The sequence below is a fragment of the Micromonospora sp. NPDC047730 genome (genome assembly GCF_043204765.1).
Classification (GTDB): domain Bacteria; phylum Actinomycetota; class Actinomycetes; order Mycobacteriales; family Micromonosporaceae; genus Micromonospora.
This window is the reverse complement of the sequence record NZ_JBIDCU010000015.1, coordinates 57,672-115,342: the sequence shown is the minus strand read 5'-3', so window position 1 is coordinate 115,342 and position 57,671 is coordinate 57,672. Positions and strand designations below refer to the sequence as shown.

The window sequence follows — 57,671 nt, the reverse complement described above, 5'->3', positions numbered from 1 at the left end:
GTGTCGGTCAGCCCGTCCGGGCCGGCCGGCAGCACGCCGCGCGGCGCCTCGCCGGCGGCGACGGTCATCGCGCCGAGCTGGGGCGTGGCCACCGTCGGGCGGGGCAGCTCGGTGGCCACCCGGTCGGTCGGTGTGTCCGGCGCGGCGACCAGCGCGCCGACGAGTGCGGCGAGGTCCGCCAGCAGGTCGTCGATCCGGCCGGCGTCGAAGAGATCGGGGTTGTAGACCACCTCGACGCCGCACCGGCCGGCCCGCTCCACCACGTAGACGGTGATGTCGAACGGCGAGCCGGGCTTGGGCACCGCGACCGGCTCGGTGTCCAGGCCGGTCAACGCCAGCCGGGGCGGGGCGAAATTGAGCACGTTGAACAGCACCTGCACCAGCGGCGCGCGGGAGGTGTCCCGGCCCACGGCGAGCGCCTCGACGATCCGCTCCAGCGGGGCGCCGGGGTGGGCGGTCGCCTCGTGCAGCTCGCCGGCGCACCGGTCGACCAGCTCGGCGAAGCTGGCCGCGCCGCCGCGCACCCGCACGGGCACGGTGTCGATGAAGAAGCCCACCACGTCGTCGAACGCGGCCAGCCGGCGGTCGGCGACGATGGCGCCGACCACGTGGTCGTCGCGGCCGGTGAGCCGGCGCAGCAGCTCGCCGAAGCCGGCCAGCAGCACCGCCGCCACGGTGGTGCCGCGCCGCTCGGCCAGCTCCCGCACCCCGCGGTCACACGCCTCGGGCAGCCACACCGCCGCCTCGGCGCCGGTGTAGGTGGCCACCGCCGGCCGGGGCCGGTCACGGGGCAGGTCCAGCACGGTGGGCACGTCGCGCAGGTGCGCCACCCACCAGTCCAGGTCGGCGGCGCCGCGACGCCGGTCCCGCTCCGCCCGCCACACGGCGTAGTCGGCGTACGTGGCGGGCAGCGCGGGCAGCGTCGGGCTGCCGCCCGCCAGCGCCCGGTCGTACGCCGCCGCGAGGTCGTCGTAGAGCGGCTTCTCCGACCAGCCGTCGAAGACCGCGTGGTGCAGGGTGATCGCCAGGACGTGCTCGTCCGGCCCGAGCCGGTAGACGGTCACCTGCCAGGGCGGCCCGGTGGCCAGGTCGAAGGAGTGCGCCGCCCCGGCGGCGAGCATCCCGGCCAGCTCCGCCTCGGCGTCGGCGCTGCCGGTCAGGTCGACCACCGGGACGGCCACGTCGGTCGGTTCCTCGCGGACCGCGTACGGCACGCCGGCAGTTTGCGGGATGCGCCAGCGCAGCACGTCGTGCCGTTCGGCGACCGCCCGCAGCGCCGCCCCGAGGGCAGCGGTGTCCAGCGGGCCGCGCAGCCGGTGCGCCACCGCGATGTTGTAGGGAGCGCTGGAGGGGGCGATCTGGTCTACGAACCAGAGCCGGCGCTGCGGCGCCGAGAGGGTGGGCGGGTTGCCGGTGGTCAGCCCGTCGCCGCCGGCCGGGGCGGCGGCGGTGATCCGCTCCACCAGGCCGGCCAGGGTACGGCCGGTGAAGACGTCCCGGGTGTCGACGTGCCGGCCCAGCTCGGCCCGGAGCGCGGCGACCAGGCGCATCGCGGCGATGGAGTTGCCGCCGGCGGCGAGGAAGTCGGTCTCCGGGGTGGGCGTCCCGCCGAGCAGCCGACCCCAGATCCGGGCCACCGCCGCCGCGAGCGGCTCGTCCGCGTCCACGGGGCCGGCGGGGACCGCGACGTCGGCGGCGGCGGCCAGCGCGCGCAGCGCCGGCCGGTCCAACTTGCCGGTGGTCGGGCTGACCGGCAGGGCGTCGCGGCGCAGCACCCGGGTCGGCAGCATCGCGGCGGTCAGCCGGGGCAGCGCGTACGCCCGGAGCCGATCGTCGTCGGGGGCGTCGGCCGGGGTGAGGAAGGCGACCAGCTCGGTGCCGGCCGGGCCGGGGACGGCCTCCACGGCGACCTGCCGTACGCCGGGCAGGTCGGCCAGCACGGCCTCCACCTCGCCCAGCTCGATGCGCTGGCCCCGGATCTTGACCTGCCGGTCGATGCGGCCGAGGTAGACCAGCCGGCCGTCGGGCTCCTGCCGAGCCAGGTCGCCGGTGCGGTAGAGCCGCTGCCCCGGGTGCTCGCCGAACGGGTCGGGGACGAACCGCTCGGCGGTCAGGCCGGGCCGGCCGAGATAGCCGTCGGCCAGCCCGGGACCGCCGACCAGCAGCTCGCCGGCCTCCCCTGGCGGCACCGGGCGCAGCCCGGCGTCGACCACGTACACGCGGTGGTTGGGGACCGGGCGGCCGATCGGCACCGGGTCGGTCTCGGCACCGGTCAGCTCGCCGCTGACCGCCATCACCGTGGCCTCGGTCGGGCCGTACGCGTTGACGAAGAGCCGGCCGGGGGCCCAGCGGGCGGCCAGCTCGGCCGGCACCGCCTCGGCGCCGCAGAGCACCACCCGCCAGGCGGGCAGCTCCGCCGGGTCCAGCATGGACAGCACGGTCGGGGTGAGGAGCCCCCAGTTCACCTCGTGCGCGGCGATGAACCGGGCCAGCCGCACCGGGTCGGCCCGGTCGTCGGCGCCGACGAGCTGGACGGCGCCGCCGAGCAGCAGCGGTACGAAGAGGTCGATGATCGCCGCGTCGAAGCTGAGCGAGGCGTAGCCGAGGCTGCGGACACCCGCGTCGGCGCCGGTCACGGCGGCGCAGCCGGTGACGAACTCGACCACGCTCCGGTGGGTGACGACCACCCCCTTGGGCCGGCCGGTGGAGCCCGAGGTGAACAGCACGTACGCGGGGTCGCCGGGGCGGGCCGGGCAGGCGGCCAGCGGCGCCGGCCCGGGCAGCCCGAGCGCCTCGACGCCCGGCACGTCGCCGAACTCGGCCACGGCGGCGTCACCGACCACCACGGTCACCCCCGCGTCGGCGACGATCTCCCGCAGCCGCCGGCGGGGGCCGCCCGGCTCCAGCGGCATGTAGCAGCCGCCGGCGAACAGCACCCCGAGCACGGTGGCCACGAGGTCGGGGTTGCGGGCTCCGCAGACGCCGACCCGCGTCTGCGGGCCGACACCGCGCCCGCGCAGCGCGGCGGCCACCCCGGCCGCCCGGCCGACCAGCTCGGCGTAGGTGAGCCGGGTGTCCCACTGACGCACCGCGACCGCGTCCGGGGTCCGAGCGGCCTGGGCGGCGATCAGCTCGGCCAGCGTCGCGTCCGGCCACGGCAGGGTCTCCCCGTGGACGGCGCTGGTGGACAGGATGTCGGTCACCCGTTCTCTCCCCGGTAGCTCACTGGATCGGTGATCTGCAACCGCAGCTCGCTGACGTAGCCGCGTCCCCGCGCGTCGGTCACCCAGGCGTCCGCCGGATCCGGCAGCAGCTCGCCGACCGTCACGGTGACGTCGGGGCCGCTCTTCGCGGCGGCGTCGACCATGGCGCAGAGGGACTGGGCGTGCAGCGGGGCGGTGAGGTCGACGTAGCAGGGCTTGATCTCGGTGCCCACCTTGACGAACACCCGCTCGGGCAGCCCCAGACCCGCCCTCCACCGGCGTACGGCGAGGAACCGCTCGGCCTCGCCGGTGACGCCGGCCAGGCCGGTCTCCGCCACCGTCGTCCGCCAGGTCCGCCGCGCCACGACCAGCCGGTCGATGGTGATCCGGGGCGTGTGCGGGGCCGGCGCGAGGAGCTTGAAGGTGTCCAGCAGCAACGCGCCGAGCAGGTTGGCGAAGATCTCCATCAGCGGCCAGCGGGTGCCGTCCGGCAGCACCGCGAGCCACTCGTCGCCGTCGTTCTCCACCCGTGCCTCGGTGGCGCGGACCAGCCGGTCGACGTCGGCGCCCCGGGCCGTGTCGATGCCGAACTGCCGGTCCCGGGGACCGTTGAGCGCGTACGTGATGCGGGTCGTCATCCGCGGGAAGCTCTCCGGGTAGAGCACCCGCGCCCGGGCCGGCCCGAGTTCGGCGTCCAACGCGGCCCGCAGCGACGGCTGGTCGGAGTGGAACGGGGTCAGCACCGCGCTGTCGAACGGGACGTAGGCCGGGTGCAGCTCGCCGAGGACGAGCAGGAAGTCGCCCCGGTTGAGGGCGTCCAGCCCGGCGGAGGCGATCTGCACGTCCGGACTGTGGATCCGGGCGGACGGCCAGCCGGGACGGTCGGCGGCGAACAGGGCACGGGCCCGCTCGGCCAGGTCGGCGCTGCGCAGCCGCAGCTCGGTCTGCCCAGGGGCCACCGTGTCCAGGCCGATGAGCTCCGCCCAGCGGGCGGTCAGCCCGGCGCCGGCCTGGGCGATCGGGCCGTCCGGGGCGAGCAGCAGCCCTTGGGCCAGGGCCCAGATGTCGGCCAGCCGCACCGGCCCGTCGCCGCGCAGCTCGGCGTGCAGCTCCGCGAAGAGCCGTTCGCAGGCGGCACCGACCTCGGCGGTCAGCCAGCGTGCGGCCGCCAGCACGATCGCCAGCGGCTCGGCCAGCGCGTCCAGCACCCGGGAGCCGACCGTGAAGTCCAGGTCGCGGGCGGTCTCCTCGTAGAGCACCGTGCGACCGGCGTACATCTGCCCGGCCTGGCGGGTGGCGGGCCGGCCGGTGACGGCGGTGAACTCGGCGTTCAGCGCGGCCAGCGCGGCACCGAGCCGGTCCGGGTCCCCGGCCGCCGCGGCCACCGCGTCGCGCGCCCCGCGCAACCGGTCGAACGCGGCCGCCACCTCGGCGCGGACGGACGCGTCGCCGATGGCCTCGATCCGCTGTCCCAGCACGCGCTCGGCGTCCGGGCTGACCGGCAGGCCGGCGTCCCAGGTCAGCAGGCTCCGGTCGACCAGCCGGTCGAGCAGCAGGTAGCCGTCGTCGGCGCTGCGCAGCCCGGCCTCCCCGCCGGCGACAAGCCGCTCCACGAGGGTGACCGCCGGGGTGCGCCCGTCGCAGACGGCGAGCAGCCGGGCCTCCGTGCCGGTCAGCTCGGTCGGCGGGAGCAGCGGGCGGGTGACCTGCCGGTCGGAGAGGCTCAGGTGCGGCGGCAGCGTCGGCGCCCACCAGCGCCGCACGGCCAGGTCGTCGGCGAGCCGGTCGGCGTACGCGATCAGCGCCCACGCCTCGAAGTGGACCTCGCGCCGGGACACCAACGCGGGCCCGGGCCGCAGCCGGGTGGCCGGCTCGTCGAGATCGATCCGGCCCCAGCAGACCGGGCCGAAGAACCCGATCGTCTCGGCCTTGCCGCAGTAGCGCTGCCAGTAGCGCAGCAGGCTCAGCTCGCGCTTGCGGCGGCGTACGTTGCGCACCGTCGGGTCGGTGCGCAGCAGGCCGTCCAGCGCGATGAGCATCTCCGGGTTCTGCCAGGTGACCGCCTCGCGCAGCAGCGGGTCGGCGGCGATCTGGTTGGCCACCTCGGAGCCGTCCGCCAGCGCCGTCGCGAACGCCTTCTCGAACGTGTCCGCCTCGCCCTCGCCGGAGAGCAGGGCGTCGGCGGCGGCCGCCGCCTCGGGCGCGGCGAAGGCGGCCAGCCCGGCCGCCGGGAAGCCGGCGGTACGCAGGACGACGTCGCGGAACACCGACCAGCCGGTGTCGCCGAGGGGGATCCGGTGGCTCATGACCGCACTCCGCTTCGCTCCGTGCCGCCATGAGGCACCAACGCGCTGCACCGATGATTCACTCGCTGACGCTCGCTCATCGGGCGTCCTCCCGCTCGTCGGCGTCCACGATGTGCAGCCGCAGCTCGCTGAAGTAGCGCCGGCCGGCCGCGTCGGGCACCCAGGCGTCCCCGACCGTGGGCAGCATCTCGCTGACCATCAGCGAGGCGTCGTCGCCGCCGTCGGTGCGGGCGGCCCGCACCATCGCGCAGAACATGGCGCTGAACGCCGGGCTGCTGAGGTCCACGAAGCAGGGCTTGGTCTCGGTGCCGAGCTTCACGTAGACCTGCTCCGGCAGCCCGAGGCGGCGGCGCCAGTCCCGGACCGCGAGGAACCGTTCCCGTTCGCCGGTGACGGCGGCGAGCCCGCTCGCGCCGACCGTGGTGCGCCAGGTCTGCCGCGCCACCACCAGCTCGCCGACCGTGATCCGGGGCGTGTACGGCGCCGGGCTGACCAGCTTGAACCCGTCGACGGCGTGCGCGCTGAGCAGCGGGGAGAAGATCTCGGGCAGCGTCCAGCGCTGCCCGTCCGGGGCGGTGGCGACCAGCCGGCCGCCCTCCTCGGCGACGGTCAGGTCGACCGTGGGCAGCACCCGGTCGGGGTCGGCGCCGGGCGCGGGCGCGAAGGCCAACTGCCGGTCGGTCGGCCCGGTGAGCGCCTCGGCGACCCGGCTGGTGCGCCGGGGCCAGTCGGTCGGGACGAGCAGCCGGATCCGCCGCTCGCCGAGGTCCTCGGTCAGCGCGTCGCGCAGCCGCTCCACGTCCGGGTGCGACGGCGTGAAGACCTGGCAGTCGAAGGACGCCCAGGCGGCGTGCAGCTCGCCGAGGACCACGGTGTAGTCGCCGCGTGCCAGCGCCTCCGCGTCGGCGGCGCAGATCTGCAGGTCGGGGCTGTGCAGCCGGGCGTTGGGCCAGGCCGGCCGCGCGGCGGGGAAGGCCTCGGCGACCCGGGTGGCCAGGTCGGCCACCGGCAGCCGGACCTCGGTCGTCCCGGGCGGCAGCGCGGCCAGGCCGAACAGTCCGGCCCAGCGGTCGGCGAACTCGGCGGCGACCGCGTCGACCGGCCGGGCGCCGTCGCCCCAGAACAGGCCCTGCGCCAGGAACCACAGGTCGGCCAGGGACACCGGGCCGTCGCCCGCCTCGGCGCGCAGCTCGTCGTACAGCTCGCGGAACGCCGCGTCGTACGCCCGCTCCAGCGCGTCGACCATCCAGCGGGCCGCCTGGAGCAGCACCGCGAGCGGGGCGGCGATCCGGTCGAGCAGCGGCTTGCCGAAGACCACGTCGAGGTCCCGGCTGGTGTCCTCGTAGCAGAGGGTGCGGCCGGCGTACATCTGGCCGGCGCGGCGGCGCGGGGGCTCCCCGGTCAGCTCGGTGAACGTCGCGTCGAGCGCGTCCAGGGCGGTACGCAGCCGCTCCGGGTCGCCGGCCGCGGCGGCCACCGCGTCCCGGGCGCCGCACAGCCGGTCGAAGCCGGCGCGGGCGCCCAGCCGGGCGGGCTCGTCGCCGATCTCCTCGATCCGCCGCCGCAGCACGTCCTCGGCGTCGGGGCTCACCGGCAGCGCCGCGTCCCAGGTGATCAGCTCGCGCTCGACGAGCCGGTCCAGCAGCGCGTAGCCGTCCTCCGGCCGGCGCAACCCGATCGCCGGGTCGGCGACCAGCTCGCGGGCCGGGCGCCGGCCGTCGGCGGCGGCCAGCAGCGCCGCCTCCACCGGCGTGAGCGCCACCGGCGGCCGGCCCGGCCGGCGGACCGTACGGTCGGCGAGGCTGAGCTGCGGGCAGAGCATCGGCGCCCACCAGCTTCGCACCGCCACGTCCCGGCCGATCCGGTCGGCGTACGCGCTGAGCGCCCAGGACTCGAACCACACCCAGCGTCGCCGGGTCAGGCCCGGGCCGGGGCGCACGTCGGCGGTCTCCGGGCGCGCCGGGTCGAGGGTGACCCAGCAGCTCGGGCCGAAGAAGCCGACCGTCTCGTTCTTGCCGCAGTACCGCTGCCAGTACTTCAGCAGGGCGCGCTCCCGGTCCCGCCGCCGCACGTTGCGGGCCGGGTCGGGGCCGCCGCGTGCCAGGCCGTCCAGCGCGACCAGGGCACCACGGTTCTGCCAGCCGACCGCCTCGCGCAGCAGCGGATCGGCGGCCAGCGCGGTGAGCCGGCGCCCGGTCGCCGCCAGCGCCTCGGCGAACTCCTTGTCGAACCGCTCCGCGCCGTCGCCGGTGGCCAGCAGCTCGTCGGCGGTCGCCGCGGCCTGCGGAGCGGACAGCATGGTCAGGCCGTCGGCGGGGAAGCCGGTGGTACGCAGGATGGCGTCCCGCCACACCGACCACCCGGTGTCGCCGAGCGGCACCCGGTGCCCGCCCGCCCTGGCGGCCGGGGCCGCACCGGCGCCCCGGGCAGCACGATCGTCGACGGGGACCCGCTCCGTCGCCGCCGCCAGGACGCCGTCGAGGTCGGCGCGGATCGCGGCGAGCAGGTCGGGGAGCCGGTCGTTGAGGAAGAAGTGCCCACCCTCGATCTCGTGCAGGGTGAAGCCGGCGGCGGTGTGCTCCCGCCACGCGTCGCTGTGCTCCCGGCGGACGGCGCGGTCGTCCCGGCCGCTGAACGCCACGATCGGCACCGGCAGCGGCTCGCCCGGGGTGTAGCGGTAGCTGTCGACCCGGCCGAAGTCGGCGCGCAGCAGCGGCAGCAGCAACTCGACCAGCTCGGGGTGCGCCAGCAGCTCGGCCGGCAGGCCGCCGCCGGCGCCGAGGCGGCGCAGCAGCTCGTCGTCGTCCACGTCGGACAGCCCGTCGAAGAGACTGGCCGCGGTCACGTGCGGGGCGCGGGCACCGCCGACGTAGAGCCGCAGCGGCAGCGGACGACCGGCGCGGCGCAGCTCGCGGACCACCTCGAAGCCGACCCGGCCGCCCATGGAGTGGCCGTAGATCGCGTACGGGCCGCGGACCCGGTCGGCGATGGCGGACGCGACGTCGGCCACCCGGAACTCCGGGTCCTCGCTGATCCGGTTCTCCCGGCCCGGCAGCTGCACCGGCAGCACCTCGACGTCCGGGCCGAGCCCGTCCTGCCAGCGCCGGAAGACGCTCGCGCCGCCGCCGGCGTAGGGCAGGCAGAACAGTTGCACCGGTGCCGGGTCACGGCGGCCGGCGGAGACGAACCAGTTCACCGCGCACCTTTCTGAGGGGGGTCGATCCAGTACCGCTGGCGTTGGAACGGATAGGTGGGCAGCCCGGTCCGCCGGACCGAGCCCTCGGGGTGCAGCGCCGCCCAGTCCACGTCCCGCCCGGCGACCCAGGCCGCCGCCAGCTCGCGCAGCTCGCCGGGCTCGCCGGCCAGCCGGGCGTCGGTGGCGAGCAGTTCGTCCAGCGCGGCGACGGCGCCGGCGGGGTCGGCCGCCACCACGGCCGCCCGGCAACCGAAGGCGCGCCGACCCAGGGCGAGGGTGGCGGCCACGTCGGCGAGCGCCGGGGCGGCCCCGGCGAGGTGCTGCCGCAGCCGGGTCAGCGCCGCCCGCAGCGCCGCCGGGGTCCGCGCCGACACCGGCAGCAGGTACGCGGGCGCGTCCGCGCCGTCGACCGGCTCGGCCGGGGGCGGCTGCTCGACCACCACGTGCGCGTTCGTGCCGCCCAGCCCGAACGAGCTGACCCCGGCGACGCGACGGGTCGCCTCGGGCCAGTCCCGCGCCTTGGTCGGCACGTAGAACGGACCGCCGGCCAGGTCGATCTCCGGGTGTGGACGGGTGAAGTGCAGGTTCGGCGGGATGACGCCGTGCTGCACGGCGAGCACGGCCTTGATCAGCCCGGCGATGCCGGCGCCCGCGTCGAGGTGGCCGATGTTGGTCTTCACCGAGCCGAGCGCGCACGTCTCGGCGGGCCCGGCGCCGGCGTACACCTCGTGCAGCGCGGCGACCTCGATGGCGTCGCCGAGCGGCGTGCCGCTGCCGTGGGCCTCGACGAAGCGGACCTCACCGGGGGCGACCTCCGCCGCGGCGAGCGCGCCGGCGACGGCGGCGGCCTGCCCGGCGGGCCCGGGGACGGCGAACCCGGCGCGGTCGGCGCCGTCGTTGGTGACGGCCCAGCCGGGCAGGATCGCGTAGATCCGGTCGCCGTCGGCCTGGGCGTCGGCGAGCCGGCGCAGCGCGACCACACCGGCGCCGGAGCCGAAGCCGGCGCCGGCGGCGGCCTCGTCGAAGGCGCGGCAGCGGCCGTCCGGGGAGGCCAGACCGCCGGGGGTGTGCCGGTAGCGGGGCCAGGTGACGTTCACCCCGCCGGCCAGGGCGATGTCGCACTGGTAGTCGGCGAGGCTCTGCGCGGCGAGGCAGACCGCGACCAGCGAGCTGGAGCAGGCGCTCTGCACGGCGACCGCCGGCCCGGTCAGGCCCAGCCGGTAGGCCACCTGCCCGGGCAGGTGGTCGGTGAACTGCCGGCCGACGAGCCGGGCCTCCCAGTCGTCGGGGTCGACGTCGCCGATCACGGCCGGGTTGTCCATGAGGTGGAACAGGAAGTACCGGTTGGCGGAGGTGGCGGCGTAGACGCCGACCAGCCCGGGGAACCGGGCCGGGTCGTGCCCGGCGTCCTCCAGGGCCTCCCAGGCCGTCTCGAGGAAGAGCCGGTGCTGCGGGTCGGTGCGGGCCGCCTCGTCGGCGCCGAAGGAGAAGAACTCGGCGTCGAAGTCGGCCACCCCGTCCAGCCGACCGGCCGCCTTGACGTGCCGGGGGTCGGCGCGCAGGCCGGGGCCGATGCCGAGGGCGGCCAGTTCCTCGTCGCTGTGGTCGTGGATGGAGTCCACGCCGGCGCAGAGGTTCCACCAGAAGGTGCCGACGTCGGGCGCGCCCGGGAACCGGCCGGCGAGGCCGACCACGGCGATCTCGTCGCCCGTGTACTCCCGGGCGGCGGTCGCCGGGGCGACCGGGGCGGGCACGGCCGGCGCGCGGACCGGCTCCGGCGGGGTGTCGACCAGCCGGGCCTGGGCGGCCACGGTCGGGTGCTCGAAGAGCCGCAGCATCGGCAGTCGCACCCCGAACCGCTCGGCGAGCCGCTGCTGCACCCGACCGAGCAGCAGCGACTGGCCGCCGACGTCGAAGAAGCTGTCGGAGCGGCCGACGGCCGGGCGACCGAGCACCTCGCACCAGATGTCGTGCACGATCCGCTCGGTGGGGGTGGCCGGCGCCTCCCCGGCGGGCACCTCCCGCGCCGGGTCGGGCAGCGCCCGCTCGTCGATCTTGCCGGTGACGGTGAGCGGGAACTCGTCGACCACCACCACCGCGCGCGGCAGCGCGTACTCCGGCAGCCGTCGGGCGAGGGCGTCGCGCAGGGCCACCGGGTCCAGCCCGGCACCGCCCGGCCGGGCGTACGCGAGCAGCTCGCCGTCGCGCGCGATGGCGCGGACCGCGGCGACGCCCGGCTGGTCGGCGAGCACGGCCTCGATCTCGGTCAGCTCGACGCGGAACCCGCGCACCTTCACCTGCCGGTCGAGCCGGCCGAGGCAGACGAGGTCGCCGCCGGACAGCCGCGCGCCGAGGTCCCCCGTCCGGTACGTCGGCACGCCGTCGGGGTCGACGGCGAACCGGTCGCTGTCCTGGCCGAGGTAGCCGGGGGCGAGGTGCCGGCTACGCACCACGATCTCGTCGCCCTCGCCGAAGCGCAGCTCGTACCCGGGCAGCGCCGTGCCGATCGGCAGCGGCCCGGTGGCGGCGGGGTCGGCGTCGGCGAGCGGCAGCGCGTACCGGGCGGCAAAGGTCATCTCCGTGGCGCCGTAGCCGTTGACCAGCACGCAGTCGGGGCCGAAGCGGTCCCGCCCGCGGGCCGCGTCGGCGTGGGTGGCCTGCTCGCCGCCGAGCAGCACGACCCGTACCCGGTCGAGGCGGGGGCCGGGGGTGTCGAGCAGGAAGCGGTAGACGGTAGGGGTGGAGTGGTAGACGGTGACTCCGTGCCGGGCAAGCTGCTCGACGGCGTGGGCGAGGCCGTGCCGGCGCAGCTCCACCGGGACGACGGCGGCCCCGGCGAGCAGCGCCGGGTAGAGGTCGGGGATCGCCGCGTCGAAGCTGAACGAGGCGAGCAGGCTGAGCCGGTCCTCCGGGCCGATGTGGAGGGCCGCGATCTGGTTGTCCACCACGTGCAGCAGGTTGCGGTGGGTCTGGCCGACCGCCTTCGGCACGCCGGTGGATCCGGAGGTGAACAGCACGTACGCCAGCACGTCCGGGTCGACGGGCACGGGCCGCAGCGGCGCGGCCGGGAGGTCGTCGACCGTCAGCACCCGGACGGCCGGCCGGTCGGCGGTGAGCCGGCGGGCCAGCCCGGCGTGCTCGACTCCACACAGGACGGTGCCGACCTCCGCGGCGGCGAGCATGTACCGCAGCCGCTGCTCCGGAAAGCCCGGATCCAGCGGCACGTACGCGCACCCGGCGGCGAGCGTGCCGAGGATGGCGGCGATGGTCGCGGGCCCGTGCCCGGTGAGCAGGGCCACCCGGTCGCCCGGTCGGCACCCGGCTCCGGCGAGGGCGGCGGCGTGCCCGCCGGCGGCGCCGGCGAGCGCGGCATAGCTGAGCGGGGCGGCCTCGCCGAGGACGGCCGGCTGATCGGGCTGGCGGGCGGCGACAGCACCGAAACGATTGACTACGGTCGGTTCTGCCATGTCAGCGCGCGGTGGCGGACCCGCTCATGGACAGCGCGCAGCGTTCGACAAACGCAACCATCGATCCCCCCCAGGACTTCACAATGGAAGCAGCATAAGGCTCGATGCATGGCGGGAAAGATCATCGTTTAGAGTCCATCCGAACAGTCGACGGACCCCTCACGCAACGGATGGGTAAAACCGTCCGATCATCCCTCTAGCGCATAGAGGAGCTTCCGTCTACTTGCGAGCCGGCCGACGATTCTCCGGCCAAACGGCTCGTGGACCTTCAGTCTTCCTGCGACCGGGGTCGATGTCCACAGACGACTTTGTGAACGACGGATGACCGGCTGGGTCGTCAGCTGTCATATGGCGGGCGGGGGATCGGCTGGCTCGTGCCGTCGAAGTCCCCGGGCAGCCGGGCGACCATGTCGCGGAACTCGTCGACGGTGACCGCCTCCCGCAGGGTGGCGAAGACGGCGCCGGTGCCGACGCGGGCGGTGGCCTCGTCCACTCCGGCCCGCTCCCCCACGCGGCGCAGGAACTCCGCCGGCCCGAGGGGGGCCGGCCGGCCGTCGGCGGGGTCGGGCCCGGTCAGGTAGCCGTCCAGCTCGTCGGGGAGGTGCCCGGCCAGGTCGCCCGACCGGTCGCCGGTCATCCGCTCCACCATCGTCTGCAGCACGGCGCGGGCGATCGTGGCAGACTGCGCGGTCGACAGCCCCGCCCGGCGGGACACCGCGTCGACGAATAGGGGAAACCGCACGGCGCCCTCCTGTCGTCACCGGCCCCGCGCATACCCGCGCCCGCCGCCGGCAAACGACGCAACCGGGCCGCGTACGCGCCCGGCGGCGACGAGCGGGACGAGTTCACCCCGACCAGGTCGAGCGGGTCATACTGGCGGGCGCCGAGCGGCAGGCTCAGCCGGTCCGGTCGTCGGCGAGGACGTCGAGCAGCAGCGCGGCGGTCCAGCCGAAGGCGGGTGAGCCGAGCCCGGCGCCGGTGTCCGGGTGGAAGTACTCGTGGCAGCCGGAGCGGGCCACCAGCTCGATCATCGAGTCGCGCAGGCCGGCCGCCAGGTCGGGGCGGCCGTGGGTGAGCAGCCCCCGGCGCACCAGCCAGTTGATGTTCATCCAGCTCGGCCCGCGCCAGTAGCGCAGCGGCTCGAAGTCCGGCGCCGTGCGCGGCGGCCTGGTGCAGGGCGCGGACCGGGTCGCCCCGCAGCCGGCACTCCAGCGCCAGCCAGCCCCGGTAGTCGATCTCCAGCAGGGTGCGCACCAGGGCCGGCCAGTCGAGGTGGCCGGCGCCCGGCTGGTAGCGGTTGGAGTCGCTGACCTGCACGTGCCCGAGATAGGGCGCGGCGGCGCGCAGCGCCCGGTGCACGTCGTCCTCCTCGATGTTCATGTGGAAGGTGTCCGCCGCCACCCGCACCGAGGGCAGCCCGACGGCCGCGCAGAGGGCCACCGCGTCGTCGAGCCGGTTGACCATGTGGTCCTCGTACCGGTTCAGCGGTTCCAGGAAGAGGGTGACCCCCTCGGCGCGGGCGTGCTCGCCCAGCTCGCCGAGGGCGTCGAGGAGCACCTGCCGGTCGCCGGCGGGCGAACGGGGCGGCTCGAACGGCGGCAGCCGCCGGGAGAACATCCCCCACGCCGCCGGGGTCATCGCGCCGACGCCGCCGAGCTCGGCGATCACCGAGAGCTGCGAGCGCAGGTTGCGCACCGCGTCGCGGGACCGCCCGGGGTCGAAGTCGCCGATGAAGTGGTCCATCTCGACACAGACGGTGGGCATGACCACCCCGGCCGCCCGGGCGCGGCGCAGCTCGGGCAGCCGGCGGGCGAGGCCGAGGTCGCCCCGGCCGCGCAGCTCGATCGCGTCGTAGCCGAGCGCGGTGGCGAGCGCGTACTTCTGGATCAGGTCGGTGCCCGGCAGGAGCTGCTCCTGACAGGCCAGGGGAATCGTCATCGGAACCTCAGCACCACTTGGAGGGCGTCACCGTCACCGCGGTCGAGCAGCGCCAGCGCGTCGGCCACCGCGCTGGCGTCCACGACGTGGCTCACCAGCGGCAGCGGGTCGACGCTGCCCTCGGCCACCAGGTCCATGAAGGTGTGTGCGACGCGGGCTCCGGTCCACCGGCCGGCCATGCCGGGAGCCGGGGTCGGCCCGGAGACCTGGGCCGCCACCAGCTGGATCCGGTTGTGGTGGAACTCCTCACCCAGGCCGAGCCCGTCGGCCTGCCCCTGGTAGAAGCCGGCGGCCACGACGCGGCCGGCGTGGGTGGTGGAGCGGATCGCCTCGTGCAGCGCCGGGTAGGCCCCGGACAGCTCCAGGCAGACGTCCGCACCCCGGCCGCCGGTGGCCCGGCGCAGCACGGCCGCGGCCGACTCGGCGCCCGCGTCGACCGCGATGCGCGCGCCGAGGCGGGTGGCGTGCGCCAGCCGGGCGGGCACCCGGTCGACGGCGACCACCCGGGCGCCGGAGAGGGCGGCGAGGCGGGTGGCGAGCAGCCCGATGACGCCCTGCCCGAAGATGCCGACCCAGTCACCGAGGTGCAGGTCGCCGGCGAGCACGGCGGTGAGGGCGATCGCCCCGGGGCGGGCGAAGACGGCCGCGAGCGGATCCAGCCCGGCGGGCAGCGGGTGCACCGCCTCGGCTGCCACGACCGCCTCGGCGCGATGCCCCCAGATGCCCCAGACCGCCTCCCCCGCCCGCCGGTCGGCCACGTCGGGCGCGACCTCGACGACCTCGCCGACCTCCTCGTAGCCGAAGCCCACCAGCGGGTACGGCACGGAGGTCTGCCGGGGCACGAACATCCGGCTGACGTCGTCCCAGTCCTTGCTCAGCCGGGGGTTGCTGCCCCGGTAGAGGGTGAGCTCGGTGCCGGCCGAGATGCCGGAGTAGCAGGTGCGGACGCGGACCTGACCGGGCCCGAGCGGATCCGGGGGGCAGGGCTCGAGGCTGATCCGTCGGGGCCCGGCCAGAGAGACAACCCAGTTGACCATGAGTCACATCCCGGTAGCACTGGGTTCCATCGTAGGCAGAAAATCGGTATATGTCTTGTAATTGATCAATCGAAGGCGTTGAATCCCTTGTATACCCTTCGAGAGGAGTGCCACCGATGTCAGCACCTCCGATGCGGATACTCGCCGCCACCCTGATCATGGCAGTCACCGGGGCCAGCCTGCTCGCCTGCGGCGACGAGGAAACCGACAGCGACAGCAAGAAGATCACCGTGTGGAGCCTGGAGGACGTGGCCGACCGGGTCACCGCCACCAAGGCGATCATCGCGGACTTCACCGCCCGGACCGGGATCACGGTCGACCTGGTCACCGTGAACGAGGACCAGTTCCCCTCGCTGATCGCCTCCAGCGCCGCCGCCGGCGAGTTGCCCGACGTGGTCGGCTCGGTGTCGCTGGCCGGGGTACGCACCCTCGCCGGCAACGAACTGCTGCACCCCTCGGCGAACGCGGAGGTCGTCGAGGCGCTCGGCCGGCAGACGTTCTCGCCGCGCGCGCTCGAGCTGACCGCCGACGACGGCAGACAGCTCTCCGTGCCCAGCGACGGCTGGGGGCAGCTGCTCGTCTACCGCAAGGACCTGTTCGACGCCGCCGGGCTGCCCGCCCCCGACACGTACGAGAAGATCGCCGCCGCCGCCACGAAGCTGAACACCGGCGGCGTCGCCGGCATCACCGCCGCCACCGCCCCCGGCGACGTGTTCACCCAGCAGACCTTCGAGCACCTGGCGCTGGCCAACAACTGCCAGCTCACCGACGACGCCGGGGCCGTGAAACTGGACTCCCCCGAGTGCGTCGAGGCGTTCCGGTTCTACGGCGACCTGATGCGCACCAGCTCCGTGAAGGGCGCGCAGGACGTGGACACCACGCGGGCCACCTACTTCGCCGGCAAGGCAGCCATGCTGATCTGGTCGCCGTTCATCCTCGACGAGCTGGCCGGGCTGCGCAACGACGCCAGGCCGACCTGCCCACAGTGCCAGGCCGACCCGACGTACCTGGCGAAGAACAGCGGCTTCGTCACCGCGATCAAGGGCCCGAACGGCGCCGCGCCGGCCCAGTACGGCGAGATCAGCTCGTGGGCCGTGCTCGACGGCGCCGCCGCCGACTCGGCGAAGTCCTTCGTGGAGCACATGCTCGGCGACGCCTACCCGCGCTGGTTCGGCATGTCGCCCGAGGGACGCTTCCCCGTCCGCAAGGGCACCGCGGCCGAGCCGGAGAAGTTCCTCACCGCCTGGAACGCCAGCCAGGCCGGGGTGGATGCCAAGAAGCCGCTCGCCGACGTGTACGGCGAGGAGGTGCTCGCCGGCCTGCGGCGCAGCCCGGACACCTTCCAGCGCTGGGGCCTCACCCAGGGCCAGGGCAAGCTGGTCGGCGCGATCCTCGGCGAGCTGCCCGTGCCCAAGGCGCTGAACGACGTGGTCGCCGGCAAGACCGACGCCGCCGCAGCCGCAGGCCGGGCGAAGAAGGACGTGGAGGCGATCAAGGCGGGCGTCAATTGACCACCGCCGCGCCGGGCACCGGCCGCTCCCCCACCCGGGAGCGGCCGGCCCCGGCCCCCCGTCGCCGGCCGCTGACCCTGCGCCGCCGCGAGGCCCGCGCCGGGCTCGCACTGGTCGCCCCGACCCTGCTCGTCGTGGTCGCGGTCATCGGCATCCCCATCGTCTGGACCGTCGTGCTGGCCTTCCAGCGGGTACGCCTCGCCACGCTGCGCCGCACCGGGCTCTTCGGCGAGTTCACGATGGACAACGTCGAGCGGGTCCTGAACACCCCGGGCTTCGCCGACACCCTCTGGACCACGCTGGTCTACAGCGTGGCCAGCACCGCCGGCTCGATCGTGCTCGGCCTGGTGGCGGCGCTCGTCGTACGCCGGCCGTTCCGGGGCCGCACCCTCGTGCGCGCGTCGATGCTGCTGCCGTACGTGGCGCCGGTGGTCGCGGTCACCTTCGTCTGGCAGGTGATGCTCGACCCCCAGCTCGGCGTCGTCAACGACTGGGGCCGGCGGTTCCTCGGCTGGGACACCCCGGTGCCGTTCCTGTCCCAGGAGTCGACGGCCCTGGCCACGGTCATCGCGTTCGAGGCGTGGCGCTACTTCCCGTTCGCGTTCCTGTTCCTGCTCGCCCGGCTCCAGGCCGTGCCCGGCGAGCTGGAGGAGGCCGCCCGGGTGGACGGGGCCACCCCCACCCAGCGGTTCCGGCACATCCTGCTGCCGCAACTGCTGCCGGTGATCGGCCTGCTGGGCGTGCTGCGGTTCATCATGACGTTCAACAAGTTCGACGACGTCTACCTGCTCACCGGCGGGGCGGCCGGCACCGAGGTGGTCAGCGTCCGGGTCTACGAGTTCCTGACCGCGCGGACGGACATCGGCGCGGCGGCGGCGCAGGCGGTCGTGCTCGCGGTGGTGCTGATCGTGTTCGTGCTGGTGTACCTGCGCTTCTTCGGTGGACGGAGGGTCGACTGATGGACCGGGACCGGATCGAGACGGTGGGCCTGCGCTGGCTGCGCCGGCTGGTGATCGCCACGTTCCTGCTGGTCACCGTCTTCCCCTTCTACTACATGCTGGTGCTCTCGGTGCGCCCCATCGAGCGGCTGCTGCTCGACCCCGGCTCGCTGGTGGTGGGCCTCGGCGAGCTGACCTTCGACACGTACGCCGAGGTGGTCAGGGCCGCCGACGACGGCGGCCAGGGCTTCCTCACCTTCATGCGCAACAGCGGCCTGGTCGCCGTCGCGGCGACCCTGCTGACGCTGGCCGTGGCGATCCCCGGCGCGTACGCCGTCGCCCGGCTGCGGTTCTTCGGCCGGCGGCAGGTCGACTTCCTCTTCCTGGCGGTCTACCTCTTCCCGTCGATCGTCATCGCGATCCCGCTCTTCGTGGTCTTCACCCGGGCCGGGCTGCGCGGCTCGCTGCTGGGCCTGGTGCTGGTCTACATCTCGCAGACCCTGCCGGTCTCGGTCTACATGCTGCGCAACTACTTCGAGACCATCCCCGTCAGCCTGGAGGAGTCCGCGGCCATCGACGGCGCGGGGCGGCTCGGCATCATCCGTCGGGTCAGCCTCCCCCTGGCGGCGCCGTCCATCATGGCGGTCGCCCTGTACGACTTCATGATCGCCTGGAACGAGTTCCTCTTCGCCCTGCTCTTCCTGGTCGACAAGCCGAACCGGTGGACGGTGTCGCTGGGGCTGGCACAGCTGGCGGACGGGGTCGAGGTGCCGAAGACGGTGCTGATGGCCGGTTCGGTGATCCTCACCCTGCCCATCGTGATCCTCTTCTTCGCCAGCGAGCGGCTGCTCACGGAGGGGCTCACCAGCGGCGCCGAGAAGGGCTGAGGCGGGACGGGGTTGCCGCGCGGCGACCGCCGGCCAAGGATGTCCCGGGTGGAAGCCTCACCCGACACCGACACCGACACCGGCACCGGCACCGGCACCAGCACCAAGGCCGGCGTCCCGCCCGCGGCGGCCCCGCCCGGCGCCGGCCTGACCGGCGCAGAGCCGCCCGCCGCGGAGCCGGTCGACGCGGCACCGGTCGGCGTCGACCCGGTTGACCGGAGCCCCGGCCGCCGGGCGGCCCGGCTGGTCACGGAGGTCCTCGCGCCCAGCGTGCTGGTCACCGTCATGCCGCTGGTGGTGGCGGCCCGCGCCACCGGCAGCCTCGGCGGCGTGCTGCGCTGGGGCGGCGCCGCCCTGGTCTTCTGCGCGGTGATCCCGGTCGGCATGGTGCTGTACGGCGTACGCCGGGGCTGGCTGACCGACCGGCACATCGGCGACCACACGCAGCGGCTGCGCCCCCTGGCCCTCGGACTGGCCTCCGTCGCGGTCGGCATCGCGCTGCTGGCCGCCCTCGACGCGCCCCGGCTGCTGGTCGCGCTGATGGTCGCCACCCTCGTCAACGGGGCGGTCGTCACGGCGGTCAACCACTGGTGGAAGCTCAGCGTGCACGCCGCCACCGCCGCCGGTTCGGTGGCCGTCCTCGTCCTGCTCCTCGGTCCCGCGCTGCACGCGCTCTGGTCGCTGGTCGTCGCGGTGGCCTGGTCACGGGTGCGCCTGCGCGACCACACGGTGGCCCAGGTGGTCGCCGGGGCGGTCGCCGGCGCCCCGCTCACCGCCGCGACGTTCCTCGCGCTGACCTGACCCGCGCCGACCGGTGCCACGGGCCGGGCGTGGCGGCGCGCCGTGGAGCGTCGCCCGGCCGTCCGCTCGGCGGGGTGCTGGACCCGCCGGCCCCGGACGCCCGCGCGGTGCACCCGCCGCGCGGTGGGCCCGCCCTTCGGCACCCGTGGGCGTGATCCCCGTCGGCGCAGGTGTGCCCGCCGCCGGAGGGCCGGCCGGATCCGGCTACCGTGGCGGCATGGGAAAGCCGACCCGTTGGGTGACCGAGACCGGTCCGGAGCACTCGCAGTGGTACATCGACCGGTTCCGCCGGCTGGCCGCCGAGGGGGCGGACCTGGCCGGCGAGGCCCGGCTGGTGGACGCCCTGGTCGCGCCGGGATCCCGGATCCTCGACGCCGGCTCCGGCACCGGCCGGGTGGGCGCGGCGCTGGCCGCCCGGGGGCACGCGGTCGTCGGCGTGGACGCCGACCCGGCGCTGGTGGAGGCCGCCAGCGCCGACCACCTGGGCCCGCGCTGGCTGGTGGCCGACCTGGCCGAGCTGGACCTGGCGGCGGCCGGGGAGCCGGAGCCGTTCGACGCGGTGGTCGTCGCCGGCAACGTGCTGGCCTTCGTGGCCCCCGGCACCGAGCGGGACGTGCTCCGCCGGATCGCCGCCCACCTGCGACCCGACGGCGTGGTGGCGGTGGGCTTCGGCACCGACCGGGGCTATCCGCTCACCGACTTCGACGCCGACGCCGTCGCCGCCGGGCTGCGGCTGGAGCACCGCTTCGCCACCTGGGACCTGCGCCCCTGGCGCGACGACGCCGACTTCGCCGTCACCGTGCTGCGTCGCCCCGCCGCCTGAGCCCGCCCCACCGCCTGGGCCGCGGCGTTGCATGAGCCGCGACGTCGCATGAGCCGGGGCTTCGCATGAGCCGGGGCTTCGCCGGCCGGGTCAGGCGGGGGTGGCGACGACCCGCGCGGCGGCGGGGTCGAGCGTGGCGCCGGCGGGCACCAGGCTGACCAGGCCCGCCGGCAGCCGCAGCGGCCGGATGTCGCGGTAGCCGAGCATCCCGCGCACCTCGCCGCCGGCGAGTACGTACCGCCGTCCCAGGTCGGTCACCACGGAGACCGCGCCGCCTGGCGCGCCCGGCGCCGCGACCGATTCGACCACCGCGCCCCGGCCCGGCTCCACCACGACGTGGTCCGCGTGCACCCCGCCGCCGGACGCCGGAGGCGGGGTGCGCGGCGCGGCGGCGAGGTCGGGCAGCCCCACGCCGAGCCTGACCTCGGTCGCGCCCCCGTCGTCACCGACCCGGACGCAGAGCGCGGACCCGTCGGGCGCGGCCAGGCGGGGCGGCGCGGTCGGCGGGGCGGTCGGGCCGGTCGGCGCGAGGTCGGGCAGCTTCGGCAGTGCGGCGAAGCGCCCGAGGGTGATCGGCTCCGGTTCGCCCTGCCCGGTGCGGGCGAGCAGCAGGCCGGCCTGCAACTCGGTGATGCCCGCCAGGCCGTCCCGCAAGGCGACGGCGTACTGCCGGCCCCCACCGGAGTTGCGTACCAGGTAGACGTCGCCGATCCGCGCCCCGGACACCCGCGCCGAGCGTTCCCCCTCGGCGGGCAGGGCCAGCGGGGCCAGGTCGGCGCCCGCCGGCAGGCTGTTGAGCAGCGCCGGCGCCGCCGGGACCGCCCGGGCCCGGGTGGCCGCCAGGGCGGCCAACACCCGGTTGGGGTCGCGCAGCAGGTAGCGACGCTGGTGCCAGACCAGGTGCAGCGCGCCGTCGGGGTGGCGCAGCAGCAGCGCGTCCTCGCCGAGCGCCCGGCCGCCGTCGCCGGCCACGCCGATCAGCAGCGCCGACCGTGGCGTCGACCGGTTGTCCTCGGGGGCCGCCACGGAGCAGACCGTCCACGGCGCGGTCGACAATCGTCCGGGCGCGGGCAGCGAGTCGGGGGCGTCGGCGATACCCAGCGGCAACCCGCGCGGCACCCCGTCGATGGCGCGGCGGGAGACGAGCACGGTCTTCGGCCGGTCCGCGCCGATGATCAGCAGGGCCGACGCGTAGTTGAGCACCGGGTGCAGCTTCTGCTCCCGATAGACGAAGCGGGCCCCGGACTCCTTCTCGACGATCACCGCGCCCGGGTCGCGCCACGTCTTGCCACCACCGGCGAAGAGGCCGTAGAGAGCGAAACCGCCCAGGCCGATGGCCGCGACCAGGACGCTGGCCAGGGCCGCGCCGGCCAGCCGCCGGAACGGCGACTGCGCCGGGTCGGTCTCCCGCATCACCAGGGCGGCGACCGCCCGCTGGACGGTGAACTGGTACGAGTGCAGCTGGTCCTGCCGCGACGGCATGGGATCCCTTCCGGTGGTGCGGTCGGGGCACAGGATAAGCGTTCCGTCGATGTCCCGAGGACCCTGCGTCGCGGCGGCACGGCCCCCGCCTTCGCCGGCGTCACCCCGGGGTAGGCGCTCGGGCTGATCAGGCCAGCCAGGGAGCACCCCGGGGCCTGGCACCTGTCGTACCCCCCGGGGACAGCATGGTGTCGTCGGGTACCCCCGGGGGTATAGTGGGTGACGAGGAGGTGCGGGGTGAAGCTTCGACCCGAGATGACGAGCGACGCGCTGACGCGCCTGAAGCGGGCCCGGGGGCAGCTCAACGCGGTCATCGAGATGATGGAGAGCGGCCAGGACTGCCGCGACGTGCTGACCCAGCTCGCCGCGGTGTCGAAGGCGATCGACCGGGCCGGTTTCAAGATCATTGCGTCCGGCATGCGGCACTGCAACGCCGCCCGCGAGCGCGGCGAGGCGCCGGAGATGACCGAGGAGGAGCTGGAGAAGCTCTTCCTCTCGCTGGCCTGAGCACACCGGCACGGAGCACGGCCACCCACGTCGCGTGACAGCGACGTGGGTGGGTAAGCAGTGCGCACACGTCGACAACCGCGGACGTGTGCCCGTCGGATACCCCCCGGGGTATGGATCCCACAAGGAGCACGACAATGGCAGTTGAGGTGTCCGTCATCGCGACGTCCTCGCTCGGCGACCGCAGTTACCTGGCCTCCGACGGCGGGGTGGCGATCGTCGTCGATCCCCAGCGCGACATCGACCGGGTCATGTACCTCGCGGGCGCCAAGGGCGTGCGCATCACCCACGTGGTGGAGACCCACATCCACAACGACTACGTCTCCGGCGGCCTGGAACTGGCCCGGCTGACCGGCGCCGACTACCTGGTCGCCGCGCACGACGAGGTGGGGTTCGACCGGACCCCGGTCGCCGACGGCGACACCGTGCCCGTCTCCGGCGCGATGCGGCTCCGGGTGGTGGCCACGCCGGGGCACACCTTCCACCACCTGTCGTACGCGCTCGACGAGGCCGACGACGGCGACTGGCGGCCGGTCGGGGTGTTCACCGGCGGCTCGCTGCTCTTCGGCACCACCGGCCGCACCGACCTGCTCGGCGCGCAGCACGCCCACGAACTCGCCCACCACCAGCACGCGTCGGCGAAACGGCTGGCCGACCTGCTGCCCGACGGGGCCGAGGTGTGGCCGACCCACGGATTCGGCAGCTTCTGCTCGGCCAGCCAGGCCGACGCGCCGGAGTCGACCATTGGCCGGGAGAAGCGGGCCAACCCCGTGCTGCGGCTGGCCGCCGACGAGTTCGTCACCGAGACCCTGGCCGGGCTCGACGCCTACCCGGCGTACTACGCCCACATGGGCGTGGCGAACCTCGCCGGTCCGGCGCCCGTGGACCTCACCCCGGTCGCCCGGGCCGACGCCGCCGCGCTGCGCGAGCGGATCGCCGACGGCCAGTGGGTCGTCGACCTACGGCACCGCAAGGCGTACGCCGCCTCACACCTGGCCGGCACCGTCAGCCTCGGGCTCGACGGCCCGATGTCGACCTGGCTCGGCTGGCTCGTCGACTGGGGCGCACCGATCACCCTGCTCGCGGAGACCGCGGCGCAGGTCGCCGACGCCCAGCGCGAACTGGTCCGCATCGGCATCGACCGGCCCGCCGCCCAGGCCACCGGGACGGCCGAGCAGTGGGCCGCCGACCCGGGGCAGCTGCGGAACCTGCGGACCGCCGACTTCTCCGCGCTGGCCGCCGCCCGCGCCGGCGACACCCCGGCGGGGCTGCCCGCCCCGGACGTCGTGCTCGACGTCCGGATGACCAACGAGTGGCGCGCCGGTCATGTCGAGGGCGCCGTGCACATCCCCCTGCCCGACCTGCGGACGCGGCTCGCCGAGGTGCCCCCGGGCGTGGTCTGGGTGCACTGCGGCTCCGGATACCGGGCCACCGCCGCCGCGTCGCTGCTGGCGAACGCGGGCCGCGAGGTCGTGGTGCTCGACGACGCGTTCGCCCGGGCCGAGGCCGCCGGCGTCGCCATGGTCGGCGGCGCCTGACCTGAACCTGGCCGCCGGCCGCCGCGACGGCGGCGGCCGGCCAGCCCCCTGCGCCGGCCAGCCCCCTGCGCCGGCCAGCCCCCTGCGCCGGTCGGCCCCCGCGAAGCGGCTTCGGCCGGCCACCCCCTGCCCGGTGTCGGCCGCCGCGAAACCGCCGCGGCCGGCCGGTCCCTGCCCAGAATCCGCGCGACACACCCCGAATGAGGAAGAATGAGCACTTCGGAGAACGCCCGCCCCGCCGTCCTCGACGCCGCCGCCCTGCGCGAGCTGATCGACTCCGGCCGCGCGCCCCGCCTGCTGGACGTGCGCACCCCGGCGGAGTTCGAGACCGCACACATCCCCGGTGCCTACAACGTCCCGCTCGACCTGCTCAAGGAACACCGCGAGGAACTGCGCCACCACCTCGACGAGGACGTGGTGCTGATCTGCCGCTCCGGCGCCCGCGCCACCCAGGCCGAGCAGGCCCTCTCCGGGGTCGGGCTGCCCCGCCTCATGGTCCTGCGCGGCGGCATGACGGCCTGGCAGGCCGCCCACGCGCCGATCAGCCAGGGCGCCCCGCGCTGGGACCTGGAGCGACAGGTGCGGCTCGTCGCCGGGTCGATCGTCCTCGTCAGCATCCTGGGCTCGGTGTTCGTGCCCGGCCTGAAGTGGGTAGCCGGCTTCATCGGCGCCGGGCTCACCGTCGCCGCCGTCACCAACACCTGCGTCATGGGCATGCTGCTCGGCAAGCTGCCCTACAACCGGGGCGCCAGCTGTGACCTCGACACCGTCGTCGGCCAGCTGCGTGCGGGGTCGACAACCGGGCGGCGGTCGTGACCGGCGGCCTCGCGCTGACCGTCGGGCTGGCCGTCCTCATCGGGATCACCCTCGGCCTGCTCGGCGGGGGCGGCTCCATCCTCGCCGTACCGCTGCTGGTCTACGTCGCCGACCTGCCACCGAAGGAGGCGATCGCCACCTCGCTGCTGGTCGTCGGGGTGACCAGCGCCGTGGGCGTGCTGCCCCACGCCCGCGCGGGTCGCATCCGGTGGCGGACCGGCCTGGTCTTCGGTGCCGCGGGCATGGCCGGCGCGTACGCCGGCGGCCGCCTCGCCGCGTTCGTCCCGGCCGCGGTCCTGCTCGCCGGCTTCGCCCTGATGATGCTCGCCACCGCGACGGCCATGATCCGCGGCCGGCGCGACCGCGGCGGCGGCCGGCCCGTGCCGCACGAACTGCCGGTGCTGCGGGTGGTGCTCGACGGCGCCGTGGTCGGCCTGGTCACCGGCCTGGTCGGCGCCGGCGGCGGCTTCCTGGTCGTCCCCGCCCTCGCCCTGCTCGGCGGCCTGCCGATGCCGGTCGCGGTCGGCACCTCGCTCGTGGTCATCGCGATGAAGTCCCTCGCCGGCCTGGCCGGCTACCTGTCCACCGTCGGCGTCGACTGGGGCCTGGCCGCCGCGGTCACCGCCGCCGCCGTGGCCGGCAGCCTCGCCGGCGGCCGGCTCGCCGGGCACGTCCCCGAGGACGTGCTGCGCAGGGCGTTCGGGTGGTTCGTGGCGGCGATGGGCATCTTCGTCCTCGGCCAGCAGCTCCCCGGGCAGGTGCGGACCAGCCCGCTGCTCTGGATCGTGGCGGGAGCGGTGGCCGCCGCCGCGGTCGGCGCGCTGCTGCGCGACCGCCGGCGCCGCGCCCGAGCCGACCGGACGACGAGTGCCGGTGTGCCGCGCCGGCGCCGGCGACGCGACCGGCACGACCGGCCCGACCGGCCCGACCGGCGCGGCCGGGCAGACCGACCCGGCCGGGCGGCGGTGCGACCGTGACGCCAGCTCCAGCGGCGGGCGGAGTCGCGGGGCGACCCGGCGGGCCGGCGCCGCTCAGGGACGCAGGATCAGCCGGATGGGATTGCCCTCCTTGGTGTGCACCCGCCGCACCGCCTCCTCCGCCTCGCCCAGCGGCAGCACGTCACTGATCGACGCGCTCAGGTCGAGCCGCTTCTGCCGGGCCAGGGACACCAGTTGCTCGACGTGCTCGGACTCCGAGCCGTAGTGGCCGAGCAGCGCCTGCTGGAAGTAGTTGAACGGGCTGTCCGACGCGATCGTAACCGGCTTGTTGGCGATCCCGGCGAGCACCAGCCGGCCCCGGCGGGCGAGCACGGTCAGCGCCTGCTCCCGGACCGGAGTCACCCCGGCGAAGTCGAACGCGACGTCGAGCCCCCGCCCGCCGGTCAACTCGAGCACGGCGTCGCGGAACCCGGGGTCGGCCGGGTCGAGCGCCGCGTCGGCGCCCAGCACCGTCGCCCGGTCCCGCGCCGCCGCCAGCGGCTCCACCGCGATCACCGGGGCCGCGCCCACCAGGCGCAGCAGTTGGACGGCGTGCGCGCCCAGGCCGCCCACGCCCCACACCGCGACCGCCTCCCCGGGCCGGGTACGCCCGGTGTCCGTCACCGCCGCCCAGGGGGTGGAGACCGCGTCCGGGATGATGCAGGCCTGCTCGAACGGCAGGTCGTCCGGGATCGGCACCACCGTGTCCTCCCGGGCCACGGCGTACTCGGCCCAGCCGCCGTCGTAGTCCACGCCCCGGGTGAACACCGTGCCGCGCCGGTCCCGCTCCCCCGCCTGGAGCAGCACCCGCTGGCCCGGCTCCCACCCCTCGACGTCGTCGCCGAACGCGTCGACCACCCCGGCTACCTCGTGGCCCAGCGTCACCACGTCGCCGGGCAGGTAGAGCGGCGTGAGGGTGCCGTCGATCAGGTGCACGTCCGACAGGCAGACACCCGCCGCCTCGACCCTGATCCGCACCTGCCCGCGCTCCGGCTCCGGCACCCGCACCGACTCCATCCGCAGCACCCGGTCCGCCACGTGCAGCCGTCCGGCCAGCATCTCCGCCACAGTGCGCGCTCCCTGTCCGGCCCCCGGTCGGCGGCCCTCGACGAGCGCGCATACCCGGCCGGACGGAAGGAATGCGCGCCGGTGGCCGGTCCTCGGGGCGCCGCCCGGTAGCATCCGGGCCCGTGGGCGTGCGATTCGAGGAACTGGCCTGGCGGGACACCCCGATCGGCCTCATCAGCCTGCGTCGGCGCCGCGACCCGTCGCTCGACGTCGAGGTGTACGAGGTCAAGCTCGACGACGAGTTCCTGATGTCCAGCCTCTTCCCCGTCGCGGAGATCGAGCTGGCCCGGCTGGGGCTGGCCCCGCTGGCCGGGCGCGACCTCGACGTGGTCGTCGGCGGCCTCGGCCTCGGCTACACCGCCCGCACGGCGCTCACCGACGAGCGGGTCGGCTCGCTGCTGGTGGTGGAGGCGATCGAGGACGTCATCGACTGGCACCGCCGCGAGTTGCTGCCGTTCGCCGCCGGGCTGGCCGCCGACCCGCGGACCCGTTTCGTGCGGGCCGACTTCTTCGCCGCCGTCGCCGACGGCACCGGTTTCGACCCGCAGGCGCCGGGACGGCGGTTCCACGCCGTGCTCCTCGACGTCGACCACTCGCCGCGCAACGTGCTGCACCCCACCCACGCCGCCTTCTACACCCCGGACGGCCTGCGCCGGCTCGCCGCCCACCTGCACCCGGACGGGGTGTTCGCCCTCTGGTCGGACGACCCGCCCGACGCCGCGTTCGAGGAGGCACTCGCGGCGGTGTTCCGTACCGCGCGGGCCCACGTCGTCCCGTTCGCCAACCCGCTGACCGGCGGGGAGTCGACCAACACCGTGTACGTCGCCCAGCTCTGACAGGCCACCTGACCAGGCGTTTCGGCGGTCCGCGCCGCATGGTGCGGGCCGGACCGGGAAGGCGGGCGGGGGCCGCACGACGCGGCCGGAGTCACGGAAGGTGGACATGCGGGCCATGCTCTGGGTCGTCGCCGTCATCGCCGGCGCGCTCGTCCTGCTCGGGCTGCTCCTCGAGGCGGTGCGCTGGCTGGTGGTCATCGGCGCGGTGGCGCTGCTCGCGGTCGTCGTGCTGGCGGTGGTTAAGGGACGGCCGGCGATGCACCACTCCGCCGGGCGCCGGTGACGTCGAGCGCGGCGGCCAGCTCCTCGTCGTAGGTCGCGATCGGTCGCCCGTCGGCGGCGTAGGCGACGAGCCGGCCGTGGGCCATGGTCGCCGACCGGAACGAGAACGTCCGGGGCCCCGGATGGGCCGCCAGCAGCGGGATGACCCGGGGCGCACCACCGGGGGCGGAGTGGTATTCCAGCCGGGCCACCGCCGGCGACACCACCCCGTTGACCCGGACCTTGGTCTTTTCGCGCCGGGTGCCGAAGGTCACCGGGGCGTCGGTGCCGTACGCGGCGCACTGCACCGGGCCCCGGCAGACGAAGAAGTAGCGCGGATTGTCCACGTCGGACAGCGTGTAGGCCTTGAACGTCGGGTCGGCACCGGCCGGCAGCGGCTGCACGGCGAAGAACGCCACGGCCAGCGCGGCGGTGGTGCCCACCCGCAGCCAGCCGCGGGCCGCCCGGGGCCGCCGGCCCGCGCCCGCCACGGCCAGTGCCGCCCCGCCGAACCCGGCCAGGCAGAGCACCCCGACGCCGAGCGCCCGGGCGTTCTCGAAGAGGAACTGGATCCCGGGGGTCGTCGAGACCGGGGCCAGCACCACCCCCAGCGAGACCACCATCGCCACCAGCAGCGCGCCGCCGGCCACCCGCCGGGCGATCCCCTCGGCGCCGATCAGCAGCATCGCCGCCAGCACCGGCCAGATCTGGTGGTGGGTCCAGGACACCGGGGACGCGGCGACGGTGGCGCACCCGACGAGCACGGCGGCGTGCCCGGGCCGCCCGTGCGCGGCGAGGTGCCGCGCCCGCAGCAGGGCCACCCCGCAGAGAACGGCCACCAGGGCCGCCCAGAGCAGCGGCAGGGACGCCTCGTCGAGCCCGATCCGCAGCAGCATGCCGTGCACCGACTGGTTGCCGAGCGAGGCGAGGTTGCCGATCCGCGCCGTGTCGCGCATCGCCTCGGTCCAGTACGTCCAGCTCGCCGCCGGCAGGACCGCCGCCCCCAACGCTGCGCAGCCCAGGAAGGTGACCACGGCCCGCCCGGCGTCCCGGTAGCGTCCGGTGGCGAGGAAGTAGACGACGAACAGCAGCGGGGTCAGTTTGATCGCGGCGGCCACCCCGACGAGCACGCCCCGGAGTCGGGCCGGGACGACGCCCATGCCGTCCAGCAGCGCGAGCAGCACGATGAAGATGCTGACCTGGCCGAAGCGGAGGTTGCTCTGCACCGGCGCGGAGAGCATCAGGGCGCAGGCGATGGCCGGCACGACGAGGGCCCGCCGGGGCCCGGGGCGGGCGAGCAGGCGGCCCACCGGGATCGCGATGGCGACCACCGCGAGGCAGGTCAGCGCCAGCCAGATGCCCTGCGCGACCCCCTCGGGGACGGCGGCGACCGGCCAGAGCACCAGCGCCGCGAACGGCGGGTAGGTGAACGGCCCGCCGTTCTCGGCGACGAAGTCGTACAGCGGTCGGCCGGCGTGCAGGTGCAGCAGCGCGCCCCGGTAGATGTGCAGGTCGGAGAGGCGGTCCGGGCGGAGCGTCACGAGCGCGGACGACCCCGCGGCGACGATGACGAAAACCGACCAGAGCACCGCCACCCGCCGATCCCGCATCGTCGGAGTCTACGGCCGGCGCCCGTCCGGCGGGGACCCCGACCAATACCTACGTGACCGTAGGTTACCGTGAAGTAGGCCCGGCGGCGCGTGAGGTGCGGAGGAGAGACATGGAGCTGAGTGCGGAGCGGCCCTGGCTGCGCAGCTACGCCCCGGGCGTGCCGGCGACCATCCCGCCGTGCGACGAGTCGCTGGTCGACCTGCTCCGCGACGCCACCCACCGGTTCGGTCCCCGGGTCGCCCTCGACTTCTTCGGCGCCACCACCACGTACGCCGACCTGTTCGACCAGGTCGGCCGCGCGGCGGAGGCGCTGCGGCGGCTCGGCGTCGACCGGGGCGACCGGGTGGCGCTGGTGCTGCCGAACTGTCCGCAGCACGTGGTGGCCTTCTACGCCGTGCTGCGCCTCGGCGCGGTGGTGGTGGAGCACAACCCGCTCTACACCGAACAGGAGCTCACACACCAGCTCGCCGACCACGGCGCCCGCGTCGCGGTCGTCTGGGACAAGGTGGCGCCCCTCGTCCGCCGTACCGCCGGCGCCACGGCGGTCGAGACCGTGGTCGCGGTGGACCTGACCCGGGCGCTGCCCCGGCGCAAGCGCTGGGCACTGCGGCTCCCGCTGCCCCGGGCGCGCGCCGCCCGCGCGGCGATGACCGCGCCCGCGCCGGGGACGCTGCCCTGGGAGCGCCTGGTCGCCGCCGGCCCGCCGCTCGCCGCCGGGCACCCCGCCCCCGGCCCGGACGACACGGCGCTGCTGCAGTACACCGGCGGCACCACCGGCACGCCGAAGGGCGCCGTCCTGACCCACCGCAACCTGCGGGCCAACGCGGCGCAGGGCCGCGCCTGGGTGCCGGGCCTGCGCGACGGCGCGGAGACGGTCTACGCGGTACTGCCGCTGTTCCACGCGTACGGGCTGACGCTGTGCCTCACCTTCGCGGTGGGCATCGGCGCCACGCTGGTGCTGTTTCCCCGCTTCGACCTCGACCAGACCCTGGAGGCGGCACGCCGTCGCCCGCCGACGTTCCTGCCCGCCGTCCCGCCGATCTACGAGAAGCTCGCCACCGCGGCCCGGGAACGCGGCGTCGACCTCACCTCGGCCCGGTACGCCATCTCCGGCGCCATGGCACTGCCCCCGGCGACGGTCGAGGTGTGGGAGTCGGTCACCGGCGGGCTGCTCGTCGAGGGCTACGGCCTGACCGAGACCTCCCCCGTGGCGCTGGGCAACCCGGTCTCCCCCGCCCGGCGTCCCGGCACCGTCGGGGTGCCGTTCCCGTCCACCGAGATCCGCGTCGTGGACCCGGAGGACCCCGCGCACGACCGCGAGCCGGGCCAGGCGGGCGAGCTGCTGGTCCGGGGACCGCAGGTGTTCGCCGGCTACTGGCGCCGCCCGGAGGAGACGGCGGCGGTGCTGCTGCCCGGCGGCTGGCTGCGCACCGGGGACATCGTGGTGACGGACGCCGACGGCTTCGTCACGGTGGTCGACCGGATCAAGGAGCTGATCATCACCGGTGGGTTCAACGTCTACCCGTCCGAGGTGGAGGACGCGCTGCGCCGCGTCCCCGGCGTGCGCGACGCCGCGGCGGTCGGCCTGCCCGGCGCCCACGGCGGCGAGGAGGTGGTGGCGGCGGTCGTGCCGCACGAGGAGGCCGACCTGGACGAGGCCGCCGTCCGGGCCGCGTGCCGGCAGCACCTCACCGCGTACAAGGTGCCCCGCCGGGTCGTCCTGGTCGAGGACCTGCCCCGTTCGCAGATCGGCAAGATCCTGCGCCGCGAGGTGCGCGACCGGCTGCTCGCCGACGGCTGAGGCGGCGGGGCCGGTCGGTCCGCCGACGGGCGGGCCGACCGGGCCCGCACCGTCACGCGCAGGCCGGTGCGGCGGCGGGCGGTGGCGCGGGGCGGTCAGAACCAGTCGTCGCGCATCTCCAGCGTGGTCCGGTCGAGACTCTCCAGCAGGTCGAACTGAGGCCCGGTGCGGGGCAGCTCGAAGCGGAAGAAGTACCGGGCGGCCTGCCGCTTACCGGCGTGCAGGTCGGCGTCCGGCCCGTCGCCCGGGCCGCCGGCCGCCTCGACGACGAGCAACTGCTCCAGCCACATCCAGGCGATCACCACGTGGCCGACCGCCTCCAGGTAGACGCTCGCGTTGGCCAGCGCCACCGCCGGGTCACCGGTGCTCCACAGCCGCCGGGTGACCAGGGTGACCCGGTCCAGGGCCGCGCCGAGCGGGCCGGCCAGCTCGGCGGCCTCGCCCTCGGTCTTCCACGCCCGGGCGACCGTGACGCGGACCGTCTCGACCAGCAGCGCGAGCCCGTCCCCACCGCGCATGGTCACCTTGCGGCCCAGCAGGTCCAGCGCCTGGATGCCGTGGGTGCCCTCGTGGATCGGGTTGAGCCGGTTGTCGCGCCAGTGCTGTTCGACGTCGTAGTCGCGGGTGTAGCCGTAGCCCCCGTGCACCTGGATGGCCAGGTCGTTGGCGGCCAGGCACCACTGCGACGGCCAGCTCTTCGCGATCGGGGTGAGCACGTCCAGCAGCAGGCGCGCGCGTTCCCGGTCCGCCGCCTCCGGCGCGGTCTTCTCCTCGTCGAGCAGCCGTCCGCAGTAGAGGACGAGCGCCAGCGCGCCCTCCACGTAGCTCTTCTGCGCCAGCAGCATCCGCCGCACGTCGGGGTGGGCGACGATCGGCACCTGCGGCGCGGTGGGGTCCTTGTCGGCGGCCGGGCGGCCCTGCGGCCGCTGGCGGGCGTACGCGAGCGACTTCAGGTAGCCGGTGTAGCCGAGGGCGGTGGCGCCCGCGCCCACCCCGATCCGGGCCTCGTTCATCAGGTGGAACATCTGCGGCAGGCCCTGGTGCGGCTCGCCGACCAGGTAGCCGACCGCGCCGGGGCGCCCGCCCGGCCGGTGCACGCCCTCGCCGAAGTTCAGCACCGTGTTGGTGGTGCCCCGGTAGCCCATCTTGTGGTTGAGGCCGACCAGCACCACGTCGTTGCGCGCGTCGGGGGCGCCGTCGGCGTCGAGCAGCACCTTCGGGACGATGAACAGCGAGATGCCCTTCACTCCGGGCGGGCCGCCGGGGATCCGGGCGAGCACCAGGTGGACGATGTTCTCCGACAGTTCGTGGTCGCCGCCGGAGATCCACATCTTGGTGCCGTGCAGCCGGTACGTCCCGTCGTCCTGCGGCTCCGCCCGGGTGGTGATGTCGGCCAGCGAGCTGCCGGCCTGCGGCTCGGACAGGCACATGGTGCCGAAGAAGCGGCCCTGCACCATCGGCCGGACCCAGGTGTCGATCTGCTCCGCGCTGCCGTGCGCCAGCAGCAGGTTGGCGTTGCCGAGGGTCAGGAACGGGTAGGCCGAGGTGCCGATGTTGGCGGCCTGGAACCAGGCGAAGCAGGCGGCCTGCACGACGTGCGGCAACTGCATCCCGCCGATCGAGGCGTCCATGCCGGCGGCCAGCAGGCCGGTCTCGGCGAAGACGTCGAGGGCCTGCTTGACCTGCGGGATGATGTGCACCCGCCGACCGTCGAAGGTGGGCTCGGTGAGGTCGGCGGCCCGGTTGTGCGGGGCGAACCGCTCGGTGGCCACCCGCTCGGCGAGGTCCAGCACGGCGTCGAAGGTCTCCCGGGAGTGCTCCGCATAGCGGGGCCGCTCGGTCAGCCGGGTCACCTCCAGCCAGTCGTGCAGCAGGAACCGCAGGTCGCGACGGGAGAGCAGAGTGGACGACACAGGTCTCCTTCCGGCGGCGGTCGCGCCGCCGGCCGCGGCTCGGCCCGGCGGTGCCCTCGCCCAGGTCATCCTGACCGATCCGGCCGGCCGGCGCACCACCCGGCGCCGTGCGCGTCGTACCAGCCCGGCACCTCTCGCGGATCCGGGCGGGCGCCTCCAGATGAGGGCGGGCATTGAGTTGTGTTCATCCTGAACGTGCAGGTCACGGGGGTGGCGTGGACGGGTGACGTCGTGCTCGTGCTGGTCGTCGGGGTCTGTCTGGCGTGAAGATCGTCGGTCAGCGGGCGATCTCGTGCTGGGTGAGGATCATCAGCGCCCGCACCAGCCGGGTGGCCCACTTCACGTCGAGGCGGAGCTTGGTCAGCACCCGCCAGTTCTTCAGGTGCGCGAAGGCGTGCTCACACACCGCCCGTTCCGCCGCGATCAGCTGGTTGACCAGCTTTTTCGCGGACGGGCGCTTCTTGCCCTTCGGCTTCTTGTAGCCGGTGATGACCGCCGGGTCGCCCGCTTCGTCGTCCAGGCCGACGAAGCCGATGTCGGCGATCGCCGCGAGACCCGCCTCGCGCAGCCGGCCGACCAGGTCGTCGTGACGGCACGCGGTGATCTCCGAGCCGCGGGCGGGCCGGGCAGTGAGAGGTCCACAACAGCCGCCCCTTGACATCGGTCAGGGCGATGCAGGTAGAAGGCCCTGGCATGGCGCTCGCCCGGGATGCTCATGCCAGGGCCTTCTACCTGCGCAAAACGGCGGTTAAGGATCGTGAGGCCTCGGCGGCAGCAGCCACGGAGCGTCACGGAGTCCACGTAAGTTTCCGAAGCTCGAACACCGGTTACCGAAAAGTCATATTCGGCGCGGTACGGCTCCGTCCTGCCAGCGGTAGAGGTCGCGCAGCAGGGAAATCTCGGCGCCGTGATGGATCAGCTCCCTGTTGACGTGCAGGACGATGCCCTCCATGGGAAACCGCTCGGGACCCACCGTGGGCGGATTCTCCAGTTCAGCGTCCGAGAGTTCGCGGACCCCCGCGTTCCATCTCCCATACATCTCATCGAGCTGTTTTAGCGCCTCGTCAGCGGTCCCCGCGTAGGCGAATGTCTGGAAGTCGACGTCCTGGCCGCCGAAGTGCCATCCGACCCGATAGCCCAGGCACGAGACGATGACGTGTGCCAGCCGCCAGGCAATCGTGGTCACCGGCGCCGGCACCGGGTCAGGAGACGCGGAGTCCACCGTCCACTCCCCCGAACCTGCCGACATCGGTGCGGCCGACGTGCCACGTGGGCGGATGCTCCAGCAACCGCGCACCGGCTCCCAGAGGTACTCCTCATCGGTAAGACCGTCCAGCCGCGGCCGCAGGTTCTTGCGCCAGTGCCGGTCCAGCTGCTCCGCGAGCCGCTCGCTTCTTGCCATTTCCGCACACTACAGACAACGGAGACCTGGCTGCGACCCTCGCGGACGCCGTCGCCGGCCGTGGGCCGCGAGGGCGTACCGCACCGGGAGATGACGCTGGGGGCTGATGCGCCCTTCGGGCCGTGCCGCCGCGAGCGGCTGTTTGACATTAACAACCCGGCTGGCCGGGTTGGGTTCAATGACCCAGATGTAACAGCCGCGACCGATGACATGACGGATGATCAAGACCGCAGACTCCCGCCCGTGATCAGCGTGGGTATCCCGAGCGAGCGCCACGCCAGAGCCTCCTGCCTGCATGTTCGAAGAGGCGAAGACTCATTGACGGCGGCACCGCGGCTGGACACTAGGGTGGGCGGATCAGACCGCGAGCCACCGGAGGACGCCTCGTTGCCCGACGCGCCAGACGCCGAGCCCTACCTCCCCAGCTATGACCCGAAGATCGTGCCCTGGCACCTGACCTGGGCGGAGGTGGCCCCGTCCCGGCAGCCGTTCGATCCGGTCTCCGCCCCCGCCGTCGTCCGGTCGCTGCCGCCGGCCGCCGCTGTCCCCACCCGGCCACCCGGCCGGTCGGGCCGACCCGAGGTGCACGAATGGGGGCAGCGGCAGGGCATGCGGTGGGCCGACGAGATGAGCTTCGCGATCGTCGGCCACTACGGGCACTGGGCGTCGGGCTGGCGGTGGGGTGTCGGCGAGGCGGACTTCGGCGGCGGCCCCGTCCACGCCTGGTGCTGCCCCGCCGACAGCATGGGTGACCCCGAGCAGACGCTCGGCGTGGTCACCGAGGCGTTGGTCGAGTGGCGGGGGTGGCGGGGGTGGCTGGAGGAGCTGGCCGAGCGCTTCGACCGGTTCCTGCCGCTGATCGCCGCCGACCGCGCCGACCCGTCCGCCTGGGAACGGGCGGTGGCGCACCTGGTCACCGTCGTGGTCGACCGGACCTGTGCCGACGGCCCCTGGGAGTGGCACTGCCGGCAGGTGCTCGGCTGGTTCCTCGGCTTGGCGGGCGTACCGTCCGAGCGGCACAAGCCGCTGCTCGACCGGTCGATCGACGGTCGCTTCGACGACTTCCGCACCCCGTCGAACCTGCTGATCCAGGACGTCGCCGAACGATTCGGCCGCGCGGTGACCGGCCGGTGAGCGAGCCCACCGCCGCGCACCGTCATCTCGTCACCAGTCAGCGGGCGCCGGTCAGCTCGGCCAGCCGCCGGTCGGCGAGTTCCTGGATGCGGTCCTTGTCGCTGACGATCACCGTGCCCGGGTCGGCGTCCGGCAGCTCGTCCTCCAGCCGCCGGATCGGCCGGTACGCCCACCCGGCGGCGGCGAGCGCCAGGGTGCACAGCCCGGCGACGATGGCGGTGAGCGCGATCCCCCGGCCGGGCCCGTGCCCGATCACCGCGCCGAGCGACCGGGCGATGCCGTCGCCGGTAGCCATCAGCGGCTCGAAGACCCCCTCGGCGAGCGGGGCGGCGGTGAGGAACCCGGCGGGCACCATCAGCCAGGAGAGCATCAGCGTGGTGGCGAGCACCCGGCCCTGCAGCTCCAGCCCCACCTTGGCCTGCACGATGGCCAGCCAGTGCGTGTTGACCAGCGCCGAGGCGAGCCCCAGCCCGAACAGGCCCACCGCCGGGAAGACCGGGTCCGGACGCAGCCCGACCATCAGCATCGCGACACCGAGCAGCACCACGCCGGTCAGGATGCCGGTGGTCCGCCGCGCCGTGCCGCCCCACACGCCCATCAGGATGCTGCCCAGCAGCAGCCCGGCGCCGCTGGCGGCGAGCACCACGCCGAGCACGGAGGGGTCGCCGAAGGAGAGGGTCAGCGGGGTGGCCAGCACCTCGACGACGGCGAAGAAGTAGTTGAGCAGCGCGGTCAGCACGATCATCGCGAGCAGGCCGTGCCGGCGGGCGATGAACCGCCAGCCCCCGAGGACCTCCTGTCCGAACGACTCCTCCCGCTTCTTGAACAGGGTGTCGGGGAAGCGTACGGCGAGGGTGATGCCGACCGCGACGGCGAAGCTGACCAGGTCGATCAGGACGATGCCGCGAAGGCCGATCGCGACCACGAGCGCGCCGCCGACCAGCGGGGCGAGCACGGTGCTGGTCGCGGTGCCCAGCGAGATGAGGCCGTTGGCCCGGCCGTAGTACCGCTTGGGCACGAGCTGGGTCACCGCCGCGAGGTACGCCGGTTGCTGGAACGCGGTGGCCAGCGCGCTGGCCGTGAGCACGGCGAAGACGTGCCAGAGCTGCGCCCGGCCGGTCCAGAGCAGCACCGCCAGGACCACCGTGCCGCAGGCGGCGAAGGAGTCGGCGCAGACCATGATCAGCCGGCGGTCCCAGCGGTCGGCCAGCGCGCCGGCGATCGGTGAGAGGACCACCGCCGGCAGCAGCGCCAGCACCGACGCCAGCGCGAACCAGGAGATCGAGCCGGTGCGCTGGTAGACCCACAGCGACAGGGCGAACCCGGTCAGCCCCGTGCCGACCAGCGACACGAGCTGCCCGAACGCGACCAGGAAGAACGTGGTCAGCCCGGAGCGGGCCGGCGGAACCGGCGCGGGGGCGCCCGTCCGGGGCACGCGCCGGCCGGGCGGCGCGGCGGACGACCCGGTCCCGGCCACCGGGCCGGCCGTTCGGGGCGGCGGCGCACCGCCCGTCGCCCGGGACGGCTCGGCCGGGGCCGCCACCTCGCCGGAGACCCCCTCCCCGACGGCCGGCCCGACAATGGCCGGCTCGGCGTCGGCCGGCTCGGCGACGACTGCCGCCTCCGCCGGGTCGGCCAGGATGATGTCGGCCAGCTCCGTGGCCTGGTGCTTCTGGAAGTAGTGGCCCGCGCCCTCGATGGTGCGCAGGCAGACCGAGTCGGAGAAGTACGCCCACTCCAGGTAGCGCTCCTCGTACAGCTCGGTGGCGCGGTCGCCGGTGCCCACCACGCAGACGATCGGGGCGGCCAGCCGCCGGGGCAGCCCCTGGGCGTAGACGTCGGTGTAGTAGTCCTCGCCGACCCGGGTGTCGGCCAGGAAGATCCCCATCAGGAAGTCCTTCTCCCGTTCGTCGAGCACGTCGGTGAAGAAGCCCATGGCCCGCAGGAAGTCCAGCGCGTGCCGCTTCGAGGTCCAGCGCTCCATCGGGAAGGCGCGGCGGAACCAGCGGGCGAACCGGCCCGGCAGCCGGGGTGCCGGGAAGTGCCCGCCGACGACCACCCGGCGCACGTCGACTCCGGCCGCCTCCAGCCGCCGGCCCAGCTCGACGGCGGTGGCGCCGCCCATGCAGTGGCCGTATACCAGCACCGGACCGGAGATGCCGGCGGTCACCTCGGCCACGCACCGCTCGACCAGCTCGGCCATGCCCAGGGCCGGCTCGTCGGGGCGGTTGAGGTCGTGCCCGGGGCGTTGCAGCGCGTAGAGCGCGACGTGCGCGGGCATCGCGGCGGCCAGGGACTGGTAGGTCACCGCGCCGGCCCCGGCGAACGGTACGCAGAGCACCGTCACCGCCGGCGCGGCCGTCCGGGGCGGGGTCAGCTCGTGCAGCAGCCGGCCGGGCTCGCCCGCCGCGGCATCGGCGTGCCCGGTCAGGCCGCGGATCGTCGGGTGGCGGAACAGGTCCAGCACGCTGATCGGCGGCTCGATGCCGCTGAGCGCCCGGATCGCCGTGAACGAGTCCCCGCCGAGGTCGAAGAAGTCGTCGTCGATGCCGACCCGGTCGTAGCCGAGCACCTGCGCCCAGCGCTCGGCGAGGGCGGCCTGCAGCGGGGTGGCCGGCGCCGCGCCGACGTCACCGCGCGGCCCGCCGCGCTCGGGCGCCGGCAGGGCCCGGCGGTCGACCTTGCCGTTGTCGGTCAGCGGCAGGGCGTCGAGCGGCACGTACGTCGTCGGGACCATGTAGTCGGGCAGCCAGTCGCGCAGGAACGCCCGCCACCGGCCGGCCCCCTCGTCCGGCGGCTCGGGGCGCGGCGCGAGGTACGCGACCAGGGCCGGCTCGCCGTCGATGTCACGCACCACGACGGCCGACTCCCGCACCGCCGGGTGCCGTTGCAGCGCCGCCTCGATCTCGCCCAGCTCGATGCGGTGGCCGCGCACCTTCACCTGGGAGTCGTTGCGGCCGAGGCACTCGATCGTGCCGTCGGGACGCCACCGGGCGAGGTCGCCGGTGCGGTAGAGCCGGGCGCCCGGCCGGTCGGCGTACGGGTCGGGGCGGAACCGGTCGGCGGTCAGGCCCGGCTGGTCGAGGTAGTCGCGGGCCACCCCGGCGCCGCCGAGCCAGAGCTCCCCGACCACCCCGACGGGCACCGGCCGCAGCGCCTCGTCGAGCACGTACGCCCGCAGGTTGGCGATCGGCCGGCCGATGGTGACCTCGGGCGCGTCCGGCGCGATCCGGGCCGTGGTAGCCCAGATGGTGGCCTCCGTCGGCCCGTACATGTTCCACAGCTCGCCGACCCGGGCGGCCAGGTCGCGGGCCAGCGGCGGGGGCAGCGCCTCGCCGCCGCAGAGCGCCCTCAGCCCCGGCATCCCGGTCCAGCCGGAGGCGATCAGCAGCCGCCAGGTGGCCGGGGTGGCCTGCACGACGGTGGCCCCCTCGGCGCGCAGCAGCGCGGCCAGCCCGGCGGCGTCGTAGCCGACGTCCCGGCCGGCGACCACCACCCGGGCGCCGACCACCAGCGGCAGGAACAGCTCCAGCACGGAGATGTCGAAGGCGAAGGTGGTCAGCGCGACCAGGGTGTCGTCGGCGGTCAGGCCCGGCGCGTGCCGCATCGCGGTGAGCAGGTTGACCACCGAGGCGTGGCTGACCCGCACGCCCTTGGGCCGGCCGGTGGAGCCGGAGGTGTAGAGCACGTACGCCAGGTGCGCGGGCGTGGTGACCGGAGCGGGGTCGGCGGCGCACTCGACGGCCAGGGACGGGTCGTCGACGCGCAGCACCGGGCCGGCGAAGTCCGCGAACCGGTCGGCCAGCCCCGGCTCGGTGACCAGCACCGCCGCGCGGCTGTGGTCCAGCACCCAGCGCTGCCGGTCCAGCGGGTACGACGGGTCCAGCGGGACGTACGCGCCACCGGACTTGAGCACGCCGAGCAGCGCCACCAGCAGGTCGGCGGAGCGTTCCATCGACACGGCGACCGTCACGTCCGGTCCGACGCCGACCCGGCGCAGCCGGCGGGCCAGCCGGTTGGCGCGCACGTTCAGCTCGGCGTAGCTGAGGGTGCGGCCCGCGAAGGTGACCGCGGGGCGGTCCGGGGTGCGGGCCACCTGCTCCTCGACCAGCCGGGCCAGCCCGACCGCCGGGACCGGCGCGGCCGTGGCGTTCCACTCGCCCAGTTGCCGGTGCCGCTCGGCGGGGGTCAGGATCTCCACGTCGGCGAGCCGGCCGTCCGGGTCCGCCACGAACGCGGTCAGCAGCGTCTCCAGGTGGGCCAGCATCCGCTCGGCGGTGCCCGGGTCGAACAGCGCGGTGTTGTACTCCAGGCAGCAGAGCAGCCCGTCCGGCCGGTCGTACGCGTACAGGGCGAGGTCGACCTGGGCGGTGCCGGGTTCGACGGTGAGCTGCTCCACCCGCAGGCCCGTCATCGCCAGGTCCTGCTCGGGCAGGTTGAGCAGGTTCACCATCACCTGGAACAGGGCGTTGCGGCTGAGGTCCCGGGGCACGTCGAGGGCGTTGACGACCCGCTCGAAGGGCGTCTCCTGGTGGTCGTACGCGGCCAGGGCGGTGCGGCGGGTCTCGTCGAGCAGCCGGGCGACGCTCCAGTCGCCGTCCAGGGTGGTGCGCAGCACGATGCTGTTGAGGAAGAAGCCGACCATCGGCTCCAACTCGGCGCGGACCCGGCCGGCGACCGGGGAGCCGACGCAGATGTCGCGCTGCCCGGTGTAGCGGAACAGCAGCGCCTGCACGGCGGCGAGCACCGTCATGTAGAGGGTGGCGCCGTGCCGCTGGCCAAGGTCGCGGACCCGCTCGGTCAGCGCCGGCGGCAGGGTCAGTCGGGCCACCGCCCCGTCGAAGGTCTGCACCGGCGGCCGGGGCCGGTCGGTGGGCAGTTCCAGGGCGCCCGTCGCGCCGGCCAGCCGCTCGGTCCAGTACGCCAGGTCGGCGGAGTCGGCGGCGGCCCGCTCCCGCTGCCAGCGGGCGTAGTCGGCGTACTGGACCGGCAGGTCGGGCAGGGGTGAGGGCAGGTCGGCGGCGAGGGCGTCGTAGAGGGCGCCCAGGTCGGCCCGGATCACCCCGAGCGACCAGCCGTCGGAGACGATGTGGTGCATCGCGAGGCAGAGCACGTGCCGGCCCGGCCCGGAGCGGAACAGGACGGGCCGGAACAGCGGCCCCCGTTCCAGGTCGTACGGCCGGCGGGCCTCGGCGACCAGCGCCACGCGCTCCCGCTCGGCGAGGTCCGCGTCGTCGGCGCCCTCGGCGGCCAGGTCGACCACCGGCAGGTCGACCGGTGCGGCGGGCAGCACCACCTGCACCGGGTCCCCGCCGTCGGGGCCCGGCCGGACCACGGTGCGCAGCACCTCGTGCCGACGCACCACCTCGGTCAGCGCGGCGGCGAGCACGTCGACCCGCAGGTCGCCGTGCAGCCGCAGGGCGGTGAGCACCGCGTACGCGACCTGGTCGTGCACCTGCTCCAGGAACCACAGCCGGCGCTGCCCGGAGGAGACCGGGGCGGGCCCGGGGTCGATGGCGCGCGGGATCGGCGGCACCGCCGGCTCCGGCGCGGCCGGCAGGGCGGCGGCGACCCCGGCGACGGTGGGCCGGGCGAACACCGCCTCGATCGGCAGCGCCACCCCGAGCCGGGCGCGCACCCGGGCGACGACCTGGGTGGCGAGCAGCGAGTGGCCGCCGAGGGCGAAGAAGTCGTCGTGCGCGCCGACCGGCGCGACGCCGAGCAGCTCGGACCAGATCTCCGCCACCGCCCGCTCCGCCCCGGTGCGGGGGGCGAGGTAGGCGGTGGTCAGTGCCGGCCGGTTGCCCCGCTCCGGCGAGTCCACGCCGGACGGGACGCCGCCGCCGTCCCCAGGGGACGCAGCCGCCGAGCCGGACGACGACGCGGGCTCCACCCCGGGTCGCACGACGGAATCCGCCCCGGACGGCGGCACGGCGGGTTCCGCGCCGGGCGGCGGGGCAGGGCGCGGGGCGGGGACGCCGCGGTCGACCCAGTGCCGCTGCCGCTCGAACGGGTAGGTGGGCAGTTCCACCCGGCGGTGCGGCCCGGGGTGGAAGGCGGACCAGTCGACGCGTACGCCGGCGAGCCAGAGCCGGCCCACGGCGTCGAGCGCCACGCGGTGGTCGTCGGCGTCGGCGCGGACGTGGCGCATGACCTGCACCACGCGCTCGGGCCGCGCGCCGCCCTGGCGCAGCAGCCCGCCGAGGGTGTGCCCGGGGCCGACCTCGGCGACGACCAGGCCCCGCCCGGCCAGCAGCGCGGCGCAGTCGGCGAAGCGGACCGTGCCGCGCAGGTGCCGCACCCAGTACTCCGGGTCGGTGACCTCCCCGGGCCCCACGGCGGCGCCGGTGACGTTCGACAGGAACGTCGTCGTCGGCTCGGCGTAACCGACCTGCCGCGCCTCGGTGCGGAAGTCGTCGAGCACCGGGTCGAGCAGCGCGGAGTGGAAGGCCCGGTCGGCGTGCAGCGGGCGGGTCTCGACCCCGTCGCGGTCGAGCCGCCGGCGCAGGGCGGCGACGGTGTCGGGCCGGCCGGACACCACGCACAGGCCGGGCGCGTTGACCGCGGCGAGCGCCAGGTCGTCGCCGAGCAGCGCGCCGACCTCGGACTCCGGCAGGGCGACGGCGAGCATCGCGCCCGGCTCGGTGCCCTGGGCGAGGCGGCTGCGGGCGCACACCAGCCGCAGCGCGTCCGCGAGGGAGAACACGCCGGCCAGGCACGCGGCGACGTACTCGCCGAGGCTGTGCCCGGCCACCGCCTCGGGGCGCAGGCCCCGCTCGACCAGCAGCCGGGCCAGCGCGTACTCGGTGACGAAGAGCGCCGGCTGGTTGATCCGGGGCTCGGCGAGCAGGCGCTCCGCCTCGGCCCGGTCGGCGGGCGCGGGGTCGAGCACCGTCCGCAGGTCCACCCCGAGCGGCTCACGCAGCAGTTCCGCGCAGTGGTCCACGACCGCCCGGTAGGCGGGCTCGGCCCGGTACAGGCCGGCGCCCATGCCGACGTGCTGCGCGCCGTGGCCCGGGAAGACGAAGGCCAGGCCGGCGTCGCCGTCGGTCGCGGCGGTGAGCAGCCGCGCCGGGTCGCCAAGCGCGTCGAGGGCGTCGGCCCGGTCGGCGCAGACGACGGCCCGCCGGTGCGCCATCTGCCGCCGCCGGCCCAGGCCCGCGGCCACGTCCGCCAGCGGCAGCGCGGGGTACGCGTCGAGGTGCGCGCGCAGCGCGTCGGTGGCCTGGTCCAGCGCGGCGGGCGTACGCGCGGAGAGCACCAGCAGGTGCGGGCCGGCGGGCGGCGCGACGACCGGCGGCGCGGCGGCGGCCGGCGGGGCTTCCTCCAGCACGACGTGGGCGTTCGTGCCGCCCATCCCGAAGGAACTCACCCCGGCCCGGCGCGGCCCGGAGTCGCCCGGCCACGGCCGGGCCCGGGTCGGCAGGTGGAACGGGCTGGCGGCGAAGTCGATGGCGGGGTTGGGCCGGCGCAGGTTGACCACCGGCGGCAGGGTGCGGTGCCGCAGCGCCAGCACAGTCTTGATAAGGCCGGCCACCCCGGCCGCGGCGTCGGTGTGCCCGATGGCGGCCTTGACCGAGCCGAGCGCGCAGAACCCGGTGTCGGCGGTGCCGCGGCGGAACGCCTCGGTGAGTGCGGCGACCTCGATCGGGTCGCCGAGGCTGGTGCCGGTGCCGTGCGCCTCGACGTAGCCGACCGTGCGGGGGTCCACCCCGGCCACGGTGAGGGCCCGGCTGACCACCTCGGCCTGGCCGGCGACGCCGGGGGCCGAGTAGCCGGCCCGGCGGGCGCCGTCGTTGTTCACCGCCGAGCCGCGGATCACCGCGTGCACCAGGTCGCCGTCGGCGAGGGCGTCGGCGAGCCGGCGCAGCACCACGATGCCGACCCCGCTGGAGGCGATGGTGCCGCGGGCGTCGGCGTCGAACGGGCGGCAGTGCCCGTCCGGGGAGAAGATCCCGCCGTCGTGGTGCAGGTATCCCTGCCGCTGGGCGGGGAAGACGCTCACCCCGCCGGCCAGCGCCAGGTCGCACTCGCCGGCGAGCAGGCTCTGCCGGGCCAGGTGCACCGCGACCAGGGAGGTGGAGCAGGCGGTGCCGACGCTGACGCTCGGCCCGGTCAGGTTCAGCTTGTACGACGCCCGGGTCGCCAGGAAGTCCTTGTCGTTGCTCAGCGCGAGCTGGTACTCCCCGAGCGCCCGGATCTCCTCCGGCGCGTCGCGCAGGTGCTCCGACAGGTAGTCGGCCCGGCCGGAGCCGGCGAAGAGCCCGATCTGCCCCGCGTACGCCTCCGGGTCGTGGCCGGCGCGTTCGAGGGCCTCCCAGGCGCACTCCAGCAGCAGCCGGTGCTGCGGGTCGAGCACCTGTGCCTCGCGCGGCGTGAAGCCGAAGAACTCGGCGTCGAAGCGGTCCACGTCGGGCAGCTCGGTGCCCCGCCGCACGTACGCCGGGTCGCCGATCAGCGTCGGGTCGGCCCCGTCGGCGAGCAGTTCCTCGGTGCGGAACTCCCGGACGGCCTCCACGCCGTCGCGGACCAGCCGCCAGAACTCCTCGGGGGTGCGGGCGCCGGGGAACCGGAGAGCCATCCCGACCACCGCGATCGCGTCCCCGGGTACCCCCGTACGCGTGGCGGCCGGGGCCGCACGCGGCGCCGGGACCGCCGGCGGCGCGGCGACGCCGGCAAGGAACCCGGCCAGCGCGGCGACGGTGGTGTGGCGGAACAGGTCGGTCACGGTGAGCACCGGACCGAGCTGCTCGACCAGCAGCCGGTGCACGGCCAGCAGCCGCAGCGAGTGCCCGCCCAGGTCGAAGAAGTTGTCCCGGACGCCGACCCGGTCGACGCCGAGCACCTCCCGCCACACCTCGGCGACGAGCCGCTCGGCCGCGGCGACGTCGCCGACCGGCGGCGCCACCGGCGCGGCCCCCGGCCCGGCCGGCTCCGGCCTGCCGCCCGGGGGCGGCGGGAGGGCGGCCGGGTCGAGCTTGCCGTTGCCGGTCAGCGGCAGCGCGTCGACGCCCACGAACGCGGCCGGCACCAGGTGTCCGGGCAGCTCCGCCCGCAGCCCGGCGCGCAGCGCGGCCGGGTCCGGGTCGCCAGTGAGGTAGGCGACCAGCCGGGGGTCGTCGGGGTCGTCGCGGCGCAGCACGACGGCGACGTCGCTGTCCGGCCGGAGCCGGCGCAGCGCCGCCTCCACCTCGCCGGGCTCGATGCGGTGGCCGCGCAGCTTGACCTGCCCGTCGGCGCGGCCCAGGAACTCCAGGACGCCGTCGGCGCGCCACCGGGCCAGGTCGCCGGTGCGGTAGAGCCGCCGCCCGCCCTCGGCGGCGAACGGGTCGGGCAGGAACCGGTCGGCGGTCAGCCCGGGCCGGTTCAGGTAGCCGCGGGCCACGCCCACGCCGCCGACGTACAACTCGCCGGTGACGCCGACGGGGACCGGGTCGAGCCGGTCGTCCAGCACGTACAGGGTGGTGTTGGCGATCGGCCGGCCGATCGGCACGGAGCCGGCCCGCGCGGTGTCGGGGCCGACCTCGTGCACCGCGCAGCCGACGACGGTCTCGGTCGGGCCGTACTCGTTGACGAGCCGGGTGCCGGCGGCGTGGTCCCGCCACAGCGCCACCTGGTCGGCGCGCAGGTTCTCCCCGCCGATGACGAACGCCCGGGTCCGGCCCGCCGCCCCGGTCGCCCCGACCTGCCGGTTGACGATCTCCAACTGGGCGGGGGTGATCTTGACCAGCCCGTACGGCGTGCGCCGTGCGCGCAGCGCCTCGCCGAGCCCCGCCGGCCCGAGGTCGTCGGGGAGCAGCCGGACGGTCGCGCCGGCGGCCAGCGGCACCAGCAGGCTGGTCACCGTCAGGTCGAAGCCGATCGACGAGTGCACCGGCACCTCGTCGCCCGGCCCCAGCCGGTACGCGGCGCCCGCCCAGCGCAGGTAGTTCACCACGCCCCGGTGGGTCACCATCACGCCCTTCGGGCGGCCCGTCGAGCCGGAGGTGTGCATGACGTAGGCGAGGTCGTCCGAGCCGGTCCGCGCGGACACCGGGGCCGTCCCGGTCGGCGGCGCCGCGTCGAGGCCGACCTCGACCGGCCGGGCCTGCCCCGCGGGGAGCCGGTGCCGCAGCGGCGCGGAGGTCAGCACCACCGGCGCGCCGCTGTCGGCCAGGAGGTGCCCGAGCCGGGCCGGCGGGTGGGTCGGGTCCAGCGGCACGTACGCGGCCCCGGCCTTGAGCACCGCGAGGAGCGCCACCGGCAGCGCGGCGGACCGCTCCAGCAGGACGCCGACGAGGTCGCCCACGCCGATCCCCTCGGCGCGCAGCGTCGCGGCCAGCGCGTCGGCGCGGGCGTCGAGTTCCCCGTAGCTCAGGGTGCGCGCGTCGTCGGCGACTGCCGGGGCGTCGGGCAGTTCCCGGGCCCACCGGCCGACCAGCGCGTGGACGCGGTCGTCCGGCGGCGCGGCGGTGGCGGTGTCGTTCCAGTCCACCAGCATCCGTCGGCGTTCCTCGGCGGCGAGCAGCCGGGCGTCGCGGATCCGGACGTCGGGATCAGCGAGCAGGTCGGCCAGCAGGGTCCGGAAGTGTCCGGCGAGCCGCGCCACGGTCGCCGCGTCGAACAGGTCGGTGCGGTACTCGACCACGGCGTCGAGCCCGTCCGCGCCGGGGCGTACGGCCACGGTCAGGTCGAACTTCGCGGTGTGGGTCGGCACCTCGACGCAGGTCGCGTCGATCCCGGGCAGCCGCAGCGGCGCGGGCGCGTCAGCGTGCACGAACATCACCTGGAACAGCGGGCTGCGCCCGGCGTGCCGGGCCGGGCACACCGCCTCGACCACGCTTCCGAAGGGCAGCTCCTGCCGCTCCCGGGCGGCCAGCACCTCGGCCCGGACCCGGGCGACGCAGGTGGCGAAGGTCGGGTCGTCGGCCAGGTCGGTCCGGATCACCACGGTGTTGACGAACAGGCCAACCAGCGGCTCCGTCTCCGGGCGGCCGCGGTTGGCCACCGGGGTGCCGACAGGCACGTCGTACCGGCCGGTCCACCGGGCCAGCAGCACCTGGAACGCGGCGAGCAGCAGCAGGTACGGCGTGACGTTGAGCCGCAGGCACAGCGCCCGCAGCGCCTCGGGCGGGACGCCCAGCGGGAACGCGGCGGTGGCGCCGGCCTGCGACGGCGCGGCGGGCCGGGGGCCGGTGGTGGGCAGCTCCAGCACCGGCGGCGCGCCCGCGAGCCGCTCCCGCCACCAGCGCCGCTGCGCCTCCGCCTCCGGCCCGGCCAGCCACCGCCGCTGCCACCGCGCGTAGTCGCCGTACGTGACGGGCAGCGCCGGCAGCTCGGCGGACCGGCCGGCGAGCCGGGCGGCGTACGCCTCGGAGAGTTCGTCGGCGACGATCCGCAGCGACCACTCGTCCACCGCCGCGTGGTGCGCGGTCAGCACCAGCACGTGGTCGGTGTCGGCGAGGCGCAGCAGGCGGGCCCGCAGCACCGGGCCGCCGCCCAGGTCGATCGGGGTGGCCGCCTCGGCGGCGAGGCGGGCGGCCAGCTCGTCCTCCCGCGCGGACGCGGCCAGCCCGGTCAGGTCCAGCACGGCCAGCAGTCCGGTCGGCGGCTCGGCGACCACCGGCACCACCTGGTCGCCCTCGGCGGTCAGCGTGGTGCGCAGCGGCTCGTGCCGGGCGACCACCGCGTCCAGCGCCGCGCTCAGGGCGGGCAGGTCCAGCGGGCCGCGCAGCCGCCACGCCACCGGCGCCAGGTACGCCGGGTCGCCCGGGTCGGCCTGCGCCAGGTACCACATCTGCCGCTGCCCGGCGGAGGCGACGCGGCCGGCGGCCCCGCCGCCGGGGATGATCGCGTCCGCGCCGGGGACGGCCGCGTCCCCGTCGGCGGTAGCGGCGCGCCGGGCGCGCAGGGCGGCGAGCAGCGCGGCCTGGCGCGGCGAGAGCACATCAGTCATCGAGACGCCCGAGCATCGTCTCGGCCTCGGCGTCCGAGCAGGCCAGCACGCTGAGGTAGAGCGCGGCGGCCTCGTCCACGGCGGGACCGTGCTCGGCGCGCAGCGCGGCGGTGAACTCGCCCAGCGTGGGATGCTCGAAGACGGCGGCCAGCGGCACCCGCACGTCGAGGGCGGCGCGCAGCCGGGCTGCCATCCGGGCGGCCACCAGGGAGTCGCCACCGAGCACGAAGAAGTTGTCCTCCGCCGTCACGTGGTCGGCCCGCAGCGCCGCGCGCCAGGCGTCCGCCACGACCTCCGCGACCGGGCTGCCCCCGTCACGCGTCCCGTCCGTCGTCATCGCGTCCCCCGGTCACGTCGTCCGTCCGTCGTCATCGCGTCCCCCGTCGTCCCGTCATCGCGGCCCCCGTCGTCCCGTCATCGCGGCCCCCCGGTCGCGTGTTCCGTTCCCGTCAGCTCGTCCCGGGTGTCTCCGCCGGTGCCGACGGTCTGCCCGTCAACGGCCCACACCCGCAGCAGGCCGAGCGCCTCCGCGTCGTCGCGCGCCTCGACCACCGGGCACGGCACCGGGGCCGGGCCGGTGCCGGCGGCATCCAGCAGGAACCAGAGCCAGGCGAGGTACCGGCCGGCGATCTCGTCGGCCGCGGTCTCCGCCTCGGCCGGGTCGAACCCGTTGGCGGTGGCGAAGGCGCTGGCGAGCCGGGTCAGCTCGTCGCGCAACCGGTCCACGGTGGTCACCGGGTCGGCGAGCAGCGGCGTCGGGTCGGCCGGCGCGGGATCGCCGGTGAGCTTGCGGTGCAGCACCGCGTACTCGCGGCGGACCGTCTCCTCGTCGGGCACCGTCGCCGCGACCAGGACCAGGTGGACCGGTGGTCCGCCGGCGGCGGCGAGGGCGCGGGCCAGGTGGTGGGCGAAGACCGCCGCGCTGCAGTAGCCGACGACCGTCACCGGGCCGGCGTCGGCGGGCCGCAGCCGGAGGAACTCCGCCGCGCAGGCGTCCGCCAGGTCGCGGTGGCCGGGCAGCCCCGGGTGCAGCTCCAGGCTGGTCACCGGGTCCAGCCGCCAGATCTCGTGCCGGCCGCCCCGCCGGGGCCCGCCCGGCCGGCACCCCGCCCCGGCTCCCGTCGCCCCGTCGACACCGGCCTCGGCCTCGGCACCGGCCTCGACTCCGGCTCCGGCCTCGACACCGGCCTCGACTCCGGCTCCGGCCTCGACTCCGGCTCCGGCCTCGGCTTCGGCTTCGGCTTCGGCTTCGGCTTCGGCTTCGGCGAGGGTGGCGGCGAGGCCGGGGCCGGCGGAGTCGCCGGCGAACTCAACCGTCAGCAGGCACCCGGACCGTCCCTCGCTGACCTGGCGCAACGCGATCGTCCGTGCCATCGGGGTCTCCTTGTGCGTACGCGTCGAGCTGGTCGGTGACGGCGGCGGCGAGCGCCGCCGCGGCGTCCGGGGTGAGCGCCCGCCCGTCGGCCTCGACGAGGACGGACAACGCCCCACCCGGGTGCTGACGCAGGGTCAGGCAGACCGGGAAGCGGTTAGCGGAGCGGCGTAGCTCCCGCCGCCGCCAGGTGACCCGGCCGGTGACCAGCTCGGGCTCCTCCACCGAGTCGAGGTAGCAGGTCGGGTAGGCGCCGGGCGGGGCGCCGGTGCCCCGCAGCACCTCGGCCGCCACCTCCCGGAACGGGGCCTGCTCGGCCACCGCCCGACGCAGCTCCGTCCGGACCCGGCCGAGGGTGTCGGGCCAGGGCTTCCGCAGGTCCGTGCAGGGCAGCAGCACGGTGTTGACCGCGTACCCGGCGACGTCGAACTCGTCGGCGGCGCGGCGGGTGGTGGTGGCGCAGCCGACGACCACCGCGTCCCGGTCGAGCAGCGCGCCGAGCGCCCGCGCGTACGCGGCGGCGGCCAGTTCGGTCGCGGTGCCGTCGCCCGCCCGGGTCAGCGCCCGGGCCGTGGCGCGCACCGGACGGGTCACCACGGTCCGGCCGGTGCCGCCGGGTACCGGGGCCGGCTCGGCGATCCCGCGCACCCGGGCGGCGGTGGCGCGGACGGCCTCCCGGGCGGCGGCGTCGGCGACCCGGGCCGACCGGCGCAGGTTCAGGTCGCACAGCGTGGTGGCGGGCGACGGGGGCGACCAGGCCGGGTCGTCGTGGCAGCGGGCCAGGTCGGCCAGGAACAGCCGCAGGGACCACGCGTCGACCGCCAGGTGGTGCCAGACCAGCAGCAGGTCGGTGCGGTCGCCGGAACCGAGCACGGCGCAGCGCAGCAGCGGCTCGGCCGTCGTGTCGAACGGGCGGCGGGCCCGGGCCCGCACGGCCGCGTCGAGCGCCGGGCCGTCGGTGACGTCGACCAGTTCCACGGTCGGTGGGTGCCGGTCGAGCACCAGCTCGGGCAGGCCGTCGACGAGCCGCAGCCCGGCGCCGAACGCGGGGTAGGCGGCGACCGCCCGGCGCAGCGCGGCGGCCAGCCGGCCCCGGTCCACGCGGGCCGTGGTGCTGAACCAGACCGGCTCCACGTAGAGGTCGGTGCCCGGGTCCAGCTCGTCGTGCAGCCACAGCCCGAGTTGCTCGGGGGTGAGCGGCGCGCGCCGCGCCCCCACCTCGGGCGGGGTCGCGGCCCTCGGCGCGGGGCCGGGCGGCCGACCGGTCGACGCCTCCCGGAGCCGGGCGGCGAGGGCCGCCGCGTCGGGGGCGCGCAGGACGTCGGCGGGGGTCACCCGCACGCCGGTACGCTCGGTCAGCCGGGCGGCCACCCGGGCCGCGGCGAGCGAGGTGCCGCCGAGCGGCAGGAAGGCGTCGCCGGCGCGGATCTCCCCGGCCGGCAGCACCCGCCGCCAGGCGTCGAGCACCACGCCGACCGGGTCGGCCGGGTCGGGCACGTCGGCAGATTCCCCAGGGTCGGTCGGGGACGGTGCGGCGACCAGGTCGACCGGATCCCCGGGGTCGGTCGGGGACGCTGCGGCGACCACGTCGACCGGATCCCCGGGGCCGGTCGGGGACGCTGCGGCGGGCAGGGGCAGCGCGGCGAGCCGGTCGTGGTCGTACTTGCCGTGCGGGGTGAGCGGCAGCCGGGGCAGCAGGGCCACCACCGCCGGCACGGCGTACCCGGGGAGCCGGTCACGGGCGTGGTCCCGGACCGCCCGCTCGGTCAGCCCGGCCCCCGGCTCCGCCGCCACGTACGCCACCAGCACGTCCCCGAGCCCGTCCCACCGCCGGGCCGCCACCACCACGTCGCGGACGCCGGACAGCCGGCGCAGCACCGCCTCCACCTCGGCCGGCTCGATCCGGAAACCGCGGAGCTTGACCTGCCGGTCGACGCGGCCGAGGAAGAGCAGGTTGCCGTCGGGCAGGGTGCGCGCCAGGTCGCCGGTCCGGTAGCTGCGCGTGCCGTCGGCCGCCGTGCCGAACGCCCGTTCCCCGCCCGGGTCCCGCAGGTAGCCGCGGGCCACCGCCGCGCCGGCGACGACCACCTCGCCGGTCCCCGTCGGGCGGCACGACCCGTCGGGTTGGCGCAGCAGCAGCCGGGTGCCCCGCACGGCGGTGCCGATCGGGGTCCGTTCGCCGGTCACCGCGCCGTCGCGGGGCACCACGTACAGGGCGCAGCAGACGGTCGCCTCGGCCGGGCCGTACCCGTTGACGACGGTCAGGGCCGGCCGGCTGCGGGCGATGTCCTGCAACAGCGGGCGCGGAATCGGCTCGACGCCGACCAGCAGCCGCCGCAGCCCGGTCAGCGCCCCCGGCTCGGCGCGCAGCAGCGCCCGCAGCTCGGGCAGGAACGCCGGCGGCACGTACGCGCTGCCCGCCCCCGCCGCGTCCAGGAACCTGGCGAGCGCGGCGCCGTCGTGCCGCGCCCCGTCCGGCACGACCCGCACCGTCCCGGCCCGCACCAACGGGGCGAAGCACTCCCAGACCGCGACGTCGAAGGAGGGGCGGGTCCACCAGGTGCCGGTGTGCCCGTCCGGCGCCGGCGCGCGGTCGTCGAGGTCGGCGAGGAGGTTGAGCAGGTTGCCGTGCTCCACCTGCACGGCCTTCGGCGCGCCCGTCGAGCCGGAGGTGTGCACCACGTACGCCACGTCGGACGGCTCGCCGGTGTCGGTGAGGGGCGCGGCCGGCCCGGCCCCGACGGCGGCCGGCGCGAGGACGGGCCGCCCGGGCGGGGCGGACCCGGCCACCACGAGCGCCGGTTCGGCGGCGTCGAGCAGCGCGGCGACGCGGGCCGGCGGCTGGCGCGGGTCCAGCGGCACGTACGCCGCCCGCACCGCGAACGCGCCGACGGCGGCGGCGACGGCGTGCGCGCCGGGCTCCAGCAGCACCCCGACCCGGTCGCCGGGGCCGACACCGCGCGCGGCGTAGCCGGCGGCGTAGCGGCCGGCGAGGTCGCGCAGGCCGGCCCAGGTGACGACGGCGTCCTCGGCGTGCACGGCGACCGCGTCCGGCCGCCGGTCGGCGGCGGCGAGCAGGCGGCTGAGCAGGGTGCCGGTCACCGGGCCGCCCCGACCCCGTCCGCCGCGACCGGCCCGGCGGCGCGCAGCGCCTCGACGGCGGCGAGGTAGTCGGCGAAGCGCCGGTGCTCGTAGAGCAGCGTGGCGCGCACGTCGACCCGCAGGCCCTGCCGGACCAGGGCGCTCAGCCGCACCGCGAGCAGCGAGTCGCCGCCGACGGTGAAGAAGTCGTCGTCGGGACGGGGCGGGGCGCCCAGCACGGCCCGCCACGCCTCGGCGACCGCCGTCCCGGCCTCGGTCGGCCGGTCCCCCGGCGCGTCCCGGCCGTCCCCGCGCTCGCCGGCCAGCCGCCGGGCGGTGCCGGCGCGCAGCGCGGCCCGGTCGAGCTTGCCGTTGGTGGTCAGCGGCAGGGCGTCGCACCGCTCCACGAGGTGCGGCACCATCGCGGCGGGCAGCCGGGAACGCAGCCAGTCCCGCACGCCGTCGGCGTCGACCGCGCCGACCACCCAGGCCACCAGCAGCGTCTGCCCGTCCCGGTCCAGCGTGCCGGCGGCGGCCTGGCCGACCCCCGGCATGGCGAGCAGGGCGAACTCCACCTCCCGCAGCTCGATCCGGTGGCCGCGGACCTTGACCTGGCCGTCGCCGCGGCCGACGAAGTGCAGCTCGCCGTCGCGGTCGCGCCGGCAGACGTCCCCGGTGCGGTAGCGCCGCTCCCCGTCGGTGACGCCGAAGGCGGCGGCGGTCTCGGCGGGCGCGGACCGGTAGCCACGGGCCAGCACCGGCCCGGCGACGACCAGCTCACCCTGCTCGGCACCGTCCTCGGGGCCGGTCGGGACCAGGGCCAGCCGGGCGCCGGCGACCGGCCGTCCGATCGGCGGCGGACCGGTCCGGTCGGTGTGCCGGCGCAGGTCCGACGTGGCGGTGACCAGGATGGTCGCCTCGGTGGGGCCGTAGAGGTTGTGCACGGCGGCGCCGAAGTCGGCCGGTGGCCAGGTGCGCAGCCGGTCGCCGCCCGTGGCCAGGCTGCGCAGCCGGCCGGTGTCGGCGCCGGCGCGCAGCAGGTGCTCGGCGAGCGGGGTGGTGAGGAAGCAGTGGTCGACCTCGCGCACCGTCGCCGCCACCCGCTCCGGGTCGCGGGCCACCGACTCGTCAGCGAGCAGCACCGTGGCGCCGCGCATCAGCGGCGCCCAGAGGTCGAGTAGGGCGGCGTCGAAGGCCAGCCCGGCGAAGGCGGCGGTCCGCACGCCGGGGCCGAGGCGGAAGGCGGTCGCGTACCAGTCGAGGACCGTCCACAGGCTGCGGTGGGCGACCTCGACCTGCTTGGGCCGGCCGGTGGAGCCGGAGGTGGAGATGAGGTACGCCAGGTCGTCGGCGTCGGGCAGCCGCAGGTGTTCCTCCCGGCCCGCGCGGACCGGGATGACCCCGGCGGGCAGCCGGTCGGCGTACTCCTCGGCGGTGACGGCGACGCGGCAGCCGGCGTCGGTGAGGATCCGGGCGACCCGGGCCACCGGCAGCGCCGGGTCCAGCGGGAGGAACGCGGCACCGCAGAACCAGGCGGCGAGCTGCCCGACGACGGCGTCGGCGGTGCGCGGCCGCAGCACCGCGATGACCCGCCCGTCGGTGTCGCCCGCGGCCAACGTCGGGGCCAGCGCCCCGGCCAGCTTCGTGGCGGCGGTGACGAGGTCGCGGTAGCGCAGCGTGCGGTGGCTGTCGACGACCGCCGGCCGGTCGGGATGTGTCCGGGCGGCGCGCAGCACCTGGGCGGGGACGGTGGTGGGGCGGTGCTGACCGGCACGTGCGGTGGCGGTCACGGCTCCCCGCAGGGTCGGGTCACGACAGCGCCTCCAGGTCGCGCGGCGGAAGGGGTGCGTAACAGCACGTCAACGCTTGTTACGCGAGTCATCCTGGCACCACGGCACGTGTCACGACCATCATCGACGGTGACGGGCCGAAACGGCGTTCGCCTCCATTTTCATGCACGTAGGTCTATTGACGCGCGGATGTCGACTTCGCTAAACGGAGCAGTCGGGAAACCCACGGTGACCCGGCGGCCGCACCCGACGCGGGACCGGGGCGGGCCGGCTCACCCCACCTCGCTCAGCAGCCCGTCGACGAGGTCGCGCGGCAGCCCGTGGGTGTCGTGCAGGTCGCGGTAGTCCTCGTCGGTCAGCGGCCCCCGGGACCGGCGGCGCCGGACCACCGGGCGTCCGCGCCGCAGCAGCTCCCGGAACCGCCGCTCCTCGCCGGAGAGCACCTCGCGCACCTCCTCGACGGTGACGCCCTGCCGGAACCCGTCGAGGGTGTGCCGCACCGGCCCGGTGGACAGGTCGGACAGGCTGCGGGACGGCTCGTCGCGCCACAGGGTGGTGAGTACGCGGCGCAGCAGCCGGCGCAGCACGTAGCCGCGACCCGTGTTCGACGGCCGGACGCCGTCGCCGACCACCACCACGCTCGACCGCAGGTGGTCGCCGACCAGGCGCAGCGGCTCGTCCCGCAGGTCCCACACGTCGCGGACGCCGCGGACCCACGGCACGAGCCCCTCGGTCTCGAAGACGGAGCGGTGGCCCCGCAGCACCATCTCCAGCCGTTCGAGGCCCATCCCGGTGTCCACGTTGGGCTGCCGCAGCGGCGTCAGGCTCCCGTCCGGGTGCCGGCGGTAGCGCATCCGCACGTGGTTCCAGACCTCCATCCACCGGCCGTCGGTGCCGGGGGTGCCCCGGGGCGGCCCGTCCCCCGTCCAGACGAAGATCTCCGTGTCGGGTCCGCACGGCCCGGTGGGGCCGTTGGACCACCAGTTCTCCTGCCCGGTCAGCTCCACGGGCAGGCCCAGCTCACCCCAGGTGCGCAACGAGGACTCGTCCGGGCCGACCTGGTCGTCGCCGCCGAAGACCGTCACGTGCAGCCGGTCGTGGTCGACGCCGAAGCCGTCGCGCAGCAGCTCGTAGCCCCAGCGCAGGCTCTGCGGGAGGCCGTAGTCGCCGAGCGACCAGGAACCCAGCATCCGGAACACGGTCAGGTGGGTGGTGTCGCCGACCTCGTCCAGGTCGGTGGTGCGCAGGCAGCGCTGCACGTTGACCAGGCGCCGGCCCAGCGGGTGGGGTCGGCCCTCCAGGTAGGGGGTCAACGGGTGCATGCCGGAGGTGGTGAACAGCACCGGGTCGCCCGGCGGCGGGATCAGCGAGCCGTCGGGCACGAGTTCGTGGCCGTGCTCGCGGAAGAAGTCGACGAAGGTGCGGCTGATCGGGTCGTACGTCATGGCGGACGGCCTTTCCGGGTGGGGCGGCCGGAAAGGGTCCACCGCCGGGAACCGGCGGGCCGGGACGACGGAGAAGAACGCCGGCGGACCGTTTCCGGTCGCCGGCGGGAGGTGGTGAGGTCAGGCGGCGGCGACCGACGAGCGCGAAGCTCGCGCGGCCGCGGCGGCGAAGGAACACCTGATCTCCATGCCCCCGACTGTACGCGCACGCCGACGCCGCCGCCCAGCGCGTTTCGCGCGGGGGCGGCGGCGTCGGGGAGGGTCAGGAACCCACGGAGACGAGAGCCGGGGCGGGACGGTCGTCGACCGGGCGGGGAGTCTTCCGGTTGGGCAGGGACAGCCGGAAGACCTTCTTCCACGCGGAGAAGACCTGCCGGGGCAGCGAGCCGGTGGTGTACTTCAGCCCGTACCGGTCGAACAGGGCCCGCACCTCGGGGGCGATCTCCTGGTAGCGGTTGCTGGGCAGGTCGGGGAAGAGGTGATGCTCGATCTGGTACGACAGATTGCCGGTCATGATGTGCAGCAGCCGGCTGCCGCTGATGTTGGCCGAGCCGAGCATCTGCCGCAGGTACCACTCGCCGCGCGTCTCGCCCTCGATCGAGCGCCGGGAGAAGGTCTCCACGCCCTCCGGGAAGTGCCCGCACATGATCACCGAGTGGCTCCACAGGTTGCGCAGGAGGTTGGCGGTGAACGTCGCGGCCAGCGTGTGCAGGAACGACGGCCCGGACAGCAGCGGGTGCAGGACGTAGTCCTTGAGCACCTGGCGGCGGATCTTCCGCCCCACCGCGCGGGCCCGGGCCCGGAACTCCGGCTTCTTGTGCCGGCCCTTGCGCAGGTTGCGCCCCAGCTCCAGGTCGTACGCGGCGATGCCGTACTCGAAGAAGCAGGCGTTGATGAAGTTCCACAGCGGCTGGCCCAGGTGGAACGGGTGCCACCGCTGGTCCTCGTCGACGCGCATGATGCCGTAGCCGAGGTCGTTGTCCTTGCCAATCACGTTCGTGTACCGGTGGTGCAGCTCGTTGTGCGAGTGCTTCCACTGGTCGGCCGGCGAGACGTGGTCCCACTCCCAGGTGGTGGAGTGGATCTTCGGGTCCCGCATCCAGTCCCACTGGCCGTGCAGGACGTTGTGGCCGATCTCCATGTTCTCCAGGATCTTGGCCATGGTCAGGCCGGCGGTGCCCACGATCCAGGCCGGCGGGAAGAGCGAGAACAGCAGCACCACCCGGCTGCCCAGCTCCAGCCTGCGCTGCGTCGAGATGACCCGGCGGATGTACGCGGCGTCCCGCTCGCCCCGGTCGGCGATCACCCGGTCGCGGATCGCGTCGAGTTCCTTGCCGATGGTCTCGATGTCCTCGGCGCTCAGGTGGGCGATCGGGTTGACGGGCTTGTTCTGGATCACGGTCACGTCGGGTACTCCGGTCAGTGGTCGATGTCGCAGGGGCCGGCCGCGGCCGACACGCAGGTCTGGATGAGGACGCCGTCGCCGGGCACCGCCGTGGTCAGGTCCCCGTTGCGCAGGTCGCGGACCGCGCCCTGGCGCAGCGGCAGGACGCAGCCGAAGCAGATGCCCATCCGGCAGCCCGACGGCATCAGCACCCCGGCGTTCTCACCGGCGTCGAGCAGCGGGGTGGCGCCGTCGGCCGCCACGGTCGCCCCCGAGCGGGTGAAGGTGACGGTGCCGCCCTCCCCGGGCGAGATGACGGTGGGCCGGAACCGCTCGGTGTGCAGCCGGCCGCCGCGACCCCGGGCCGTCCAGTGCTCCGCCAGCGCGTCGAGCAGGCCGACCGGGCCGCAGGCCCAGGTCTCCCGGTCGAGGTGGTCGGGTACGAGACCGGCGAGGTCGGCCACGGTGAGCAGCCCGTCGGCGTCGGTGTGCCGCTCCACCAGCCGGATCGCGCCCCGCGCGGCGAGGTCCCGCAGGTCGGCGCCGAAGATCGTGTCGGCGGGGGTCGGCGCGGAGTGCACCACCACGACGTCGGCACCGGCCAGCACGCCCGAGCGCAGCATCCCCATCACCGGGGTGACCCCGCTGCCGGCGGTCACGAAGAGCACCCGGGCGGGCGGCCGGCCCGGCAGCACGAAGTCGCCCTGGGCCTGGTCGAGCTGGACCAGCGTCCCGGGCTGCGCCCGGCGGACGAGGTGGTTGCTGACCACGCCGTCCGGGATCGCCTTGACGGTGATCGAGATGGGCCCGCGGGCGGTCGGGGCCGAGGTGACCGAGTACGCCCGCCACAGGCGCACGCCGTCGACGTCGACGCCGAGGCGGACGTACTGGCCGGGGGTGTGCCCCCGCCAGTCGCGGCCCGGCCGGATCACCAGTGTCGCCGCGTCGGCGGTCTCGGGGCGGACGGCGACGATCCGGCCGCGCAGGTCCGCCCCCGAGCGCAGCGGGGCCACCAGGTCGAGGTAGTCGTCGGGCAGCAGCGGGGTGGTGACCGACGCGGCCAGCCGCAGGATCCGGCCACGGAGGGACGCCGTCGCGGGTGGGCGCGGAGCGGTGGTGGTCATGATTCGATGGTCGCGGCAGACTGGCATAAAATCTTGGCCTGCGAAGGTGAACCGATCCCACCTTCTTGTGCGGAGGGAACAACGTGG

The 57,671-nt window shown here is 75.6% G+C and carries 34 protein-coding genes and 2 pseudogenes (2 of these 36 cut by a window edge); 14 read left to right on the top strand and 22 right to left on the bottom strand.

The genetic code is table 11. The annotated features are described in order from the left end of the window. The 8 genes and pseudogenes from ACGF5G_RS27520 to ACGF5G_RS27485 form a co-directional block, all read right to left on the bottom strand. Nucleotides 1-3,203, bottom strand: the 5' portion of a protein-coding gene (locus tag ACGF5G_RS27520; protein WP_393267887.1) for an amino acid adenylation domain-containing protein. The gene continues 307 nt to the left of window position 1, outside the view; the window shows 3,203 of its 3,510 coding nt (coding positions 1-3,203); the start codon lies at nucleotides 3,201-3,203; the stop codon falls past the left edge of the window. Continuing rightward, nucleotides 3,200-5,509: a lantibiotic dehydratase gene (locus ACGF5G_RS27515; RefSeq protein WP_393267885.1), complete on the bottom strand. Its 2,310-nt coding sequence runs from the start codon at nucleotides 5,507-5,509 to the stop codon at nucleotides 3,200-3,202. The genes ACGF5G_RS27520 and ACGF5G_RS27515 overlap by 4 nt, the downstream gene beginning before the upstream one ends. A gap of 76 nt (nucleotides 5,510-5,585) precedes the next feature. Beyond that, complete coding sequence (locus ACGF5G_RS27510; protein WP_393267882.1) at nucleotides 5,586-8,705, bottom strand: thioesterase domain-containing protein; 3,120 nt, start codon at nucleotides 8,703-8,705, stop codon at nucleotides 5,586-5,588. Beyond that, a complete protein-coding gene (locus ACGF5G_RS27505) occupies nucleotides 8,702-12,172 on the bottom strand; it encodes an AMP-binding protein (RefSeq protein ID WP_393267880.1) in 3,471 nt (1,156 codons plus the stop codon). Before ACGF5G_RS27505 ends, ACGF5G_RS27510 begins: the two co-directional genes overlap by 4 nt. 337 nt (nucleotides 12,173-12,509) lie before the next feature. Next, entirely contained in the window at nucleotides 12,510-12,887 is a 378-nt protein-coding gene (locus tag ACGF5G_RS27500; RefSeq protein ID WP_393268000.1) for a DUF2267 domain-containing protein, read from the bottom strand. 181 nt (nucleotides 12,888-13,068) lie between these two features. After that, nucleotides 13,069-13,281 (bottom strand): hypothetical protein, encoded by a 213-nt coding sequence (locus tag ACGF5G_RS27495; RefSeq protein ID WP_393267998.1) that lies wholly within the window; start codon nucleotides 13,279-13,281, stop codon nucleotides 13,069-13,071. Between the two features lie 79 nt (nucleotides 13,282-13,360). Beyond that, nucleotides 13,361-14,110 (bottom strand): annotated as a pseudogene (locus ACGF5G_RS27490) (TIM barrel protein); the annotation flags it as partial. Further along, nucleotides 14,107-15,147, bottom strand: a complete 1,041-nt coding sequence (locus tag ACGF5G_RS27485) for a zinc-binding alcohol dehydrogenase (protein ID WP_357696895.1) — start codon at nucleotides 15,145-15,147, stop codon at nucleotides 14,107-14,109. The pseudogene ACGF5G_RS27490 and the gene ACGF5G_RS27485, both read right to left, overlap by 4 nt. A 116-nt stretch (nucleotides 15,148-15,263) precedes the next feature. Between ACGF5G_RS27485 and ACGF5G_RS27480 the strand changes: the two genes are divergently transcribed. The 5 genes from ACGF5G_RS27480 (at nucleotide 15,264) to ACGF5G_RS27460 (ending at nucleotide 20,107) form a co-directional block, all read left to right on the top strand. Next, entirely contained in the window at nucleotides 15,264-16,658 is a 1,395-nt protein-coding gene (locus ACGF5G_RS27480; RefSeq protein ID WP_393267877.1) for an ABC transporter substrate-binding protein, read from the top strand. Continuing rightward, on the top strand, nucleotides 16,655-17,617 hold the full coding sequence (locus ACGF5G_RS27475; RefSeq protein WP_393267875.1) for a carbohydrate ABC transporter permease: 963 nt from the start codon (nucleotides 16,655-16,657) through the stop codon (nucleotides 17,615-17,617). Before ACGF5G_RS27480 ends, ACGF5G_RS27475 begins: the two co-directional genes overlap by 4 nt. Further along, nucleotides 17,617-18,483, top strand: a complete 867-nt coding sequence (locus ACGF5G_RS27470) for a carbohydrate ABC transporter permease (protein ID WP_357462124.1) — start codon at nucleotides 17,617-17,619, stop codon at nucleotides 18,481-18,483. The genes ACGF5G_RS27475 and ACGF5G_RS27470 overlap by 1 nt, the downstream gene beginning before the upstream one ends. A 48-nt stretch (nucleotides 18,484-18,531) precedes the next feature. Next, nucleotides 18,532-19,284: a phosphoesterase PA-phosphatase gene (locus tag ACGF5G_RS27465; RefSeq protein WP_393267872.1), complete on the top strand. Its 753-nt coding sequence runs from the start codon at nucleotides 18,532-18,534 to the stop codon at nucleotides 19,282-19,284. 217 nt (nucleotides 19,285-19,501) lie between these two features. Further along, nucleotides 19,502-20,107: a class I SAM-dependent methyltransferase gene (locus ACGF5G_RS27460; protein ID WP_393267869.1), complete on the top strand. Its 606-nt coding sequence runs from the start codon at nucleotides 19,502-19,504 to the stop codon at nucleotides 20,105-20,107. Nucleotides 20,108-20,197: 90 nt separating this feature from the next. On the opposite strand, the gene eccB is transcribed toward ACGF5G_RS27460, so the two are convergent. Further along, complete coding sequence (gene eccB / locus ACGF5G_RS27455) at nucleotides 20,198-21,589, bottom strand: type VII secretion protein EccB (protein ID WP_393267867.1); 1,392 nt, start codon at nucleotides 21,587-21,589, stop codon at nucleotides 20,198-20,200. 237 nt (nucleotides 21,590-21,826) lie between these two features. Here eccB and ACGF5G_RS27450 point away from each other — a divergent pair, with 237 nt between their 5' ends. From ACGF5G_RS27450 to ACGF5G_RS27435, 4 genes and pseudogenes are all read left to right on the top strand, one after another. After that, nucleotides 21,827-22,096, top strand: coding sequence for a metal-sensitive transcriptional regulator (locus ACGF5G_RS27450; RefSeq protein WP_393267865.1), 270 nt, complete (start codon nucleotides 21,827-21,829; stop codon nucleotides 22,094-22,096). 137 nt (nucleotides 22,097-22,233) lie between these two features. Further along, nucleotides 22,234-23,634, top strand: a complete 1,401-nt coding sequence (locus ACGF5G_RS27445) for a rhodanese-like domain-containing protein (RefSeq protein WP_393267863.1) — start codon at nucleotides 22,234-22,236, stop codon at nucleotides 23,632-23,634. 210 nt (nucleotides 23,635-23,844) lie between these two features. Further along, nucleotides 23,845-24,450: a rhodanese-like domain-containing protein gene (locus ACGF5G_RS27440; RefSeq protein WP_393267860.1), complete on the top strand. Its 606-nt coding sequence runs from the start codon at nucleotides 23,845-23,847 to the stop codon at nucleotides 24,448-24,450. Further along, nucleotides 24,447-25,295, top strand: a pseudogene (locus ACGF5G_RS27435) (sulfite exporter TauE/SafE family protein); the annotation flags it as partial. The gene ACGF5G_RS27440 and the pseudogene ACGF5G_RS27435, both read left to right, overlap by 4 nt. A gap of 186 nt (nucleotides 25,296-25,481) precedes the next feature. Here the strand turns inward: ACGF5G_RS27435 and ACGF5G_RS27430 are convergent. Then, nucleotides 25,482-26,486 carry a zinc-binding dehydrogenase gene (locus ACGF5G_RS27430; RefSeq protein WP_393267995.1) on the bottom strand — a complete coding sequence of 335 codons (1,005 nt, stop codon included), beginning with the start codon at nucleotides 26,484-26,486 and terminating at the stop codon, nucleotides 25,482-25,484. A gap of 131 nt (nucleotides 26,487-26,617) precedes the next feature. Here ACGF5G_RS27430 and ACGF5G_RS27425 point away from each other — a divergent pair, with 131 nt between their 5' ends. Further along, a complete protein-coding gene (locus ACGF5G_RS27425) occupies nucleotides 26,618-27,331 on the top strand; it encodes a spermidine synthase (RefSeq protein ID WP_350711869.1) in 714 nt (237 codons plus the stop codon). A gap of 106 nt (nucleotides 27,332-27,437) precedes the next feature. Then, the gene (locus tag ACGF5G_RS27420; protein ID WP_393267858.1) at nucleotides 27,438-27,614 is read left to right on the top strand and encodes a hypothetical protein; all 177 of its coding nucleotides are present in this window, start codon (nucleotides 27,438-27,440) and stop codon (nucleotides 27,612-27,614) included. On the opposite strand, the gene ACGF5G_RS27415 is transcribed toward ACGF5G_RS27420, so the two are convergent. Continuing rightward, complete coding sequence (locus ACGF5G_RS27415; protein WP_393267856.1) at nucleotides 27,571-29,202, bottom strand: glycosyltransferase 87 family protein; 1,632 nt, start codon at nucleotides 29,200-29,202, stop codon at nucleotides 27,571-27,573. The two genes, ACGF5G_RS27420 and ACGF5G_RS27415, sit on opposite strands and share 44 nt — an antisense overlap. Before the next feature lie 110 nt (nucleotides 29,203-29,312). Between ACGF5G_RS27415 and ACGF5G_RS27410 the strand changes: the two genes are divergently transcribed. Beyond that, complete coding sequence (locus ACGF5G_RS27410; protein ID WP_393267853.1) at nucleotides 29,313-31,004, top strand: long-chain-fatty-acid--CoA ligase; 1,692 nt, start codon at nucleotides 29,313-29,315, stop codon at nucleotides 31,002-31,004. A gap of 95 nt (nucleotides 31,005-31,099) precedes the next feature. Here ACGF5G_RS27410 and ACGF5G_RS27405 read toward each other — a convergent pair whose 3' ends face one another. The 3 genes from ACGF5G_RS27405 to ACGF5G_RS27395 all read right to left on the bottom strand — a co-directional run bounded on the left by ACGF5G_RS27405 (nucleotide 31,100) and on the right by ACGF5G_RS27395 (nucleotide 34,319). Further along, the gene (locus tag ACGF5G_RS27405) at nucleotides 31,100-32,917 is read right to left on the bottom strand and encodes an acyl-CoA dehydrogenase (RefSeq protein ID WP_393267852.1); all 1,818 of its coding nucleotides are present in this window, start codon (nucleotides 32,915-32,917) and stop codon (nucleotides 31,100-31,102) included. 277 nt (nucleotides 32,918-33,194) lie between these two features. Continuing rightward, on the bottom strand, nucleotides 33,195-33,578 hold the full coding sequence (locus ACGF5G_RS27400; RefSeq protein WP_393267849.1) for a transposase family protein: 384 nt from the start codon (nucleotides 33,576-33,578) through the stop codon (nucleotides 33,195-33,197). A 177-nt stretch (nucleotides 33,579-33,755) separates the two neighbouring features. Beyond that, nucleotides 33,756-34,319 carry a DinB family protein gene (locus tag ACGF5G_RS27395; RefSeq protein ID WP_393267847.1) on the bottom strand — a complete coding sequence of 188 codons (564 nt, stop codon included), beginning with the start codon at nucleotides 34,317-34,319 and terminating at the stop codon, nucleotides 33,756-33,758. Between the two features lie 387 nt (nucleotides 34,320-34,706). On the opposite strand from ACGF5G_RS27395, the gene ACGF5G_RS27390 reads away from it, so the two are divergent. Next, entirely contained in the window at nucleotides 34,707-35,453 is a 747-nt protein-coding gene (locus ACGF5G_RS27390) for a hypothetical protein (protein WP_393267844.1), read from the top strand. A gap of 37 nt (nucleotides 35,454-35,490) precedes the next feature. On the opposite strand, the gene ACGF5G_RS27385 is transcribed toward ACGF5G_RS27390, so the two are convergent. The 8 genes from ACGF5G_RS27385 to ACGF5G_RS27350 all read right to left on the bottom strand — a co-directional run bounded on the left by ACGF5G_RS27385 (nucleotide 35,491) and on the right by ACGF5G_RS27350 (nucleotide 57,584). Then, nucleotides 35,491-47,388 carry an amino acid adenylation domain-containing protein gene (locus ACGF5G_RS27385; RefSeq protein ID WP_393267842.1) on the bottom strand — a complete coding sequence of 3,966 codons (11,898 nt, stop codon included), beginning with the start codon at nucleotides 47,386-47,388 and terminating at the stop codon, nucleotides 35,491-35,493. Beyond that, nucleotides 47,381-47,725, bottom strand: a complete 345-nt coding sequence (locus ACGF5G_RS27380) for a phosphopantetheine-binding protein (RefSeq protein WP_393267839.1) — start codon at nucleotides 47,723-47,725, stop codon at nucleotides 47,381-47,383. Before ACGF5G_RS27380 ends, ACGF5G_RS27385 begins: the two co-directional genes overlap by 8 nt. Before the next feature lie 77 nt (nucleotides 47,726-47,802). Further along, entirely contained in the window at nucleotides 47,803-48,762 is a 960-nt protein-coding gene (locus ACGF5G_RS27375; protein WP_393267836.1) for a thioesterase domain-containing protein, read from the bottom strand. Further along, nucleotides 48,698-51,862 (bottom strand): AMP-binding protein, encoded by a 3,165-nt coding sequence (locus ACGF5G_RS27370; protein ID WP_393267834.1) that lies wholly within the window; start codon nucleotides 51,860-51,862, stop codon nucleotides 48,698-48,700. Before ACGF5G_RS27370 ends, ACGF5G_RS27375 begins: the two co-directional genes overlap by 65 nt. Then, complete coding sequence (locus ACGF5G_RS27365) at nucleotides 51,859-53,631, bottom strand: non-ribosomal peptide synthetase (protein ID WP_393267832.1); 1,773 nt, start codon at nucleotides 53,629-53,631, stop codon at nucleotides 51,859-51,861. The genes ACGF5G_RS27370 and ACGF5G_RS27365 overlap by 4 nt, the downstream gene beginning before the upstream one ends. A gap of 272 nt (nucleotides 53,632-53,903) precedes the next feature. Next, the gene (locus ACGF5G_RS27360; protein WP_393267829.1) at nucleotides 53,904-55,076 is read right to left on the bottom strand and encodes an alanine--tRNA ligase-related protein; all 1,173 of its coding nucleotides are present in this window, start codon (nucleotides 55,074-55,076) and stop codon (nucleotides 53,904-53,906) included. A 262-nt stretch (nucleotides 55,077-55,338) separates the two neighbouring features. Beyond that, complete coding sequence (locus ACGF5G_RS27355; RefSeq protein ID WP_393267827.1) at nucleotides 55,339-56,481, bottom strand: fatty acid desaturase family protein; 1,143 nt, start codon at nucleotides 56,479-56,481, stop codon at nucleotides 55,339-55,341. A gap of 14 nt (nucleotides 56,482-56,495) precedes the next feature. After that, the gene (locus tag ACGF5G_RS27350; protein ID WP_393267824.1) at nucleotides 56,496-57,584 is read right to left on the bottom strand and encodes a ferredoxin reductase; all 1,089 of its coding nucleotides are present in this window, start codon (nucleotides 57,582-57,584) and stop codon (nucleotides 56,496-56,498) included. An 83-nt stretch (nucleotides 57,585-57,667) separates the two neighbouring features. On the opposite strand from ACGF5G_RS27350, the gene ACGF5G_RS27345 reads away from it, so the two are divergent. Then, nucleotides 57,668-57,671, top strand: the 5' portion of a protein-coding gene (locus ACGF5G_RS27345) for a PucR family transcriptional regulator (protein ID WP_393267822.1). Its footprint extends 1,235 nt past the window's final position; 4 of the gene's 1,239 nt are visible here — the first part of the coding sequence; its start codon is at nucleotides 57,668-57,670; its stop codon lies off the right edge, out of view.

Bases quoted from the DNA above. Each gene is read 5' to 3' on its own strand.
- ACGF5G_RS27375 (WP_393267836.1), bottom strand. From the start codon at position 48,762: ATGGCACGGACGATCGCGTTGCGCCAGGTCAGCGAGGGACGGTCCGGG.
- ACGF5G_RS27385 (WP_393267842.1), bottom strand. From the start codon at position 47,388: ATGACTGATGTGCTCTCGCCGCGCCAGGCCGCGCTGCTCGCCGCCCTG.
- ACGF5G_RS27505 (WP_393267880.1), bottom strand. From the start codon at position 12,172: ATGGCAGAACCGACCGTAGTCAATCGTTTCGGTGCTGTCGCCGCCCGC.
- ACGF5G_RS27470 (WP_357462124.1), top strand. From the start codon at position 17,617: ATGGACCGGGACCGGATCGAGACGGTGGGCCTGCGCTGGCTGCGCCGG.
- ACGF5G_RS27380 (WP_393267839.1), bottom strand. From the start codon at position 47,725: ATGACGACGGACGGGACGCGTGACGGGGGCAGCCCGGTCGCGGAGGTC.
- ACGF5G_RS27430 (WP_393267995.1), bottom strand. From the start codon at position 26,486: ATGCTGGCCGGACGGCTGCACGTGGCGGACCGGGTGCTGCGGATGGAG.
- ACGF5G_RS27445 (WP_393267863.1), top strand. From the start codon at position 22,234: ATGGCAGTTGAGGTGTCCGTCATCGCGACGTCCTCGCTCGGCGACCGC.
- ACGF5G_RS27415 (WP_393267856.1), bottom strand. From the start codon at position 29,202: ATGCGGGATCGGCGGGTGGCGGTGCTCTGGTCGGTTTTCGTCATCGTC.
- ACGF5G_RS27495 (WP_393267998.1), bottom strand. From the start codon at position 13,281: ATGAACATCAACTGGCTGGTGCGCCGGGGGCTGCTCACCCACGGCCGC.
- ACGF5G_RS27420 (WP_393267858.1), top strand. From the start codon at position 27,438: ATGCGGGCCATGCTCTGGGTCGTCGCCGTCATCGCCGGCGCGCTCGTC.
- ACGF5G_RS27515 (WP_393267885.1), bottom strand. From the start codon at position 5,509: ATGAGCCACCGGATCCCCCTCGGCGACACCGGCTGGTCGGTGTTCCGC.
- eccB (WP_393267867.1), bottom strand. From the start codon at position 21,589: ATGCCGTCGCGGCAGGACCAGCTGCACTCGTACCAGTTCACCGTCCAG.
- ACGF5G_RS27480 (WP_393267877.1), top strand. From the start codon at position 15,264: ATGTCAGCACCTCCGATGCGGATACTCGCCGCCACCCTGATCATGGCA.
- ACGF5G_RS27440 (WP_393267860.1), top strand. From the start codon at position 23,845: ATGAGCACTTCGGAGAACGCCCGCCCCGCCGTCCTCGACGCCGCCGCC.
- ACGF5G_RS27410 (WP_393267853.1), top strand. From the start codon at position 29,313: ATGGAGCTGAGTGCGGAGCGGCCCTGGCTGCGCAGCTACGCCCCGGGC.
- ACGF5G_RS27485 (WP_357696895.1), bottom strand. From the start codon at position 15,147: ATGGTCAACTGGGTTGTCTCTCTGGCCGGGCCCCGACGGATCAGCCTC.
- ACGF5G_RS27400 (WP_393267849.1), bottom strand. From the start codon at position 33,578: ATGTCAAGGGGCGGCTGTTGTGGACCTCTCACTGCCCGGCCCGCCCGC.
- ACGF5G_RS27460 (WP_393267869.1), top strand. From the start codon at position 19,502: ATGGGAAAGCCGACCCGTTGGGTGACCGAGACCGGTCCGGAGCACTCG.
- ACGF5G_RS27350 (WP_393267824.1), bottom strand. From the start codon at position 57,584: ATGACCACCACCGCTCCGCGCCCACCCGCGACGGCGTCCCTCCGTGGC.
- ACGF5G_RS27395 (WP_393267847.1), bottom strand. From the start codon at position 34,319: ATGGCAAGAAGCGAGCGGCTCGCGGAGCAGCTGGACCGGCACTGGCGC.
- ACGF5G_RS27360 (WP_393267829.1), bottom strand. From the start codon at position 55,076: ATGACGTACGACCCGATCAGCCGCACCTTCGTCGACTTCTTCCGCGAG.